Genomic DNA, 53,053 nt, shown 5'->3' on the forward strand with positions numbered 1-53,053 from the left:
AAGAACCCGACCGACGGCCTCCTGATCGACTTCAAACAGGACTTCGCGGGTGTCGGCGGCGACGTCTCGTATCTCAAGTCTGCGGTCGACGCGAAGTACTACCAGTCGCTGGTCTCTGACGTGGTCGGCCTGCTCCATGTTCAGGGCGGCATGCTCAACAAATGGGGCAGCACCGACCTGCGCATGCTGGATCACTTCCAGATGGGCCCGAACCTGGTGCGCGGCTTCGCACCCAACGGTATCGGTCCGCGCGATCTGAATCCGTTCGGTACCCAGGACGCACTCGGTGGCACCAAGTACTGGGGCGCTTCGCTCGAACTGCAGATGCCGTTCTGGTTCCTGCCGAAGGAAGTGGGTCTGAAGGGCGCGGTCTATGCCGACGCCGGCGGTCTGTACGACTACAAGGGACCGACGAGTTGGACCGTCACGAACGAAGTCAACGTGCCCGGCTGCGTTCCCTCCACCGTCAACCCGGCCACGGCCGGCACCTGTACTGGTCTGGTCTATGACAACGGAAACGTGGTCCGGACGTCGGTGGGTGTCGGTCTGATCTGGCAGTCGCCCTTCGGACCGCTGCGCTTCGACTATGCGGTTCCGCTCACCAAGGGTGCGTACGACCGCGTGCAACAGTTCAGGTTCGGCGGCGGTACCACGTTCTAATTGGTTCACCGAGCCCGATGGGATAAGAGCATGATGCGGTTCGCATCATGCTCTGGCCGGACCGCGACGGGGTGGAATGGCGCAACCGATTTTCTTCAAGAAGCCGCCTGCGACGGCGCTGGCTGAGATTGCCGCGCTGGCGAAGGCGGAATTGGCCGACCCTTCACGGGCGGACCGCGTCATCACGGGCCTGGCTTCGCTCGACGAAGCCGGCCCGATGCATCTGACGTTCTTCGACAACCTCAAATACGCCGATCAGCTCAAGGCGACCAGAGCAGGGGCCTGCCTGGTGAGCGCGCGCTTCGCCGCCCAGGTGCCGGCGCATGTCGCGGTGCTGCGCGTGGCGCAGCCGTTCCGTGCCTTCGTCAAAATCGCCCGGGAATGGCATGGCGATGCGCTACGTCCGCAGTCCTGGGTCGGCAATGACGGCATCGCCGCCTCCGCCATCATCGACCCCACGGCACGCCTGGAGGACGGCGTCGTCGTCGATCCGCTCGCCGTGATCGGTCCCGATGTTGAGATCGGCGCCGGCTCCGTGATCGGCGCGGGCGCGGTGATCGGGCCGGGCGTCAAGATCGGCCGCGACTGCAATGTCGGCGCGCGGACGGCGATCCAGTGCGCGCTGATCGGCAACAACGTGCTGATCCATCCCGGCTGCTCGATCGGCCAGGACGGCTACGGCTTCATCTTCTTTGGCCCCGATGGCCATCTGAAGGTGCCCCAGACCGGGCGGGTGCTGATCCAGAACGACGTCGAGGTCGGCGCCGGCACCACCATCGACCGCGGCTCCCTGCGCGACACCGTGATCGGCGAGGGCACCAAAATCGACAATCAGGTCCAGATCGGCCACAATGTGACCATCGGCCGGCACTGTCTGCTGGCGGCCCAGATCGGGCTCGCGGGCAGCCTGACGATCGGCGATAACGTCGCGCTGGGCGCGAAGGTGGGGATCAACAACCACCTCAAGATCGGTGACGGAGCGCAGGTGACCGCCATGAGCGGCGTCAAGGACGACATTCCTGCGGGTGGACGCTGGGGCGGCTTCTTTGCCAAGCCGACCAGGCAATGGTTCAAGGAGATTTTGGCGGTGGAGCGTCTGGCGCGCGACAGCAAGGCTGATCCGAAGGAAGAGGGACGGGAGTGATGGAGGAGGCACCGATCAGGTTCGAGCTCATCGACATCAACCAGATTCTGCGAACGCTTCCGCATCGCTTTCCGATGCTGCTGATCGATCGCGTGATCAACATCCGTACCGATTACAGCGGCATCGGCATCAAGAACGTGACGTTCAACGAGCCGGCTTTCCAGGGACATTTTCCGGAGCGCCCGGTGTATCCCGGTGTGATGATGATCGAGGCGATGGCGCAGACCGCCGGCGTGATCGGCATCACCTCGGTCGAGGGCACCGAGAAGCCGCGGGCGGTGTATTTCCTCACCATCGACAAGTGCAAGTTCCGCAAGCCCGTGCTGCCCGGTGACACCATCGAGTATCACATGCGTTCGATCGGACGCCGCAAGACCATGTGGTGGTTTCACGGCGACGCCAAGGTCAACGGCACGGTCGTCGCGGAAGCCGATGTCGGCGCCATGCTGACGGATTAGAACGCGCTCAGGTTCGTCGCGGGGCCGCGCAAGCGTAGCGATCGCCCGATGCCTGCCGCCTGATATTCCGGTTGAAGAACTGCCCCATGGACGATGCGCCCATCAGGCCCTCGACCGTGGGCGCCGGCACGCCGCAATAGCGCTCATAGACGCCGCCGCGCGCGACGATCAGCTGGCGCTGTGCTGGGTCGTAGCAGACGCGCTGGAGCACGGTGCTGCGGTTGATGTCGCGGCACTCGAAGGTGACGAGGTCGACGTCGCCGCTTCCGCCAATCTCCACGCTCTCCGATACGATCGGCGCGGTGAGAAGCTGTGCGAGCAGGAGGGCGATGACTTTGACCACGACTCCTCTGAGCTCCACATGAAGTCGTTAATGTATCGGCGGGTCGGCTTTAAGCACTGAAACAAGTCGAGATCATACGTCACTGGACAGGCCGGGCAAAGACGCGCTAACCAGCGGAAAACCCAAGTGACTTCAACGCACAATCAGAATTTCTTGATGAGCAAGATTGATCCCGCGGCGCGGGTGGCAGACGGCGCCGTGATTGGCGAGGGGACCGAGATCGGGCCCTTTTGCCTCATTGGCCCCCATGTCACGATCGGCAAGAACTGCAAGCTGATCGGGCATGTGCATATCACCGCGCAAACCACGATCGGCGACGATTGCACGATCTATCCGTTCGCCTCGCTGGGCACGCCGCCGCAGTCGCTGAGCTATCGCGGCGAGCTGACCAAGCTCGAGATCGGCTCCGGCTGCACGATCCGCGAATCCGTGACCATGAACGCCGGCACCGTGGCCGGCGGCGGCATCACGCGGGTCGGCGACCGCGGCTATTTCATGAACTGCAGCCATGTCGGCCACGACTGCCATGTCGGCAACGACGTGATCTTCGCGACCTCGGCCACGCTCGGCGGCCATTGCGAGATCGGCGACTTCGTGTTCATCGGCGGGCTCTCGGCCGTGCACCAGTTCACGCGCATCGGTCCGCAGGTGATGGTCGGCGGCGTCTGCGGCGTGCGCGACGACATCATCCCGTTCGGGCTCGTCAACGGCCAGTACGCGGCGCTGGAAGGCCTCAACATCATCGGCATGAAGCGGCGCAAATTCACCAAGCAGCGGCTCGCGACCGTGCGCGCGTTCTATCAGAGGCTGTTCCACGGCTCCGGCATGTTCGCCGAGCGGCTGGAGGCGGTGCAGGGGCTCGCGGGCGAGGATCCCGCGATTGCCGAGATCCTCGACTTCATCGCCAAGGGTAAGCATCGCCCGCTCTGCCTTCCCGCCATCGCCAAGTGATCACGGGATGGCCGCAACCATGAGCGCAGCGGCTTCCGGAATATCGTCGCCGGTCGGCATCATTGCCGGCGGCGGCGCCATGCCGTTCGCGGTCGCCGACTCGCTCGCCGCGCAAGGCATCGAGCCCGTGCTGTTTCCGCTGCGCGGCGCCTGCGATCCGGTGCGGGTGGAAAAATTCCGTCACCGCTGGATCTCGGTCGGCCAGCTCGGCCGCGCGATGCGGCTGTTCCACGAGGAAGGCTGCCGCGATCTGGTATTCATCGGCACGCTGGTGCGGCCATCGCTGTCTGAAGTCCGGCTCGACTTCAAGACGCTTCGGCTGCTCGCGAACATCGTCCGCGCGTTCCGCGGGGGTGACGACCATCTGCTCTCCGGCGTCGGCCGCATGTTCGAGCAGGACGGTTTTCGCATGGTCGGGATCAAGGACGTCGCGCCTGATCTCTTGATGCCGGAAGGCTGCATCACGCGCGCGGCGCCGAGCGGGGCGTCCGTCGAGGACATCGAGCGCGGCCGCAAGGTGCTCGCTGCGCTCAGCCCCTTCGACATCGGTCAGGCCGCAATCGTGATCGACGGCCATGTCGTCGCGGTCGAGGACATCGAGGGCACCGATGCGCTGCTCGCGCGCGTGGCGCGGCTGCGCGAAGACGGCCGCATTCGCGCGGCGAAGGGGCGGGGCGTACTGGTGAAGATGCCCAAGAGCAGCCAGGATCTCCGCTTCGACCTGCCGACTATCGGCCCGCGCACCATCGAGGGCGTCGCGGCAGCAGGGCTCGCCGGCATCGCCGTGTTGGCCGGCAACACACTCGCCGCCGAGCCGCAGGCCATGATCGAAGCGGCCGATGCGCGCTATCTTTTTGTCATCGGCGTAGCCGCGTGATGCAGGCGAAGACACCAGAAAAGAGGATCTTCCTGATCGCGACCGAGGAGTCCGGCGATCGGCTCGGCGCGGCCCTGATGAAGGTGCTGCGCCAGCGGCTCGGCGACGGCGTCGCGTTCGAGGGCGTCGGCGGCCGCATGATGGCGCGGGAAGGGCTCGCCTCGCTGTTTCCGATCGAGGAGCTCTCGATCGTCGGCTTTGCCGCGGTCGTGCAGCAATTGCCAAAGATCCTGCGGCTGATCCGCACCACGTCGGATGCGGTCATCGAGGCGGCGCCCGACATGCTCGTCATCATCGACAGTCCCGACTTCACCCACCGCGTCGCGCGCCGCGTCCGCGCGCACAATCCGGCGCTTCCGATCGTCGACTATGTCTCGCCGTCGGTCTGGGCCTGGCGGCCGGGGCGGGCGCGCGCCATGCTCGGCTATGTCGACCACGTGCTGGCGCTGCTGCCGTTCGAGCCCGAGGAATATCGCAAGCTGCGTGGCCCGCCCTGCAGCTATGTCGGCCATCCCCTGATCGAGCAGTTGGCGTCGCTGCGGCCGAATGCGGACGAGCAGAAACGGCGCGACACCGAGCCGCCCATGCTGCTGGTGCTGCCCGGCAGCCGGCGCAGCGAGATCCGCCACCACCTCGGAATCTTCGGTACAGCGCTCGGCCGTCTCAAATCCGCTGGACACGACTTCGAATTGATACTGCCGACCATGCCGCATCTCGAACAGACCGTGCGCGAGGGCGTCACCGGCTGGGCGGTTGTGCCAAAAATCGCGATCGGCGAGACCGAGAAGCGCGCGGCGTTCCGGATTGCGCGTGCCGCACTCGCAAAGAGTGGCACCGTGACGCTGGAGCTCGCACTCGCGGGCGTTCCGATGGTGACGGCCTATCGCGTCGGCGCGCTGGAGGCCTTTATCCTGCGCCGCGCGATCCAGGTCTCGTCGGTGATCCTTGCCAATCTCGTGATCGGCACGGAGGTGATCCCGGAATACCTGCAGGAAGACTGCACGCCGGAAAAGCTGTCGCAGGCGCTGACCGAGGTGCTGGCGGATACCGACATGCGCCGGCGCCAGGTCGAGGCTTTTGCAAAGCTCGACACGATCATGGCCACCGGCAACCAGTCGCCGAGCGTGCGCGCAGCCGACATCGTGCTGGCCACGATGCGCAAGGGCAGGCGCGGCAACTAGAGCTTTATCCGTTCCGATGGAATCGGAACGGAGCTCTAGATTCTTGTTTTGACGCGTTTTCTTGACGCGAACCGGCATCCACTTCGCTGGAAAACGCTCCAGCCGGTTCAACTCGTTGCCGATTGCGTGATCCTGAGCTCGCGGGCCGCGCGCGTGATGCTGCGCGCGCGATAGACGACGGTGAAGGCGCGAAGTTGCCGCAACGTGATATTCATAGGGAAAGCTCATGAATTGATGAGTTATTTCAGGCTTATCCAATAAACGACCCTGCAATAGAGTGCATCCTACGGACGCCGAGAGGTACCCGGCAACGCAAGGGGATGGACAAAAGGCATGAAGACGCAGGTTCTGGTGGTGGGTGCGGGGCCTGTGGGGTTGACCGCGGCGATGGATCTGGCGTCGCGCGGGATCGACGTCGTCGTCGCCGAGATCCGGCATGCGGGCGATCCGCCCAACGTCAAATGCAATCACGTGTCGGCCCGATCGATGGAGATTTTTCGCCGCCTCGGCGTGGCGGCAAAGCTGCGTGCGGCAGGCTTGCCGGCGGATTTCCCGAACGACTGCGCCTATCGCACCACGGCCACCGGCATCGAACTGTGCCGCATCGACATTCCGGGCCGGTCGACCCGGTACACGGCGACGGGCGGGCCTGACACGTGGTGGCCGACGCCCGAGCCGCCGCATCGCATCAACCAGATATATCTCGAGCCGATCCTGTTCAGCCACGCCGCCGCGCAGCCCCGCATCACGATTCTTCCACGCACGGAAATTCTGGCGATCGAACAGGGGGACCGGGAGGTGATTGCCTTGGCCCGCAATCTGGACGACGGCAGCTCGCTCCGCATCGCGGCCGACTTCGTGATCGGTTGCGACGGCAGCCGCTCCCTTGTCCGCAAGTCGATCGGCGCGAGCCTGTCGGGCACGCCGATCATCCAGCGCGTGCAGTCGACCTATATCGAAGCCCCGCAGCTCAAGGAATTGATGGCGCCGCACAAGCCCGCCTGGATGGTGCTCTCGCTCAATCCGCGCCGCTCGGGCACGACGGTGGCGATCGACGGCCACGACCGCTGGCTGGTGCACAACCATCTGAGGCCGGACGAGCCGGAATTCGATTCGGTCGATCGCGACTGGGCCATCCGCGCCATTCTCGGTGTCGACGAGCATTTCGAATACCGCATCCTCAGCAAGGAGGATTGGGTTGGACGCCGTCTGGTCGCCGATCGCTTCCGCGACCGCAGGGTTTTCATTTGCGGCGATGCCGCGCATTTGTGGATGCCCTATGCGGGCTACGGCATGAATGCAGGGATCGCCGACGCGGTCGATCTGTGCTGGCAATTGGCTGCGCATCTGAATGGCTGGGCGCCGGCCGCCATCCTCGATGCCTATGAGGCGGAACGCCAGCCGATCACCGAGCAGGTCTCGCGCTTTGCGATGGACCATGCGATGAAAATGATGGCCCAGCGCGGCGGCGTCTCGGCGGAGATCGAAGACGACACGCCGCGCGGGCATGCCGCGCGCGCTGCGCTCGCCAAGGCAGCCTATGATCTCAACGTGCAGCAATATTGCTGCGCCGGCCTGAACTTCGGCTACTACTACGATGCCTCACCGATCGTCGCCTATGACGGTGAAACGCCGCCGCCCTATTCGATGGGGAGTTTCACCCCGTCCACGGTGCCCGGCGCGCGCGCGCCGCATCTGTTCCTGGGCGATGGACGGTCGCTCTATGATGCGCTCGGGCTGGGCTACACATTATTGCGGTTCGACCGGACCATTGACGTTGCGCAACTGTTGGCCGCCGCGGAGGCGCGCGGCATGCCGCTCACTCTGGTGGAGGTCGCGCCGGAAGAGGCGAACGGGTCGTATCCCGGTGGGCTCGTGATGGTGCGGCCGGACCAGCACATCGCCTGGCGCGGGCAGGGGGCGCCCGAGAATCCGGATCATCTGATCGCGCGCCTCACGGGCGCAGCGGGCGACGTCGCGGCGTAAGCTAGAGGCCAACGCAAAAAGAACAGCACCGAGGAGGGAAACACATGCGTCATTTCGGAAGGATCGGCGCGCTGGTCGTCGCTGCACTCGTCTTCTTGCCGTTGCGGGTCTGCAATGCGGCCTATCCGGAGCAATTGATCAAGGTCATCGTGACCTTTCCGCCGGGTGGCAGCGCCGACATCGTCATGCGTGCCCTCGAGCCCGTCGTTGCCGCGGATCTCAAGCAGGGCTTTGTGATCGAGAACCGCGCGGGAGCAGGGGGCAACATCGGCATGGCCGCGGTCGCCCAGGCGAAACCCGATGGCTACACGCTCGGCGTCGCACCGGCAGGCGCGCTCACCGTGAATCCGCACTTCAATCAGACGATGCCGTTCGATCCGAAAGACCTTGTTCCGATCACGTTGCTTGCTGAAATCCCCTTCGTGCTGGTCGCGTCCGGCAACGTATCAGCACATTCGGTTGCAGAGACGATCGCGCTTGCCAAGGCAAAGCCGGGCGCGCTGTCCATCGGCCATGGCGGCAATTCGACCGCGATGCATTTGACCGCCGCCCTGTTCGCGCAGAAGGCCGGCGTCGCCATGGAGCTGGTCCCGTATCGCGGAACGGCACCGGCCACGGTGGATGTGCTGGCCGGGCACGTCCCTTTCGCGGTGCTCGATATCCCGGCGTCGAAGCAGCTCATTGTCGAGGGCAAGCTCAACGCGATCGGCGTGTCGTCCGCGCGGCGTCTGCCAAGCCTGCCTGACGTGCCAACTCTTGCCGAGAGCGGGATTAGCGGTTTTGAGTCTGTCGGCTGGTTCGGCCTGGTCGCGCCGGCCGGCACGCCAGCCGAGATCGTGGCGCGGCTGAACGCGGCTTTCGTCAAGGCGTTAGGCGACCCGTCGGTCGTCGAGAAGATCCGAACTCTCGGAGCCGAGCCCGCGCCGACGTCTCCGGAGCAGTTCGCGCGCTTCATCCAGAGCGAAAGCGCAAAATGGGGCAAGCTCATCAGCGAGGCCGGCATCAAGCCGAACTAGCCCAAACGCAAACGGCGCCATCTTTCGATGGCGCCGTTCGAAAAGGCCTTGAGATCCGAAAAGCCTTGGGATCGAAAGCTTACTTCCGCTGGTCCATCGGCACGTAGTCGCGGCGGGTGACGCCGGTGTAGAGCTGGCGCGGACGGCCGATCTTCTGGTGCGGATCCTCGATCATCTCGCTCCACTGGCTGATCCAGCCGACGGTGCGGGCGACCGCGAACAGCACGGTGAACATCGAGACCGGCAGGCCCATCGCCTTCAGCGTGATGCCCGAATAGAAGTCGACGTTCGGGTAGAGCTTGCGGTCGATGAAGTACTGGTCGCTGAGCGCGATCTTCTCGAGCTCGAGCGCAACCTTCAGCATCGGATCGTCGCCATGGCCGGTCTCCTTGAGCACGGCGTGACACATCTTCTGCATGATCTTGGCGCGCGGGTCGTAGTTCTTGTAGACGCGGTGACCGAAGCCCATCAGGCGGACTTCCGAGTTCTTGTCCTTCACCTTGGCGATGAATTCCGGAATCTTGTCCACGCTGCCGATGCTGTAGAGCATGTTGAGCGCGGCTTCGTTGGCGCCGCCATGGGCCGGGCCCCAGAGGCAGGCGATGCCGGCCGCGATGCAGGCGAACGGGTTGGCGCCGGAGGAGCCGGCGATACGCACCGTCGAGGTCGAGGCGTTCTGCTCGTGGTCGGCGTGCAGGATCAAGATCTTGTCCAGCGCGTCGGCGAGCACCGGGTTGATCTTGTACTCCTCGCAGGGCACCGCGAAGCACATGTGCAGGAAGTTCTCGGCAAACGAGAGCGAGTTCTTCGGATACACGAAGGGCTGGCCGACGGTGTACTTGTAGGCCATCGCCGCCAGCGTCGGCACCTTGGCGATCATCCGCATCGACGCGATCATGCGCTGCTTCGGATCGTTGATGTCGGTGGAGTCGTGATAGAACGCGGCGAGCGCGCCGACGGCGGCCACCATGATGGCCATCGGGTGGGCGTCGCGGCGGAAGCCCTGGAAGAAGCGGGCCATCTGCTCGTGCACCATCGTGTGATGGATCACGCGGTAGTCAAAATCCTTCTTCTGGGCCGGGGTCGGCAGCTCCCCGTAGAGCAGCAGATAGCAGGTCTCGAGGAAGTCGCCCTTCTCGGCGAGCTGGTCGATCGGGTAGCCGCGGTATTCCAGCACGCCTGCGTCACCGTCGATATAGGTGATCTTGGACTGGCAGCTCGCGGTCGAGGTAAAGCCGGGGTCGTAGGTGAACAGGCCGGACTGGCCGTACAGCTTGCCGATGTCGACGACGTCGGGGCCGACGCTGCCACTCAGGATCGGAAGATCGAAGTTCTTGTTTCCGACCGTAAGCGTCGCGGTTTTTGTGCTTGGTTTGGCGTCCATCGTAGGTCCCCGATGTGTGGTGAAACGGGCCGGACCCGGAGACCCCAGACAGGTTGGTGGGGCAGGCCGGAAATTCCAGAAGGTACGGGTCAGATGGGTATATTATTGCTGTGTGCGCTGCAAGATAGCTGCGAGCATGACCTACTTACGTCTTAGACTAGTCCTTGGACTGATCTCCGAGCCGCCCCAGGCTTTCCGCCCGTCCCAGGACGTCCAAAACCTCGAAAATGCCGGGTGACGTGCTCCGTCCAGTCAGCGCCGCCCGCAGGGGCTGCGCGACTGCGCCGAGCTTGAGACTATTTTCTTCGGCATAGGCGCGCAGCGCCGCCTCCGTGGTGGCGGCGCTCCAGGTCTCGACATTCTCCAGCGCGGAATGCAGCCGTCCGATCAGCCTGCGGTTGTCGTCCGTCAGCAGCGCAGCCGCCTTGGGATCGAGCTCCAGTGGGCGGTCGGCAAAGATGAAATAGGCGCCGTCGATCAGCTCGATCAGCGTCTTGGCGCGCTCCTTCAGGCTCGGCATCGCCTTGAGCAGTTGCGCGCGCGTGGTGTCGTTGAGTTTTGCCTTGAGTTCGGCCTTGCCGGGGACATGATCCAGCACGCCCTCGAACAGCTTCACCAGCGAGGCGTTGTCAGCGTTGCGGATGTAGTGGCCGTTGAGGCTCTCGAGCTTGGCGAAATCGAAACGCGCGGCCGCACGGCCGATGCCGGAGAGGTCGAAGGCTGCGATCATCTCCTCGGTCGAAAAGATCTCCTGGTCGCCATGGCTCCAGCCGAGCCGGACCAGATAGTTGCGGAGTGCCGCGGGCAAATAACCCAAGGTGCGGTAGGCATCGACGCCGAGCGCGCCATGGCGCTTGGACAGTTTTGAGCCATCCGGGCCGTGGATCAGCGGGATGTGCGACATGCTCGGCAGCGCCCAGCCCATCGCATCGTAGATCTGCTTCTGCCGCGCGGCGTTGATGAGATGATCGTCGCCGCGGATGACGTGGGTGACGGCCATGTCGTGGTCGTCGACGACGACCGCGAGCATGTAGGTCGGCGTGCCGTCGCCGCGCAAAAGGACGAGGTCGTCGAGGTTCTCGTTCTGCCAGACCACGCGGCCCTGCACCTGGTCCTCGATCACGGTCTCGCCCGTCTGCGGTGCGCGCAGCCGGATGGTCGGCTTCATGCCGGCAGGTGCGGTTGCGGGATCGCGGTCGCGCCACATGCCGTCATAGAGCCGGGTGCGCCCCTCCGCGCGCGCCTTCTCGCGCATCGCGGTGAGCTCCTCCGGGGTCGCGTAGCAGCGGTACGCCTTGCCGTCGGCCAGGAGCTGCTCGGCGACCTCGCGGTGGCGGGCGGCACGGCTGAACTGGTAGATCACGTCGCCGTCCCAATCGAGCTCCAGCCACTTCAACCCGTCGAGGATGGCCGCGATCGCAGCTTCCGTGGAACGCTCGCGGTCGGTGTCCTCGATCCGGAGCAGCATCTTGCCGCCGAGCTTCTTCGCATAGAGCCAGTTGAACAGCGCCGTGCGGGCGCCCCCGATATGGAGGAAGCCGGTCGGCGAGGGGGCAAAGCGCGTGACGACGGAATCGGTCATTCTGGGTTAAGGCCTATGCTGCGGGAAGCGGTGGTGTATAGCAGGACGGAGCATAACTAAAGCCCGGCAGCGGTCGGCTTAAGGCCTTGGCTCGGCCTGCCGAATTTGGCAGAAGGACCGCTGCTTTCTACAGGATTTTCGCAGGATTCTTGAATGAGCACAGAACCGGTGGCAGCAGAGGTGGGGCGCGATTTCATTCGCGACATCATCCAGGCCGATCTCGACGCAGGCAAATACAAGGAGATCGTGACCCGGTTCCCGCCGGAGCCGAACGGCTACCTGCATATCGGCCATGCCAAGTCGATTGCCCTCAATTTCGGCATCGCCCAGGAGTTTCCCGGCCGCTGCCATCTGCGCTTCGACGACACCAACCCGGTCAAGGAAGAGCAGGAATATATCGATTCCATCCAGGCCGACGTGCGCTGGCTCGGTTTCGACTGGGGCAAGAACCTGTTCTACGCCTCCGACTATTTCGAGCGCCTGTACGACTGGGCCGAGAAGCTGATCCGCGACGGGCTCGCCTATGTCGACGATCAGACCCAGGAGGAGATCCGTCTCACCCGCGGCACGCTGACGGAGCCCGGCAAGAATTCGCCGTTCCGGGATCGCTCGGTCGAGGAAAATCTCGATTTATTCCGTCGCATGAAGGCCGGCGAATTTCCGAACGGCGCGCGCGTGCTGCGCGCCAAGATTGACATGGCCGCGGGCAACATCAATCTGCGCGACCCCGTGCTCTATCGCATCCTGCATGCGCATCATCCACGCACCGGCGACAAATGGTGCATCTATCCGAGCTACGACTATGCGCACGGGCAGTCGGACGCGATCGAAGGCATCACGCATTCGATCTGCACGCTGGAGTTCGAGGATCACCGTCCGCTTTATGACTGGTTCATCGAGAAGCTGCCGGTGCCGTCGCAGCCGCACCAGTACGAATTCGCGCGGCTGAACATCACCTACACGCTGCTATCGAAGCGCGTGCTGACCCAGCTCGTGCGCGAGGGCCATGTCGCCGGGTGGGACGATCCGCGCATGCCGACCATGGCGGGCATGCGCCGCCGCGGCGTGCCGCCGGCCGCTTTACGCGAATTCGTCAAGCGCATCGGGGTTGCGAAGGCCAACAGCGTGGTCGACGTCGGCATGCTGGAGTTCTGTATTCGCGAGGAGTTGAACCGCACGTCGCAGCGGCGCATGGCGGTGCTGCGGCCGCTGAAGGTCGTGATCGAGAACTATCCGGAAGGGCAGGTCGAGGAGCTCGACGCGATCAATCATCCCGATGATCCCGCTGCCGGCACACGCAAGATTGCGTTCGGTCGCGAGCTCTATATTGAGCGCGACGATTTCATGGAGAACCCGCCGAAGAAGTTCTTCCGCCTGTCGCCGGGCAACGAGGTGCGGCTGCGCTACGCCTATTTCGTCAAGTGCACCGGCGTGATCAAGAACGACGCGGGCGAGGTGGTCGAGCTGCGCTGCACCTACGACCCCGCCACCAAGGGCGGCAACGCGCCCGACGGTCGCAAGGTCAAGGCGACCATGCACTGGCTGCCGGCAGCTCAGTCGGTGCCGGCCGAGATCCGCATCTACAACCAGCTCTTTGCCAATCCGAGCCCGGACGCGTCGAACTTCGCCGCCGATCTCAATCCGCAGTCGCTGGAGATTCTGGCCGACGCGCGGGTCGAGCCGTCGGTCGCCGAGAGCAACGCGACCGAGCCGGTGCAGTTCGAGCGGCAGGGCTACTTCGTGCGCGACAAGGATTCGACGCCGGGCAAGCCGGTATTTTCGCGGACCATCGGGTTGCGCGATACGTTTGCCAAGGAAGTCGCCAAGGGGTGAGGGATGGCTGAGCAGGCCGACGCGATCGTTTCCGCCATCATCGCGAAATGGACGGCAGGTTTCGCAAAGCTCGACGCGGCGGCGCTGTCCTCACTCTATTCGAAGAACGCCTTCTTCTTCGGCTCCAACCCGGCGCTCTATCGCGGCCGCGACGGCGTTGCGGCTTATTTCAGCGGACTGCCGCGCTGGCGTGCGCCGAATGCGGTGTTTTCCGAGGTGAGGGCGGCGCAGGCCGGCCCTGATCTCATCAACATGGCTGCGACAATCTCATTCGATCTCGCCGGCGAACGAGAGCCGCTCGAGGTCAAGATGAGCTGGGTCATCATCCCCGAAGACGGCGACTGGAAGATCGTCAATCACCACGCCTCGTCGAAGGCGCCGCTGATCTAGCGAATTGACGGCGCTGGTCGCAGGCATCCTCAGATAGTGATCCCTTTCACTTGCACCCGGGTCGGCCGGCGGCATGATGGCGATCGGTCGGCTCCGCGAGCCGGACGGTTCGCGCTTGCCATCCGCCAGCGAAGGAGGTCACGCATGTCCAGGACAATGCCCGGCCGCGCCATCGCGCTGCTGATTGCCTGCTCGGTTCTCGCGATGGCGGGAGCGGCGCACGCCGCCACTGCGGCTCATTCGGCAATCTCCTGCACGGTGCAGGAATGCAAGCTGGGATGTTCCAACCGTGACAGCAACGCATGTGAAGTCCGCTGCCCGCAGATAGCGTGCGAATTTGGCGGCGGCGGGACCTGCCCACGTCGGGATGCCGCGATCGCCCGCTGTGCCAAGCAGTGCGAGATCCGCGCGTTCTGTCGTCCCCAGCGATAACGCGTACGCCCCATTCCCGATCTGTTCCGCTAGGCGGCGGCTGGCAGCTTCCGGTAGCCTCAGGGCGCGTCAGCGTATCCTGGGGTGTATCTCGACATGGCGGAGCCGACCCGGCCAGACCGCGCGCGGCAGGGTATCGCAAGCACTTGGCCTCCGGGCCGGGCGCAGGCGGGCGGATACGCGCCGGTTGGTTCGGGCGCTTGGTCCTTGCTGGTCGAAACGCTCCGCGCATGGGCGAAGGCCGAAGCAGGCGCCGGGCGGCTGCTGCCGTGGGTGCCCGTCGCGTTCGGTGGCGGCATTGCACTCTACTTTGCGGCCGACCATGAGCCGGTGTTGTGGGTCACAGCCGTCACCGCGATCGCACTTGCGGTCGCTGCGGGGCTGCTGCGCCGGCACAGGCTGTTCGCCCCGGTCGTGATGATCGCCGCAGTCGCCGCTGGCTTCGCCATCGCGACCTGGAAGACCGCGCGGATTGCACATGTCGTGTTGGCAAAGCCACTCTATTCCGTGTCGCTGACGGGCTTCGTCGAGACCCGCGACATCCGCGAGCGCACCGATCGCTTCGTGCTGCGGGTCGCCACGATGGATGCTGCGCGCAGCGATGTCAGGCTCGAACGCGTGCGGTTGTCGGTGCGCAAGGGCACCGCGCCCGAGGTCGGCAGTTTTGTGCAGCTGAAGGCGCGGCTGATGCCGCCGCCGACGCCGTCGCGTCCGGGCAGCTATGATTTCAGCCGCGACATGTTTTTCCAAGGGATCGGCGCCTCCGGCTTCGTGATGGGCACGATCGCGACGGCGGCACCGCCGGATGCCGGCGGCCTCAGGCTGCGCTATGCCGCGCTCATGCAGGGCCTGCGCGACACCATCGATGCGCGGATCCGCAACGTGCTCGAAGGCGACAACCGTGCGATTGCCACCGCGCTGCTGACCGGGCGGCGCGATGCGATCTCGACGCCCGTCAACGACGCGATGTTCATCTCCGGCCTCGGCCACGTGCTGTCGATATCAGGCTATCACATGGCCGTTGTCGCCGGTGTCGTGTTCTTCGCCGTGCGGGCGCTGCTGGCGCTGATCCCGGGATTTGCGGTGAGGCATCCGATCAAAAAGTGGTCGGCGGCGGCAGCGCTCGTTGCGGCCGCCTTCTATCTGCTGTTGTCGGGTGCGGAGGTCGCGACCCAACGCTCGTTCTTCATGACCGCGGTGGTGCTGATCGCCGTCATGGTCGACCGCCGCGCCATCACCTTCCGCACGCTGGCGGTCGCCGCACTGATCGTGCTGGCGATCGCGCCGGAAGCGCTGGTGCATCCGAGTTTCCAGATGTCCGCGTCACGTTGAGATTGAACCCTGTAAATGTCACCTAGTGCCATTGAAATTGTTGGTAGTTTTCGAGTTTGCCTTTATCGTACAGTTGGCACGTATATCGAACAAAAACAGGTAAATTTCGTCCCTTAACGTCCAAAAGTCCCAGACTGTGTCCCAGACTCGGAAGGCGGGTTCACAACATGTTCCTAGCGAAGGATGTTGCCTACCCTGACTGAAGCTCGGTTCGGCCAGCGCATGAAACAGCGTGCGACGAAAACACCTCGCGCAAACGGACGCGGCACCAACCGGACGGGCAGTTCGAATGGCCTGACCAGGAATCCCTGGCTAACCGTTGAACTAACGAGCAAAAACAATTTGAATTCGGGAGCTTGCCTTGCCGGGGACGGCTCGGCGAACATGATGCCATATCGAGATCAACTCTGAGCGCGAAAATGCCGGTCTTTGTCGCCCTGAGTGGGGTCTCTTCTAACAAGCAAGGAGAGGCGGGTAAAAAAGGAGAGGTAAAGGAAAAGAAGATAGGGAAAGTACCCTATAATGACATCAGCTACATACCTATTCAGGGACAGGCAGCAATCCTAAAACCCGTGATCGACAAGGTCGCAATTACCTATGTGGGTAGTCCAGACCTTGGACCAGTTCTCGTCCAAAACCTGTTGCAAGAAATCGAGGCCGGAGGGCATTGGAAAGCGCAGCCCTGGGTGAATGGCAGCGTACCCTACAAAGCCTCTGCGCAACTTGCGATCCCTCTTAGTGGCCAGACAGCGCTAATACAGGTGGGGCCGACGAAGAAAGGGATAGCTCACACCCTGCGCCTGGAATTCAATCCCACGGGGCTAGGAAAGTCGGGAATCGCGTTCCTAAAAGGGCAACTCGAGGCACTAGTTCTCAACGGCCTTAGTTTCACTGAGGTCATCGGGAACGGTAAAGTCTCCAGGCTCGATGTTGCGGTGGACATCGTGGGCGTGAATTTGGCTGACCTCTTAGTCACTGTATCAACTGGTGGAAAGCAGCACTGGTATATTTCGGAGGGTGGTAAGCCAGAAACCGGATACTTCGGCATTAAATCTGGTGACAAGAACGCCAAGTGGAAGGCCTATAACAAGAGGCAACAGGTCAAGGATACCTCTGTAGCGCCTGTTCAACCGGCATACGGCGGCCTGTCGCATACTCGTATCGAATATGGCTACGCGCCGGGGAAGCCTCTATCAAAATTGCTAAACCTGACCAATCGTTTTGCAGACATTTCAGTTGCCTATCCGCAACGGCCGAAGGGCGTGAAGCCATATGCTTGGACGTTCTTCATCGATAGTTGCTCGGTGCGGGGTGAGACCCAGGCTTTGGCGATGCTGCCAGACGATAAAATCCGGAAGAGCTATGAAAATGCTCTTCAGGCATCTCACAAGGCTTTCTGGCGGCCGGAAATGATCTGGAAAAGCTGGCCGAGGGCATTGTCGGCCTCCGGGCTTCTATAGGAGATGCTGTTTGCAGTTGACTGCACTCCGATTTGGTTCGGGCTCAAAACGTAACTTTTGCGGTATTTTGGCGCAAACGCCACAAGAATTTTGAACTGTCGCGCACATCTCCCTAGCAAAGGAGATCACCATGGCGCGACAAAGACCCGACGCATACGTCACCTATGCCGCGTTTGCGAAGCGGCTCAAGAAGCATGGGCTTAAGGAAACAGAGGCCTCATTCACCAATAAGCTGGCGCGGGGCACATTCCCCGCAACATTCTTCCTTGCGTGTATTGCGGCGCTGGAGCTGGAGGGCGTGGCACTAGAGGAAATTTAGTTTTCTTTCTTTTCCCATTCGATCTTTGCTCGGCCATCCGAGTCTAGATCAATGCGTAGAACGCGACGTTCAGGCTGGCCAATCTCTGCATTTGCGGAGATTTCCAAAAGATGTTGGCCCGGATAGGTGAGTTGAAGCTGGCCCGAGGTAGTCTCGACCAAGACAGGGAAACCTGACTGCCCCGGGCGGCTAACTTCCAAGGACGTGAGCGGAATTCTTTTGCGCTCGCCTCCGCTGAGAGAAAATCGGCCTATTCGGTTAGGTGTATTGCGAGCCTCAGTTGTGAGAGATACTTGAAGTTCTTGCCGCGGGCCGTTGGGTGGGGTCACTGCCTCGATCTTGATTGAACATTTTTCAAGTATCGAACTACCGCAGTTTTCTACCGTGAGGAGGCTGTGTTCACCTCCAAACGATCCATCATGCGAGAATTCGGACGTCTCTAGCGTGGCATTTCCCGTAAACTTGATGCGAGGAGCTGCCTGCTCTGCATAGTCTTGGGCCAGCCTTGACTGAATTAGTTTGTAAAGCAGCCAAACAACAGCAATTGCGCCGACAGAAGGGAGCGCCATTTCAGTCATGCGGCCTACGATCTCAGCTTCAGTCACGCCCATGAGCGCACCAAGCTTTTGTAAGATCGCTGCCTTGAGCAAATCCTCGTAAATCGAATGCAAAAAGAGCGCCAGAACGATGACGCCGCCCCCAATGAGAAGGGGGTAATTGTCGTCGGGTTTTCTTTGCATGAAGCCTGCCCCCGGAAGAGCTTAGCTTGCCGGTGGCGTTTGTGCCATAATATCGAACTTTTGCAGTCAACTGCAAATCTACTTGTGTACTAGCCAAAGCGCGGCGTTGATGACCAGCACCGGCCAGGCGTCAACGGCGGTGAGAAGCCCCACATCAGGCCAGCATCAGCACCATGTCTGGAGTTCTCTGACAATTTTTCTGACATTGGGTAGCAGGACGGCGGGTTTGACGGCGTGATTGCGAAAATGACGCAAAATCTTAGCTTTAGCTCATCTTCCTGACTAACTCAGAGACGCGGCAGATTGAGATTTCCGGACATAATGCGCGTCAGCCAGCAACCCGGAAGTTTGGGTGCTTCCGATGCCAGGGGCGAGATCGCAGCCGGTTTCTTGCCCTGAGCCTTGCGAGGCGCGTTCTCAGCCAGACCAGCCGTTACGAGGAACGGCCGTCGGGCACGGACTCAACACGCGGCTCCCAGGATCGGACCTGCGGTGCGCCCCGGGGTCGTAGAGCTTGCCATAGCCGCTATAGGCGTCGACCTGAAAGATGCTGCTGTGGCCAGCCAGATGCGCCTCGGAAGCTGCCGGTACGATCGCTGAGTAATAAAAGACCATCCCCAGCGAGACCTGCCCGCCAAAAGGGGTTTGCCGTCGCGCACATAGACCCAGATGCGGCGGTGTAGGCCTTGCCTTTGGCCGGGACCGGCACTGTAGTGTCGCCCCCTTGCAAATCGCTCGCCGCCCCAGCACTTGGGCGCATGGGCCTCGAGGCGCCGGAAGAACGGCATCAACGCCACCGTACAACCGCTGACCTATAGTCGGCGAGGGGTCGACAGGCTGATCGGCACGCCTTGCTTGGCATTGCGTTCGGCCAGCCGGTTCGGCGGCTGGTAGCGCCCGTCGCCGGAGGGAGACGCCCTGTGGTGGACAAGACCAACAGGTCGTCAACTGCCGGCCGCCCTTAAGACGGATTTGCAATCAACTGCAATCGTCACCTCCGATAACCTTCCATTATCGGAGGCTCCGGATTTGCAGTTGACTGCAAAAATCGAATTTGCAGTTGATTGCAAAAGCCGTGGTCGGGTGGAATCCGGCTTAAATATCTGGGGAGGGGACTTTGGCACTGGCCGATTTGACAAGGGCTGCCGTTCTGGACGCCATTAGTGAGTTCGACCAGTTCGGGCGGGAAGCCTTTCTGACTAAGTACGGCTTCGGGAAGTCGCGGGGATACTTCCTCCAGCACGACGGCAAACGCTACGACAGCAAGGCCATCGCCGGCGCCGCTCACGGGAAACTTGGCGGAAAGTTTCAGTCGCTCGCGGCCGCTGACTTCTCAGGTGGCGATAAGACCGTCGCAAAGCGACTACGAGAGCTAGATTTCCGCGTTCTCGAACCCTCCGACGTTCAACCTGTAGGCATCCCCTTCGAGATTGGGAGCCTGTACCACCGACAACGGGACATCCATCAAGTCTTTGGAGGACAGGAGCGGGGCGGCATAGCTACCCCTAGCGGATGTTCCTTCGTCTTCCTCTTTACGGGGGAATCGGGCGAGCAGTTTGGCTATTCGGACGGTTGGCAACCTGACGGTATCTTCGCTTACACCGGCGAGGGCCAGAGCGGGGATATGGAATTCGTGCGGGGCAACCGAGCCATTCAGGATCATCTCTCCGATGGTCGGGATCTTCTGTTGTTCGAAGCCACCAAGGCCAAGGGCAGCTACCGTTATATGGGATGCTTCGCATACGCCGGTTGGGAAACGAGAGACGCACCAGATCGGGAAGGTCGGGTGCGGAAAGCAATTGTCTTCGAGCTAGTTCCGATGGCAGAGGTCGAATCTACGCCGGAAGCAAGCGAAGAAGAGGTGAACCTTAAAGAAAAATCCCTCGCTGAATTGAGAGCTCTCGCCCTAGCTGCGGCGACCGCGCCTCAGGCTCCTTCGAAGGAGTCTCAACGCACCTACTACGCCCGCAGCATGAAGGTGAAGGCGTATGTGCTCAGGCGGGCCAACGGTGTCTGCGAAGCCTGTAAAAAGGCCGCACCCTTCCTTAGGAAAGACGGCAGCCCGTACTTGGAGCCACACCACATCAGGCGTGTCGCCGATGGTGGTCCAGACCACCCTGCTTCCGTCGGTGCGATTTGCCCCACCTGTCACCGGCATATTCATCACGGTGCGGACGGTGACGGGGTTAATCAGCAGTTGGAAACGTACGTCGCTGAACTGGAACGCAAATTGCGCTGCTAGGCTCAATCTATGTTGTGGTTGAGACGCACATGGCGTTGTATCAACCATCTCGGGGCCTGCGGCGATGTAATGGAACGGGGCTCCTCTAAACCGATTTGGCGTTTGGTTTGAAACTCCCGCACTCTTTTGGTGCCGCCATCAACGTTGTGACTTATCCACTCTATTTGCCTACGGCTTTGTGGAGTCGGCGGACCTCCTCCGCCTTTCGCCTCCGCCTTGCCATGTCGCTAGGGCTTTTTATCACACTCTGCTGGAATGTCGATTTTTGAGCCGAAATTGGCAGCAACGGAGTTTCATCGGCTAGAAATGATCATCTAGCTAAGGTTGTCCTGCGGGGCCTGGCATCGATTGGCGGCGAAATACTCGCGGAGTGATTTCGGAGTGGGTACAGAGAATGCGCTCAGGACGAATGTCTAGGCTGCTTTTGGCCATCACCGCCCTCATCTTGAGTCAGGAACGAGCTTGGACTCAGGACGCGCTTTGGCTTCCGAATCCCGCTTCCGGGGATTGGAATACGGCTACTAATTGGTCGCCCGGATCAGTTCCGACAGGGACAGCAACGTTCGGCCTTTCCAACACAACCGCGATTACATTCTCGCAAGCGCCGAATGTTAGTATGCCTGTCGACGCGATAAACTTCACTAACCCGTCAAGCCTGTACTCATTTGCTCTTACCGGTGGCGTAAATCTCACTTTTAACGGCGGAGGGATCCTTGGCAATTCTTCTGTTTCGACGTTTAATGTCACCGGCGACGTGTTGCATTTCGATAATTCATCAACGGCTGGACGTGCATCAATCAACAACATTTGGATCGGTGCGGCCGGTTCAATTACCAGTTTTGCTGCATCCAGCACCGCTGGCTCCGCGCAAATCTTAAACAACGGTAGCTTCGGTGAAACGCGATTTCTCATTAGCAGTAGTGCGGGCGCTTCTAGTATTCTCAACGAGCATGGTGGAAGTACAACATTCAATCAAACGAGTACGGCTGGAAGCGCTACGATCAGGGTAAACGAGGACCCCAATATCAATTTTGGTGCAAATGTTGCGTTCTTCGACAATAGCTCTGCTGCTAATGCCACGATCAACATTTATGCTGGGAATGCATATTTCAATACGCACTCGACGGCCGCTTCAGCAACAATATTGAACGTTGGTGGCTTGGTGTCGTTTAGAGATCAAAGCACCGCCGATCATGCGTTCATTAGCAACAACAACCTCTTTATCGGCGGAAGTCTCAATAATTTCGGGACAATAACCTTTGGCGGTAGCGGCGCTCCCACCAGCGCGGGCAGCTCAACAATTCAGAACAATGGAGGATATATTTTATTCGAAGATGGCAGCAGCGCTGCAAGTGCAAACATTACAAACGACGCGGGCCATTTGAATTTTACCGATAATTCAACCGCCGGAAGCAGCACGATCACAAACCTCAATGGCGGGGTGATTCATTTTCATGGGCCCAATCCTACAGCTGGGCAGGCGCGCGTCATTATGGACGCCAGCAGCAGCTTTGAAGTGTTTGACATATTCCAGACGAGCATGACTGTCGGCTCCATTGAGGGATTCGGCGGAGTGTCCTTGGGCTCGAAACAGCTATTGATAGGAACAAACAATCTTTCCACTGAATTTGGCGGAACATTTTTTGGAGCTGGAGGGGCACTAGCGAAGGTTGGCGCCGGCACGCTAATCCTCACCGGTGCCAACACCTACACCGGCGCCACCACGGTGAACGGCGGCAAGCTGGTGGTGGACGGCTCAATCGTGAGCGCGACAACCGTCAATGCCGGCGGCACGCTTGCGGGCATCGGGACGGTCGGCACCACCGCGATCGCCGGCGGCACGCTCGCACCGGGCAACACGACCAGTCCCTATGCGCCGCTCACCGTGAACGGTCCGCTGAGCTTCACCGCGGCATCGACCTACCTCGTTCAGGTCTCGGGCACGAATGCGTCGCGCACCAACGTGCTCGGCGCCGCCGCGCTCGGCAACGCGACGGTAAGCGCGATCTTCTCGGGAACGCTGCAGAAGCAGTACACCATCCTCAACGCGACAAGCGGCCTCGGCGGCAGCGCGTTCAACCCGACGGTGGTTTCGAACATGTCGTCGGTGTCGGCGACGCTGAGCTACGACACCAACAACGTCTTCCTCAACATCGGCGTCAGTTTCACGTCGACGAGCGGCAGTCTCACCGTCAATCAGCAGAACGTGGCCAATACGCTGACGAACGTTTTCAACAGCTCCGGCAGTCTTCCGGTGGTCTTTGGGGGCCTGACGCCCGCGGGGTTGACCATCGCGTCGGGCGAGCTCGGCACCGGCGTGATCCAGTCCGCGATCAATGCCGATGGCCAGTTCCTGAATCTGATGCTCGATCCCACAATTGTCGGGCGCAGCGGTGGCTTTGCGAAGCCCGGCAGCGTCTCGCAATTCGCCGAGAGCGACGAAGCGGCGGCCTATGCGTCAATGCGGCCGGCGACGCCCCCCGAGCGGGAGGCCTATGCGATGGCGACCAAGGCGCCGATGCTGGCTGCGGCGGCCAATCGCTGGAGCGTCTGGGCAGCCGGCTATGGCGGCTCCGAGCAGGTCGGCGGCAACGCCGTGGTCGGCTCGCAGGATCTCAGCGCGCGGATCTGGGGCGTTGCGGCCGGCGCCGACTTCAGGGTCTCGCCGGACACGCTGATCGGCTTCGCGCTCGGCGGCGGCGGCTTGAACTACTCGCTTGCCAATGCGATGGGCTCGGGCTCGGCAGATCTGTTCCAGGCCGGCGTCTATGGCCGGCACAATTTCGGTCCCGCCTACGTCGCAGGCGCACTGGTCTATGGCTGGCACGACGTCACCACCAACCGCACCGTCGCGCTCGCCGGCATCGACCAGCTCCAGGGCTGCTTCAAGGCCGATACCTTCTCTGCCCGCTTCGAAGGCGGCTATCGCTTCGCGACGCCGCTGGTCGGCATCACGCCCTACGCGGCCGTGCAGGTCACGAGGTTCAACCTGCCGAACTACACGGAGACGAGTCTCGCCGGCGGCGGGCTGTTCGCCCTCAACTACGCAGCCCAGACCACGACCGATACCCGCTCCGAGCTCGGCTTCCGCACCGACAAATCCTACGCGGTGCAGAACGGCGTGCTGACCCTGCGCGGCCGCGCCGCGTGGGCGCATGACTACAACCCGAACCGCGCCGTCACCGCGCTGTTTACGGCATTGCCGGGCGCCGCCGCCTTCGCCGTCAACGGCGCCAGGCCCGATGCCGACTCCGCGCTCGTCAGCGGCAGCGCCGAGATGAAGTGGCTGAGCGGCTTCTCGATCGCCGCGACCTTCGACGGCGAGTTCTCCGGCAACGTCGCGACCTATTCCGGCAAGGGCGTGGTCCGATATTTTTGGTAAGTTGCGGCGCAGGAGCCATCGTTCGTCGCCGAGAGTAACTTCACTTTTCCGTTTAACGCCAATGCCCATTGCAAAGTCGGTGGATCACGCTCTCCAAACCGAGTTTGCTACTGGTTTGAACGTCCACCGATTTCAAGGCAGCGGTGGTTTTGCGGCCTTTGACAGAGCGGCTGGTGCTCTCACTCGTGATAAGGCGTGATTATCGCCACTTACCGCTATTGGAGCCTGGGCGAGAACTCCGTGTGCGGCTATGCGAAGCTTTGCGATGATCGACGGCTCGGGATGGTCCGATGTCTCAAGAGATAGTCGGAGTTGTTGATGCTTGGGTTCACATAAACCGAAGTTGACAATCCTGGGTTTAGCGGCCAACCTTCAATTGTGTGAGCATTGATGTTGCCTCTAAGCTGAACCTGTTTGCATGCGGTGCAGTATGAATATTGCCAAGGTGCTGGTGCCATTTATCTCGGTAGTCGTGATTGCGGCAGCCAACGCAGAGCCGCTCGACCTCCCGGGGCTTTCGAAAGCGCAGCTTAACGAGCTTCGGCCATGGCAAGACAATCCAAGTAAGTTCAAGATCGGACAGCTAACCGACCTAGTCGCCACGGGAGCCCCGATCGGAAGGGGTTACAACGGCCTAACCGGCGAGTTTCGCGGCGATTGTGTCCAGGGAAACGTGAAAACTAGCGGCCTCGAAGCGAAGGTCGTCAACAGCCGCTACTAATCTTACTTGGATTTGCTAGTCGTGCGAATGAAGGCGTGGTCACCTTCAATCTCACCGAGACCCCTGGTTCATTCGGCACTGAAGATGCTCGCTGGAGGCGACTTGAAGGTTAAGGGCGCCCGCGTTCGCTGGGTGTCGATAACGTCCAATTATCGGCGGCGAGAGTTGCCGGCGTGAATCTACACGCTACTATCGTAGGCCTGTTGGCCGCTCTGTTCGCAAGCTCGCCGACGAGATCTAGACCCATATTCAGATGCGGTCGATCATTCGCAGCAGTTGGTTCGCGAAGCAAATCATGTCGACGACCTCGCGTGGATCGTCGAACTTGACCTCCTGGTGAGCTGACGGGTTGCGGAAGATGGCGAACGCGCCGACGAACAGATCCCGCATGGATGCACGCTCCTTAGCGGATGTCGTCATCAGGCAACCGTTGGGGCCGAAGGCCCGATTGATTAGGTCGACGCCCGACCATGGAGCCAGGCTCGCATCCTTGGCGCGCAAGCGCACCTCCACTTCCTTAAAGGCACGGAAGACGGCGGTGTCGTAGTCGCCGCGCACGAACAGCGGCTTGACCTGGGCCATGACGATCGGGTCGAGCCCGTCCGGAAACATTGACTCTTTCTTCCAGGCGCCGAAGTCGATCGACTGCGCGACGCGGCGTCCGGCGCGCGTCACGAAGAAGCCCTGACCGTGGATGTCGTTCGGACGGTGCGCAATGAAGCCTTCGCGCTCGAGCCAGCCCCACGCCTCCATGAAGCGCTCGGCGATCTGTCCGCCCTCGACCATCTGCATGAAATTGAAGCGATGGGTCTCGGCGTGCGGTGCCGTCGTCATGTATCTGAGCATGTGTGCGCCCAAGTCCTCAGCCTCCATCGACAGAACCTGAGCCCGCGGCGGGAAGTTGCGCATGAAGCTTTCGATCTGATCCTGGTTCACCGTGCGTCCCTCAATATCGGCTGATTGGCGGCAGCGGCTGCCCCAGATAGTTCATCCAGGCGTCGAAGACGTTCTGCATTACCGACGACAGGGCCCGGCGATCTCCGGTCTTAGTCGCGACGATGATTTGTTCGACTCCGCCGTATTTGCCTTCGCCCCAGCGGCACTGGCCGAAGCCGACTCCGCCGGGCGCGATGTCGTTCGACGACGAGATGCGGCCGCTTTTGGGCCGGTGGTGCTTGAACGCGACGGCTACATCCCGCAGCAGGTCCACATCGTCGACGTGCTGCCCGTTGCGTAGAAATTCGCATTTGCCGTCGATGGCCGCGCGGACGGCTCCCATGTCGGCGAAGGCTGGCAGCGCAACTGTCTTCTCCTCGAACACGTAGTCAGCCAGGTGGTGCAGCAGGTCGACCGCCTGGCGGCCCGCCAGGTCGACGGCATCGCGGGCGGCGTCGATGGTGGCCGCGTCCCTGGTCTCCAGCGCACGCGTCAAAGCGTGCTCCGCCTCGATGTAGTTGCGGAGCGCGGGCCGGACACGGCGGGCGATGTGATCCAGGATGGGCTGCATGGAACCAAGTATAAACCGCTCGACCGATTCGGCGTCGAAAATGACCCGGGGTCAAAAGGCGCCGACGGGAAGGGCAGCCTCTTAGCGTGAAGCAGACATCGCCGTCGATAATGCCTAATTATCGAATGTGAGGGGGATGCGAGCCCGCGCGGGTGAGGGGGTAACGGCTCGGGTCCCGCTCACCGACCGGGAACCAGCTTTATGTCCGAACGGCCCTGTGATCTCGCTAAAAATTGCCAAGCTCAACGGCGATTTCCGAGGAGACTATGGAACGCTGCTCGGCGCGTTTCTCTATCTCCGTTCGATCAGCGCCGCGCGCGAGCGCTCTTGGATTTTGTCGGGCTTGGCCTCGATCGTTGGCTCGCTCCTGCTCGCGTGGATCGCGAAATTCGGGTCGCCTTGGCTTTCAGGCTGGTTAGGATAGACTAGCGCTGCCAACGGTCGGGGCGTTCCATGGGAACTGCACTCACTGTTCCGAAAGCACGGTTGCCGCGACGACAGGAGCAGTCGCTTCGGGCGGCCCAGTACGTTCGGATGTCGACGGACTACCAGCAATACTCCATCGAAAATCAGGCTGCCGTCATTGCCGCGTTCGCCCAAGCCCACGGGTTGAAGATCGTTCGAACGTATCGTGATGACGCCGAGAGTGGACTTCGGATCAGGAACAGAGCCGGCCTTACCAATCTGATAGATGATGTTCGTCGAGACCGAACCGACTTCGACCACATCCTTGTCTACGACGTCAGCCGGTGGGGAAGGTTTCAGGACGTTGACGAGAGCGCCCACTACGAATTCCTTTGCAGGGAAGCCGGCATCAGCGTCTGCTATTGCGCCGAACAGTTCGAGAACGATGGAAGCTTGATCTCCGGCATCGTCAAGAACATCAAAAGGGTGATGGCGGCTGAGTACAGTCGAGAGCTGTCGATCAAAGTGCATGCCGGCGCATGCCGCTTGTCCAGCCTTGGTTTCCGGCAAGGTGGGCAACCCTGCTTTGGTCTGCGAAGAGAATTGATCGATGCTGGCGGCCGATCAAGAGGCCTACTTGAGCGCGGGCAAAGGAAATCACTTCAGACCGATCGCGTTGTCCTGCGTCGCGGTCCGCCGGAAGAGGTCGAGACGGTCAAGTTCATATTCGACCGCTTTGTGAATGGTCATCGCCCAGAGAAAAAGATCGCGCGCGAGCTCAATGCTCGCGGCGTGCTTAATCGAGGGCAGGCCTGGACCTTCTACAAAGTCCAATATCTCCTGCAAAACGAAAACTACGTCGGCACGAGCTTATACAACCGCTCGTCCTTCCGATTACGAGGGGTGCGAAAGAAGAACCCGCCGGCGCTTTGGGTCAGAAAGGAGGGCGCCTTTGAGCCGATCATTGAACCTGAGCTGTTTGAGCAAGCGCAGCAGATATTCGTCAGCCGACGCAAATGTCGGGGGCTTTCAAATGAGGAGATGCTGAAACGCTTGAGGATCGTCCTTCAACGCAAGGGCCGGCTCAGCAGGTGGATCATCGAGAATGCTGAGAACGTTCCGAGTGCGTCGCTATATCAATTGCGCTTTGGAAGTCTGAGAAAAACTTATCGGCTAATCGGCTATAGCCCGGAGCGTGATTACGAGTACGTAGACTCTCGCACCATGCGCCGCAACTTGGTCAAGGATCTCGTCTTAACGGTGGGAACGGCACTCGCCCGGTCTGGCGAAGATGTCAGGGTTGACCAGGTTCACCAGGTGCTCAATGTCCGAGCGCGGGCGATTTCGTTTCGCGTGGTTCGGGGTTGGCATGATGGCAACGTAAAGCACTCGCCGACTTGGACGATCCGGCGCGGCCGCTATCTGCCGCCCGGTTTGATTGTTGTTGTGCGGTTAGACAATGCCAACAAGGCTGTCAGGGACTATTTCCTGATGCCTGCATCCAGGCTGCCCGGTGCGCGCGCCGGATTTACAGAGGGTAACGCTGAGCGCTTCGGTATGCGGCGCTTTGAGACCGCCGATCGCGTCATTCGAGCTATCAAGCGACACTTCGCAAACGAACGTAATCGGCGATCGCTGAAGCAGTTCTCGCGTTGATCAATGAATTTAAGAGCATGCAACTTTCGATGGACGATTCGCAACGCTCGCGTCCGTCAACCTCTGCCAACCGCTTTCTGCCTTCAATTGCTTTAACGTTGTGCTTCGCGACGTGCTTCGCGACGTGCTTCGCGACGTGCTTCGCGGCGGGCGTCCCGCTCATCCCATGCAGATGCTGCGGCCGCATCGGCTTGCCTTCTTGAGCCCTCTAGCTGAGCGCGACAATTGACGTAGGCGTCAGTTCCAGGCTTCGCACCGTAGGACAGGCATTGCTGATCATCCTTGGCGTTGTTCGCCGCAAGGCGCTCCTCGCTACTCATGCAGCCGCCCAGCAGCAACGCTAGCAAGATGGCTCTGGTCATTTCCCAGCCCCGTGTCAAAGAAAGGAGCGATTATGGCCGATGCAACCGATGCTTGTCAAAAGCCTTTAGACCGGGATTAGGCAGATCCAGCCCTTGGTCATTTCGTGTTTCGATACCCCATCGCCGCAATCTGCGGCTTTCCTCTATCGAAGTCTGGCCGCACCTCGGCGCCGCGCTTGCCGCAGACCTTGCAGACGAACTGTGCCTCGATATCGGAGAGCCGCAGCCCGCGTCTAAGGTTACGCTATGGCTGCACCGGTAGTCCGCGCAATAGACCAGGACGCCATGCAGGCCCATCTCTCGCATGTCGCCGAAGTTGATCTTCTGAGGCCGCATGCCCGCATCAAAGCTGCGCCGCGCGGTCCCTGCAAATTATCAATCCCTTGAGCCGCGGAACGGACCCTAGGCCCCGCCGGTAGGGGATGTGGACAATTCGCGCGGACGAGACGAACAACCAGAAGGAGACACGAGCTATTTGCAAGTCCGAAAAATCGTTGCTTAATCGCGGTCGAGCGGGGGAGGAATGAAATGAGGGGCTGCGGTCGTTTGCTTTGCAGCATTTTTGCGTGCCCACTCGCAGGATGCGTGTCCGATGGCAATGGCAACACCCCCCTAGTTCAAGCAACGGTCTTCAAACAGGCTTCGGTCGTGTATCACACAGGCGATATTATCTAGGTCGCTTACTACGCGAGCCTTATGAACGGTGCTACGAGTTGCCCTTGCAATCAGGCGCGCCAAGCAGGTCTAGTTTGCCCCCAATGCGTTGGCAGCTAGCTTAATCAGTTCAGCGGACACTAAAGAAGCTTCAGATTACCAAGACGGTCGACACGACACCCCTTCTGCGGATCATTGACTGACAGCGCCGTCGCCGGCCTATTCGGAAATCAACTTTTGCAGCGGAACAGAAAGAGCATCGGCGATCCGGGCCATAACCATCAAGCTGGGATTGCGTCGGCCACGTTCAATGCCACCAACGTAAGTTAGATCGATCTCAGCCGCGAAGGCCAACTCTTCTTGAGTTAGCCCTTTCTGCTGCCGCAACCTTCTAACGTTCACACCGACAATCGCTGGCCAATTCCTCATTGCAACATGAGGGCCTCTAAGGCATATAGTCTCTAGGGATTATAGTCTCTATTGGGAAAATATCCGAAGCAGCTTCCGTTCGTGTCGTTCCTTGCAGGTTGGTTCTGATGCAACGCTTCATCGTCGCGACCGCACGAATTTCCGCATTAGCTGGCGTTGTCCTCTCGACCCTCGCCGGTGCAGTTTTCGCACCCTTCGGCCCTATGATCGTTTTGGGGGTTATCGGTGCAATGCTTGCCGGCGCGATCGCCGGCTTTATCTTCAGTTCGCTCTGCGCGGCTATCCTCTTTACTCAAATCGAAATCGCCAACAATACTCGCAGATCTCTACAGCTACTCGAGCAGAGCGCTGGCAGTGAGGGCCCGCGACAATTCCGCTTCAAAAATGGTGAGGCGCTCTCTGGGGCAGCGAAAGCTGCGCTTCGAGACGCGCGGGGCGCAGGCTACCGCGTCACCATGAGTGATGACGGTGAGATTGAGATAACGGGCCGGGACATCGAGCCGTTCGTCTGCGCAAGTAGCAGCGATATTGCTCAATTCTCTGTGTGGCTGAAGCGAAAGTCGTGAGGCGTAGGTGGGGCGCTCTGTTGCTGCGAACGACACGGTGAAAATGTGGATCATTCGTTGATTGCAGAGCGGCAGGAACGTGCTCAGGAAGAGGGCTGAGACGGTCTACTTTCTCCGACAATTCACTTGCACTCGGTAGAGACCACGTATCGTAAGCAAGCCGATGACACGGCAGTCGAACCGCTTTGTGCGATTCTTCCCAGAGCAGCGGCGAGGCACGCTGGTGCGGTGAGGGAGCCGCCTAGCTCAGGTGGCGAAGCCGCATTGAGAGCTGATGACCTGCAAGGTGCAAGGCGAATTGCCCCACATCGCCAGTCGGTGTGGGGCAATAAACTGTTTCCAGAGATGAACTGGGGGCCGAGATGCCGTCATCGTGACGGTCTCGCTTTCCACTTGCAAATAGCCGGAGGCAGCTATCGTAGCCGCAATAGGAATGCGGGGCGCGGACAGATATGACGATAGAACATGAAGACTTAGGGAAACTCTCGAGCGAGGTGATGTCTTTCGAGATAGACGCCTGGATTGCAAACAGCCTGCTACAAAAATCCATTCGGCGCGGAGAAGTCGAGACCGCTCAAAGAGCCGCGATGACGTTTCTACGAAGCCGTGGGCCAGCGATCTGGCGGAGATTTGTGCTCATCGCGTTCGAAGATGTCGGCATCGGTTCTACGGAGTGCTTAGAGGCAGCTGTTAGAGCCTTGAACAGCAATTCCGGCGCGGGCGCGAGGGGCAACGAGCTTCTCGTTTCGGATCTGGCGCAGCAGCTCGCGACGGCTCCGAAGAGCCGGGCGGCTGAGCATCTCATCACGGTAGCCAAGTATCACCACTCGCTAGAATCCGATCGAGTGTCTCCTGAACAAAAATTCGTTGCGGAAGTGTGTTCGTTGGTCACAAGTGCGGACTGCCAGCCTGAGATGCGAGCGCTAGCGCTGTGGCAAGCTTCGCGGAAGGGCCCCGGCAAGGCGGAGCGGATCACACAACTGCTGGCTGGCTGTGAAGACGCCGGAGTGCCGAGCGCTCTGATCGAAGCGACACGGACCGCGGTCCGTAAGGTCGATGACCCAATTATACTCATGGTTCCATTGGCCTGGTTGTTAGCAGTTCGAGGCCGCCAAATCGTGAGTGGCGTCCTTCCTCCTGCGGTGCTCATAGGTGACATCCCCTCATACGCCTTGGACAAGCACACGCTAGCGGGTCGTCGTGCAATCAGAGAATTAGTTAAGTGCAGCACCGTGCTTCGCGCTTGCCTGACCAAGTATGCTCTGCGGGACTGCTGGAACGAAGCAGCCTATATGGCCGCCTTCTACACTGATGCAGCGTCCCTAGCCAAAAAGCTGACGTGGAGAGGGGCCGGAGAGCTCGAGTCTCTCGCCATCGAGGCCGATCTGATGAGGACTGGGATAAGCCCAGAAGGTGTCCAACCCGTATTGCAAACTCTTCAAAAAACTTTGGATCATTTGGACGAACTGCGCACGGAGGTCTATCTGCGGCATCGGAAGTTGTCTCTACAAGGGAGGGCCCGATGAGCGCCTCTGATAACAATCACTTATCAGAGGCCGTCGGCGAGCTCCTGCCGAGGTTGGGGGCGTCGTCGGTTGCACATACAGCCACGGATCGCCTTCGGGCCCTTCTCTTGCTTTCACGCGCCAAGAACACAAAAAGGGCCTACCGGTCGGACCTCCTGCAGTATCTAGGCTCCGGCTTTGAACTGCCAGCGCGTTCGGAAGATGTCGCGCTTTATGTTGCACAAGAGTCGGAACGCCTCGCTCCCGCGACTCTCGCCAGACGGTTAGTTGCCATCGGCCAATGGCATCGTGCGCACGACCTGTCAGACCCCTGTAAGGGCGAGCTGGTTCGTCTCGCCATCCGTGGGGTTCGACGACTAACTGGCGTAAGACAGCGCCAAGCGGCCCCCATTACACCGCTACATCTTGCATCGATCTGTGACCGAACAGGAAGCGCAGCGCGAGAAGTACGTGACCGAGCAATTCTTCTAGTCGGCTTTCATGGAGCGTTTCGTCGATCGGAACTGGCCGGGATGCAATGGGAGCACGTTCGACAGATGGAGACGAAATTCAAAGTCGAGCTCGAGCGGGGTAAGACGGACCAAGAGCGAAGGGGGCGCACCGTCCTGATTGAGAATGCAGCCGTAGCAAGCGCCTTGGTTGCGTGGCGACGGATAGCCAGGGTTGGTAGCGGTCCGATCTTTACGGCGATAATCGGCAAAGAACGCGTGTCCGAATGGGGGCTTTCGGGAGAGGCGATCAACTTTGTGGTGAAGCGACGTCTGGCCGAGATCGGCATTTGCCCCGACAGGTACTCGGGGCACAGCCTACGATCAGGGTATGTGACGCAAGCTGTCCACGAAGGCGTGCCTCGCTGGAGAATTCGACGGCAAACCGGCCATGCAAGCGATCAAATGTTGGACCGGTACATTCGCTCGATAGATCAGGAAGGATAGTGCGGGAGTTCAGACGCGCAGCATGGTCTGGAGATAACGCATTTTTCTTATCCTCCTGAGAACATTCAGAGGGTTCTGCACCTTTCGGGCGCCTCCTACGCAAAGAGGTGACCCATGAATCTTGAAGCACTTTCCAACGAAGATCTCACTGCGCTCAAGGATAAGGTGATTGCGGCCCTGGCCCAGCACATGACGCGCATCACCGCTCGGAAGCTTCTGAGGCTCTGGCAAGCGCTTGAGGCGCATGATTGGTTCGTCCTACCCCTGTCGATGGACGTTTATCGGGAGTATCACCGCGGCGCCAAGACCTGGGAGCGGAAGTACGGCACTTATGCCGACCCGCTCCTGGCGTTCTTGGCGTCGAAAGGCCTCGAGCCGGGAGAGTTCATGCTTGCGGGGACGGAGTGGTTTCGTCGGGTTCTTGTAAGGCTTGCAGAACTTCAAGCTCTTGTAGCGATTGGCAGGCCCGCTCGCTGAATTTGTGCGCCAAGATTGGCAGATCGATAGATATAAGCTGGACGTGGGGGCTTTGCTCCCTAAGAACGTCAGCAAGCTCAACGATTTGCTGCAAGGCCGTCCGAACAATCTCAGTCGGTGTCATCTATGTCTCCACGAGCTTGCTCGCGGGACGACCCGGTGTTTTCGGTATTGCTGGCTGGATTCGAGCGCGATTGCACCAAGGCCGCCACGAGGGCTGTTTTTCCCGGGTGCAACGAGCGTGCAGGAGTGGGGCTCCTACACGCGAGGTCTAATACTTGGTGCTCATAGTTTATAAACTATCCGCGTTCGTTGGAATTGTCAATAATTGCAGAGCGACGTGGGCTGCGGATACTTGAGTTGCGCAAAGCCGGGAGAGTCGGGCAACTGCACTGACATCGCGTTCACCAAGAAGGCTGAACGGGCCAAGGCCGGTATCCACTCGACCATGTTCGCTTGCAACCTGATGAGCGCCGAGGGCAAGGCGTTTTTCTTGCTGGATGATGGACATTTCTCGATACTCGGTTCGACCAGTGGTGAGCTGGGCCGAGGGTGGTTGCTGAGAGTTTTAGTCCTCTGAGATGCCCAGAGCCGGGCCGAAGGCCGGGTTGACGACGTAGAATGCATCTCCCTTGGCTCTGGAAGCTCGGATTTCGAGCACCTTCAGGTCGTAGTTCACGTCGAAGATGAAGTACTCGTCGTCTTTGATCCTTACACCCAAGACGCCGTAGTAGATAAGAAATTCAAGCAAGCGCTTGTGCTCTGACTCGTCGACACCTGCTTCTTTGAAGATCACCTCGATCTCAGCCGCCGTCATGGCCTTCTTCGAGTCCATGAAGTGGTAGAGCAAGTCCTTTGCACTGGGGAAAACCTGTGTCAGTTCTGCATCGAGCTCCTGAAGCAGATCCGATGAGTAGGTCTTGAGGCCCTTTTCGATATCCGTATCGCTGATGATATCGCGGTTGAAGTTCGTGGCAAAGCCTCGGCAGTGATTGAAAATCTTGAGCAGATTGCGGGGGCGCATCAACGTGCGCCGGATCAGGTATGAGGAGGTGTCCTCGCCGCGGTAGTGCGAGATACACAGCTCGTGCCAGATATCGTGAAAACTGGCATCCGAATGATCGGTATGCATGCCCGAGACCAAGCGAAGGCGCAGCATCTCACGAAGCATGTCTGGATCGTTCCAGTCCAGCGTGGCCCTCATCTCCTTGCCGAAGTCAGGCGTGTTCCTCATCAGATGGTCGTACACGTCGTTGCGGACGAAGACGATGCAATGGACGACATTGCCTTCCTTCCGCATCTCGCGTTCAACTTTGCGCCCCGCATCGACCAAACAACGAAGAATGGTAGCGTCAATAACGTCGACACCTTGTGTGCTCCAGCCTTTGTCTAGGTTGTCGAACAGAACCCAGACGGCCTCCTTCTTCCGGAGGTAGTTCGTGATGATCTCGCGGAGCTGCCGGATGTCGTGCTGATAGACAAGTTCAGTGACTTCGCCGGCATTCAGGCGGCGAGTATCCTGACGCCCATATTTCTCCTGATATCGGGTCGAGAGCCGCTCCGAAAGAACAGACAGACGCTCTGAGAAGTCACCTTCAGGCGAAAAATTGAGAGCGTTGTAAATCCCGCTCAATTCACGGTATGCATCGTGAATGTCTGGATTGTATCGATGCGCGCGCTGATCTTTCTCCAGCAGCTTGTAAGCAATCTCCAGATAGATGAGATATTCCCAGAACGCGATAATGAGGTGCTGCCTGGCGCCTTCGGAAAGATATTCGAGGATATCCTCCTTCATCCGGATGAGCTGATATCCCTCTGGCTTTAGGTCGAGAACGATGTTTCGACGATCGGCGCGAATCTTGTCGCGCAAGCTGATGAATAGGGCGGTTTTCCCAGATCCTTTGCGACCCACCACAAGGTTGACTTCGCCGTTGATGGCGCGGTCGTACTGGTCGATCTTCAGATAATACCGATCAAGTGTGTTCATTTCGTTTTCGGCGCGCGGGTCGCCGATGCTCATCGATTGGAGCAGCGATGTCCGGTCGATACCAGACGGCTCGACCTGCGCGGAGTATTCGACGATGCGAGGGCAGAAATCGGCGACGAAGTCGTGAATGTCGGACAGATGGTGCCAGCGCTTGGCATCATCTCGGACATCCAACGGGACATCATAAGTTGAGGGTGCAAGCAGAAGCTTCGGCTTGCCCATCCCGTCGCACAATCCGGCAATGAACATGCAGCGGATGTTGTGGGCTTCGGAGCCGTCCTGAGCGGGATCTTGCATGGGAATGAAGACGCCCGATGATGCCGCGACTTGGCGAATGGCGTCAGTCGCGGACAGCCGGGTATCCTCGTCCGGGGTGAAGCTGCGATACCGTCCGTACCCAGCCTTCTTGATGCGCGACACCATCACACCGATGTCTTGCCGTCGGTCAGGGGGCTCGATCAGGTATACGGGAGATTTTCGGTCTAAGGCTTTCGAGAAGCTGAGGGGCGTTGCGTCGATGTGCGCAGCCAACCTGTCTTTCAACTCGTCGAATGTGTCGTATTCGAAGTAGCCAAGCGTGTCGAAGATGCCGACCGCCTTGGCGATCAGCTTATCGCCTTCGGTTCCCTTATGCCGAATCAGAAAGGCACGTTTATCCATCCCGACCGCATACCCGATCTCGTAGACCACATTCAGGTTGAGATAGGTGATGTCGGCGACGAGGTAGGGGGACTCGCCGATCTTCTCCAGGATGGGAGAGACAAGCGGAGTGCCGGGCACGTCATTGAAAGGCCAAGGCTCGTAAATGACCGGCAGCGCCTGAAGCGCGTTGGCCTTGCGCACTGCATCAAGAATTCCTTCCGCCAAGGGCTTATCCTTGGAGGCATAGGCGACGAACGTCTTCTGGCGAGTAGCCATCTCAGGCCTTCAGGATGCAGCGAATCGCTCTATGTTTGCCAACCCCTCGGTAGATTGCAACGGAAGTTGTCAACATACGAACGGCTGTGCGCATAATACATGACGGCTAAGAGCGGCATTAGATTAGCGGGCAGAGCTCGGATGGCCGGCTCATTGGTGCGCCTTTCAAGCCTGGGCGGTCCGGCAATCCTTATCAGACCTCCAAGTGGGAGTTGCCGCAGGTCGTCTGGATCGCCTCGAAAAGAAGGCTGACCTAACACATCGAGAAGCCTAAGGGCCCGACGATTCCTGACATGACGTTCGAGCTCTGCGGCAGCGTTAGTTCGAGGGTCTTAAGAAAGGTTGAGTGTGCAAACTGCTCAAAGCGGCAAATAGAGCTACCGGTTCAACGGATGCTGCGGCGGCAGAAGCCTTAGATGCTGGCCTTCCTGATGCAGATACCACACCGCGTCTGATACATTTCCGGGCGTAACCGTCTTAATAGCGATCGGTAGACGATTAACAGATTGAAGCAAGCTGGAAGGAAATCTCAGCAACACCGCAGGCAGATTTACATCGATCTCTTTAAAGATGGGCAGGTTGGGCGGGGAAATGATGCTATAGGAGAGCGCATGCTTCGGATTTCCATTCTGATGGATAACGCCCATTCGGTCGTAGCCGTTGCTTTCTGAGATGGTGATCTCGGTCGAAACGGCGATCTGCACGACGACATGGAAAGCGGGCTGATCTGAATTATTGCCGACGGCGACCCGAAGGGCCAATGGCTCTGATAGCTCTTGATGTGCGCCAAGCTGGATCGACGCGTTGTCCCCCCGCGGCAACAGTAGTTTCAAGAACAGGTCAGGCCTAGTTGTTCTCCGCATGATGTCGCGGATCTCGTAGTCTTCCATCGCGCTCGATTGGAAGTTTTGTCGCTTGTAATATTTTTTATCGGGGGCCTGGTGCGCGCCGCGGCTTGTCGATTGGGGAATGGTGATGACGTAGCTGTAGCCCGTCTCCAATTTGATTGGCGTGATAATGAGGCCCTGGATGCGCGGTTGGACGTTCGAATCTATGACCTGCTCGATCCATTCCCGGCTGACGACCGAGTTTCCATCGTCGACCCTAACGGGCTTTTGGTTCTTCTCCTCGATGCCGTAGACAATCTGCCCTCCGGCCGAATTGGCCATGGCGGACACGTCCTTGCAAAGTTCATCTCGTGCCTTGCTTTCCTTTGAGAGAGCTGGGGAGGCTTTGTAGTCGAGGATGAGGCTCTCCTCTAACCCCTCGTCCACCAGACGTTGTAGGTCGGCCTTAGTTTTTAGGTCCAGCATGTTTGTGGCCGAAATCCCTGATGTTGAGACCGCATCTCGTAATCATAAATGTGTGCACAGTGTGTGCATAGGGTAGTTCGCTTTGCGGTCTCCCGATTCAAAAGCGGCGATATGTTATTGAATTTGTTGGTGAGCGCGCTGTTCTCCGCGCTATGCACGTAAGCGCTTGACTAGGTGGCGGTTTCTTCGCGCGACAGTTCGGACCACCGGGATAACAGCCGTAACCGCGAAGCTGCTACCCCCGCCGAGCGCGCACCGCCGGAAGATTGGCGAATTCGTCCCCGGCTGCAATTTTTCGCGGTACCGCGCGAGATATTTTCTAACGTTCTCGCGGAAACGTGATTGACAGCCACGGCGTTCCGCTGGTCCTACGAGCCCGACAGAGCGCTGTTCGGACAGCTTGCCGCTATTCGACTTGTGGTCGCCGAGCGCCAACCACTTGCGCCCCTCCGGCGTCGTTAGCGCCTTGGCAATGCCGTCCCGCGACACGGCTTGCCGGAACGCCGCGCCGATCGCCTGAGGGCTTCCGGGCGCCGGGGTTGGCGTCACGGCGGGGAGGGCGCTGCCTGTCTTGAGTGCGACCGCTCGCGACTCCACAGCGCTCGATGTTCCGCGCGCGGCGAGTAGCGATTGACCGGCTGCGACCATGCAGCGCTGTGCAGGCGATAGAGCCCACGCTGCCATCTTCGGCGCTGCCACCGCTTCCTCCGCCTGCGCACGGAATGCGGGGTCGTCGTTCGGAAGCTGCTCGGCCCTCACGCCCGCAATCGCCAACGCGCGGTCAACCGCCACGCCAGCCGCGAGCAGCGCGAGGAGCTTCCACTTCGGCTCCAGCGCGGCTGCGGTGTCGGCCTTCACCGCGTCCACTGCCATGGTCTCGTGCTGCATGCCGCCGCCGCCCTTCTAGGCCGCACGCCATCGCCAGCTTGCTCGACGCGGCCGCGCCGCTGCCGGCAATAAACTTCACCACGCGCAACGCGGGCGGCGATTGGTCACCGCGGCCAATCGGCCCACTTGCCATCTGCAACGGGGTCTCGTCTGTCGCAGTGCCGAACAGCTCGCGCGTCTCGCGTTCCATAGCCACCGCAGTACCAATCCGCATGTTATCGACGACGCGGACCGGGGTGCCCAGCACGTTTGCTAGCGACAACCACGCAACCGCCTTTGAGATGGGCCGCGCGTCCGGGTCTGCCAATGTCGCGAGGTGGCGTGCCTTCTCACGGGCGATGTCGTCACCAATACTGCGGCGCATCTCGGCATCCGGCACCGTGTCGCCCATGGAGGGCAGGACGTCGTCATCGCTCTCGGCAGGGCGACCGCCGTTCACGTGCCAAGCATCGTCGCCGGCAGGGTCGAAACCGGCAGCCATGATGACGCCGCGCTCTTGGTCCTTCAGCACGTGCGCCTTGCGGACCTCCGCACGCATGGCCGCGATGTCGGCAGCGTTGCGCCTGCGACCGCGGGCTTCGTTCTCGGCGGCGCAATTCGCGGTCTGGCGGTCACGATAGGCGAAGACGTTCCGCCAGACTGCGGCGTCGGAACTGCGCTGTAGCGGGCCGCTGGGCTTGGCTGACTTCGCCGTACTTAAACGGACCACCTTGCCCGTGCTGTCCTTCCACGTACCCGACTTCATCCCGGCGAGGTCGCCAGATGCGGCGGCTAGTTCTTCGGCTGTGACCTTGTCCATGTTGTCTTTCTTTGCCACGTGGTTCGTCCTCTTCTCCTGTTACTCGCTCTCGCCTTTCGACCGGCGCCACTGCGTTGAGCGCGACGACGCAGCCGGGTCTTTTTGCCGTCCGGCCTTTGGCAGCTCCTCGCCCGTGCCGAGTGCATCCACGAGCATTTGAGCAGCCTCGGTGGCCATCGCATGCCCCGCTTTCTCTGCTCGGCGCGCGAGCTTGCCGGCCGCCTTGTCGGGCAGCGTCACCTTGATTTGCTTCGCCATATCGCTCCTCGTTTCAAATCAAAGTACCTGAAATGACACGCGGGTGCAAGGTCGCTATGGGCGTTTCAAAAAAAACAATTTGAGACGTGGCTGCCCGACAGCATGACCTCCATACTTCAGCGCTTCGCTGCCGTACCGATGACCGCCGCTGATGCCGCTGCGCTGACGCGACCGCCGCGAACATCCTGCACCGGTCGTCGGACGGACAATAGCTCGTGTTGCGCGTTCGTCGCGTGCGGGCTCAGTGCCGCGGTCTTGTCGCAACCGTTTTGGGCGGGCCGCTGCCGGGCGACGACACCACGCCGCGCGCAATCCGCGTGCTCGCGGACACCGCTGACCGCACTCTCTCCCGCGCCGGTGGGGCTGAACTAAAGGGGCAAGCTGTCATTATCGATGGTGACACGCTCGAGGCTTTGCTTTCGCAGGCGGCTGGTCTAAATCGGATTCATGGACAAGGAGACCAGCTACGAAGATCGACACGCGCTGCCGCCGCCCCTCATGGCGGCGGTCGAGAAATTCGATGCCTGGTCGAAGAAGCAGCAGCTGATTGAGCAGAACGCGGCCACTCCGATCGTGCCGCTCTATCACTACACCGGCGAGGAGGCGCTGGTCGGAATCCTGCGGCAAGAGAAGCTCTGGTACTTCAGTCATCTTCACCAGAGTGATCCAAAGGAATTCGAGTATTCTCTGGCATGCGCTCTCGACGTCATTCGGCAGGTCGGCAAGTCGGATGACTTCTGGACCAAGCATTTTTGCGGCTGTATCGAGGACATGCTGGTAACGAACGGGCTGGCCAGTCCGTTCGACTTCTACCTGTTCAGCTTCAGCCGGCATCGCGACGACCCGGGGCAGTGGCGCCAGTACGGGAAGAACGGCCAGGGCTTCGCTATTGGCGTGGCGCCCGTCCTGCTTCAGCCGGACACAGATGTGCTCAGCCCACAGGCGAACGAGAACCTGCACATTGGCCGGGTGATCTACGGCGATCGTGAGACGAATTCCCGGCACAGGCAGGTGATCAAGAAGGCGGCAGCTATTACAAGCCAGGTCGCTCGGCGCAACCGCCAATGGATAGACCTCGTGCGGCCGGTTCCTTACCTGGCGGCCATGGCGCGCGATGTTTTGGCCTCGCACCTGATCTGGAACTGCCTGACGGCCAAGGAAATGAAATTCGCCAACGAGCGTGAGGTGCGCGGCATCGTGATGGGGGTCCGCGAGCGGTTCGACGCGCACCGGAAGACGCTGGGCACGCGCGCATACATCGAGGTGCCATTGCGCTTGAGAACACCGGGCGGGATCGCGGAAATCTTTGTCGGGCCCAACGCACCGGCCGACGCCGAGGGAAAAGTCAGGGCCCTGCTCAAGGCGGAAGGTTATGCAGAGTTGATTCCTGTAATCCGCTCTTCGGCTGTTGTTTAAGGCGAGCTGGCCTACAGCCAATACCAAGGCCACGCGAGCACGGCGACCAGGTGGGAAATGCCGATGCCCGTATTGCAGAAGATCGAGATGATCGTCTTGGTGGTCGTCGCGCAGGTCACGCGGCTAACGAAGAACGAAAAAGCAATAGAGTGCAGCGCGCCAATCATGACGTACACCGTAAAGAAACTGTAAGCTCCCATGCCAAGTAGATCGGTGAACTGTGCTCGCGAGCGCGCAGCGACTTCACGCGCCGGTGCCGCAACGGTCAGCCTTTGAGAAGGTGAACTGACGCCCGCGGGCTGCGGCCGAGGTTGCGGACTGACAGGTGGTGACGGGCGGGGCCGCGGCGCCGGCGAAACGGGCGGCTCCTTCGGACGCGGGCGCGGAGGGGATGGGCGCACGATCGGCTCGGGCGCGGGCGGAGCAGGACGTACAGGCTCAACGACGGTCTCCGGAACGTCGATGTCAGGAAAGTCCGGCGGATCGACAGGAGCTGGTCGCTGCGCAGGCCGAGGCTGCGGCGGCGCCGGAACGACTTCACACCTGTGAGGTTCGTTGTTCTCAAACGCAACGTATCGCCCATGCGGCATTTGCCGCATAGAGATCCAACGGTCGCAATAGCGACAGCGGCGCGGGTAGGAATTAGCCATGCAGCCCCGCCTGGGCGAGGAACGTGCTCGGCGGCACCCGGGTCTTACAGGAGGTCTTGAGGTAGCTGACGATCAGATTGGAGGAGGCGCGGGTCAGCGCGACATAGAACAGGCGCCGCTCATCCTCAACGGGCGCGCGCTTGTGCGGAATAAGGCCTTCGTTGCAGCTGGTCAGGATGACCGTGTGCCATTGCAGGCCCTTCGCCTTGAAATACGTGGCCAGCGCGACGCCATCTTTCTCGTCACCGGCCTTGGCTTCCTTGGCCCGCTTGAGTGCGTCGTCGACTGTATCCACGAACGCGTCAACCCGGCCGCGAAAGCTGGCCGCCAGTTCGTAGACCTCGCCGAGCGGCACTTCGTTGTCGACGACGTCTTCGAGGCTGCCCACCATGCCGCGCAGACCCCGGAAATCTTTGGCCAGGATGTCGAGCGTCTTGAACAGGGAGGGCGCTTTGACGACCTCCTGCATCACGGCGGCAAACCGGCTCTGCCGCAGTTTCGGCAGGAGCGCCAGCACCGATCGGCTGGAGAGAGCGTCAAAGAAGGACGGAGCGGTGTCGAAGGCCCGCTCGAGCCGTGCTAGAATCCGTTCATCGACGTACTGGAAATAGGATCGCAAGCTGAGCACGGTATCGGCCGAGTAAGGCTGCTGACCCTTGTTCAGCGCGAGCTTGGCGCGCAGGACACCAAGGAGCTTTTCCAGTTCGTCGTTGTGCAGGATGTTGTCCTGCTCCCGGACATTGTAGGGGATGTCGCGCAAGATGAACTGTAACTGGATAGGTAGGCTTTGGGCGTTGGTGCGGTAGAGAACGGCGAAATCAGAAGGCCGGAGATCCCTGTTGCGCCTGCGCACCCGCTCGATCGTTGAGGCGATCATCTTGGCTTCGGCGGTGGCCGTGGTGGATTCGATGATCTTGATTGTGGCGTCGTCGACGCGATGAGCAATGGGATTTTTCTCAACGCGCCACTGATTGTGCCGGATCAGGCGCGTCGCGTGATCGACGATATTGCGTGGACAGCGGTAGTTGCGTTTGAGCTCGAAGTTCTCGACTGGACGGCCGAGGTGCTTTTCCAGCTCGATGATGTAGCGGGGCGTGCAGCCCCGGAAACCATAGATGGCCTGGTCGTCGTCGCCGGTGATGACCAGTCGGGCCTGCTGGGCGATGAGCGCCACGAAGGCGAAATCCAGCTCGTTGATGTCCTGGAACTCATCGACGATGATCTCGTCGAATTGGCGCTGTACCAGCGGCAGCACGCTGGCGGAGGCCTCAAGACATCTCAGGGCGCGGAGCTTCTGGTCGTCGAAGTCCATGCGGTGCTCGCGTTGAAGCAGGCGCTCGTACTCCTTGAACATCCAATGGACAGCCTGGATAACGAATTTCTTCTCTTCGGAGGTCGACCCGGCCTGGAAGAAGACCTGGGCGCTCTTGCTCGTGAGCATGAAGTCCGCAAGTTTTTGCGGCACTGCGGCACGGGGATCGAACAGGGCGTTCTTCAGCAGACCGAAGAACTCACTGTAGAACCGGTATCGCAACGAGGCCGGGAGCGCATCATGGCGTTTCCGCCCCTCGTCTGTCGACGCCAGCGTCTCCTTCAGCTCCTTGATCAGCCGCCAGACGCGGGGCGCCTCGATGATCTGCTTGTGCTCGGCCTGAAAGTGCTCGCGCAGAAGCCGGTAGCCGAAGGCATTGAGCGTGCTGATCTGAAAGTTTTGGTGAGGTGCGGACAGGGCAGCGAGCTGTTCGGTGACCTTCTCGCGTAACGCGGTCACCGCGGAGTTGTCGAACGTCAGACAGAGGATGCGCTCGGGCCGGGTGCCTTTCTTGGCGAGGTGGAGGACCCGGTTGATGATCGTCTGGGTCTTTCCTGACCCGGCCGGGGCGATGAGCCGCAGCGTTTGGTGCGGCGCGTGAATGAGGGACAACTGGTCATCGTCGGCCGCAGGCTGAAAGGCCTTGAGGGCGGGCCGTGCATCCACGTCGACTTCCCGCAACCGCTGCTCAAGCTGTTGTTCGAGCTCCTCCCGGACATCGAAGTTGGCGAACTCGTCGTCCAACGACAGCGTCGACCTGATGGTCGTGACGGTACCCATGGGTGGTCTCTCGCAACCGGATAAACAATCAATAAAGGCAATAAGAAACAGCCATTTAGATCAACCAGGCGTTGCTTTGGCAAGCAAATTCCCACGCCTGACGTGAAATCGCCCCACACCGTTGCCGGTGGCGCTGCAATCTAAAAGCGGATTATAGCCTCGCTAGATTGATCGTTCGTCTATCCATCCTGTACTTTGGACCGTCAGCCTAGTTGCTTCCACCGACGTTTCCCGAACGAATCCTACAAGCAAAGCGGCCTCTTGGGGTCGGACGTGGAGTCTGAATTGTCGAGCAAGCTCACCCAAGGCATACGCGGCAGCCTACGCAAGCGGGTTCGCCGAGAGATCAGAGAGCATATGCGCGAAAACCGCGCGATACGGCGCGCCCGTTATTCCCTTTTTCAGCGGACGTCGCGCTTCGTTATCGTCGGCCGCTCGCTTCCAGCGTTTCTCGCCACTTATCTGCTCGTTGATCTTGCGCTGACCGCCGCCGAGATTCTTGTCAATCTCTATTGTCCTCAGCTGCTGCCCGGCTGGACGGCGCCTGAGACGAAAGGCGTTCTCAAAGATTTTGCCAGCTACTTGATCGCCGCGCAGGTCGGCCTGCTTGGCATTGTGTCCGTTGCCATTGGCATCGTCACTTTGATCTCACAACGCGATGATCGGTCTTCTACGAATACTGATATTCGTCTCTACTATATGGAGTCATTGGCCTACGAGGTCGTTCTTAGCGGTGCAGCACTACTAATCGTTCTGTGTACGCAGCTTCTCTGGCCCGCTCAATTTCTCACGCACCTTGCGCATCTTGGCGGCACTGATCTGTTGTTCAAGGCAATACTCACCACCTTTCATCTGTCCTGGCTTCTGCTCAATCTCGCAATTTTTGCTCAATTCGTGCTTACCACGTTGCGTTTTGTCGAGCCGAGCGCAAGGGGGCGGCTGCGTGAGCGGTATACTGCGAATGTTATCGTTCCGAACGATCTAGGGCTACGTTTGTTGCGAGCGTTCTACGGAAACGCGCCAAAAGAACTGGTGCTTGCGGCGGACAACGAACCTGCTCTCCTCGTCACCTTCGGTCATTCAATGCTGACGGAGGGCGATGTTGAACTCAGGGAGATTTTTGCCTCTCCGACATTGCTAAATGATGTATGGCTGCGCCCTCTGGGTTTTGTTCTTCGTGGGTGGTGGCGTCGCAGCGCACCAACACCGCCGCCCGACCGCCACCAGTCCAGCTTGCGCGGGCATGATGTATGGCTTTCGTTTGAGCCCTCATTTGAGGGCCGGTTGGAAGGTGAGGTGACATGGTGCCGCAGAAGGGGTGGCGTGGCTTTTCAAAGTTGGGAACGGTGGGTAATCCGTCAATGCTATCGTTTCCGCGACGACCCCGGACGAGAGAATCTGCCGAAGCCATCCGATTTTCTTGAAGAGCTTGCCGATGGGGTGATTGCGCAGATCGAACGTAACGCGATTACAGCATTCAAAGGAGCATTCGACGAGCTTACCCGATTCCACGTCTTTCTCCTTGAGGCCCACAACACGCGGACCGATCAGGGACAACCGATTAGCTTTGCGGAGGTGGGTGATTTTTGGGATGTTCCCCATCGCGAATGGCTACGGCAGTACCGGCGCCTGTTCGACAGTGCGTCGGACAAGATTGGCGTGGAGACAACGTTCATTGACTGGCTTAGTCATACCACAATGCGGCTACTGCCTGGCGACGCTGCAGAGCTTTCTCCGCCGGTGGTTACCTCACTGCTGGATTTGGGAATCCATGAGGTCATCGTATTGGAGGATTGGGTCACGCGCCGCGCGACCCTTGACGTACCGGCACACCAGGCGGCCCAGCCACGTCTGCAACTCGCAGGTTCGGAACGGCGCGCGTACGAGAGCGTCATTCGGAGCTTCACCGGCGCGTGGGAAAACGTTCTCCGCATTGCAGACAGCCTCTATGGTTTTAGAGAGCGCGAAGGCCGGCCGCGAGCCGATCTTTGGAATGCATTTAGCCGAAGCATGCCGTTTCTCGATAGGCATTTGCGTAATACAGCTTACTTGCTCGCCTCGGCAGTCTGGAACGAAGACGAAATCGGTGCCGAGTGGTATCGGGATTGCCTCCTGCGATGGTTAGATACGCTTCGTCCGGACATGCACACGGACTTTTTTCTTGCCCACCATGCGCTGTTAACCCCCGACGTTTTGTCCTTAGACTGGGCTGCCGTCGAAGCACGGGTGAACCCTTACCGCAGAGATCCTTCGCCGGACCTGCCGCCGCCCCAAGCTTTGTTCGCCGTTATTCTACGTGGCGTTTTCGACGACGTCCTGCTGGTCACGGCACTGTTGGCGCTTGCTTGGCATGTCAACGGCCAGCAATCGAGCGACATCGGCGCCCGCGCAGCCAACTTACTGCTCCGTCGCCAAGTTCTCGAAGGAGAAGGATCACGCTTTGCGCTGACCGGTTTGCAACCCCCAACCGTATTCCGCCAGCTCTTTTCGCTGATCGTCCGCACGGCGCTCGGCGAACAAGGCGGCAACGCCAGTTACGGGACGAGTCTCGATGGTCTGGTTCAGACTCTAAACGGCATGAGCGAACGCCATGTCGTTCCGGGACGTGTTTATACATCTTGGGGCTGGCGCGGCCTTGATCAGCTGCGTCTGCAAGTGCTGGCGATGCTTGCGGCAAGCCTTCCTGCGACGGGTGATGACGGCGTCGGGCCATGGGTACGGGAATTTGCCTCCAATGAAGCTCTGTTCGCTGGCGACGACGCCGTCTTTCGGCGTTTGGCTTCGACCTTGAGGGCCCATGAACAAGCCCTTGGCGAGCCGCCTAACCGTGACCTGTTTGAACGTGGCGTTCACGCGCTGACGCCCGAGGCGGACGTCGAGGCGGCGCGCACGCGTCTTCAGGCGATCTTTGCCGACGCTATTGCCGTCATTCATGAACAGAGAACCCAGCGCCTGCGCACATTGCCGATCGATCCGAAAAAGTGGAACACGCTCGTCCAAGCAGTGTCGGCCGCGCTTAGCCCAGAGCTTTATTGCTTCCGAGGCTTTCGTGTTGAAAAAGTCCAGGATGACGCGCCCGCGGTTTTAGAGTACCGCGTGAACGGTATCGACAAGTCGGTGTTCGTAACACCGTCCATGTCGTGGCAGAATACGCGCGATTTGAACCGCCTCATCCCAGAGATGTTTCGCGACTACCTCACTTCTCTCGTCTGGTATTCGCTTCGCCAAAGTCCGCGCGAGTCAATCGATGTCGGGGATGATCCCGAGAATCGATTTTGGGATGCAGTTGTTCAAAATGCTCAGCGCCTCGGCCCGGCTGCAACGCTTCTGACAAGTTATGATCCGTTTGGAGCCGTTCTGGCCCGCTGGACACACAGTCCGCCAGATCAGCGCCCAGTCGGCCGACGCATAGCGTATGTTCAAGGACATCCTAGCGGCGGCGGGACAGGTTATGTCGGAACGATCGATGACATCGAGGTCTTCACGACAAACGTCGAAGATGGTCATTCTTATCTATTCTCGGCGACCCTGCTCGATCTGATTGCATACCGTCTCGTTGCCCCGGGCGCATTCGTGACCGTTGAGTTCGAAGAAAGCGATAATCCCTGGAGCGGCACAGTCGTCGTGCGGTTCGCCCAAGAAGTCTTATGGCGAGATGGGCCGGTTCTTGATTTGATTGCGAAGGATCTGCAAACAGACGAGGACGACGTACCGGTCCCGGCGCCTTGAGGGGCTGCTGGTTCGGCGCTATCCTGCGCAATCAAGATGAAATTGCGGGGGTGAGGAAACGTGGCTGATCCATTCACTATTCGCATTTTCGTTCCGGACGGCAATCCCGAGGGTTTGCGCATCATTGACCGGATGAACTGGACGGGACTCGGCATCGCATTCCCGCGCGAAGATTGGCCGAAGATCAAAACTCGCGCCGACTTCTCGCGCTAGTCTACATCCTGATTGGTCGCGTCACGGATGACGATTTTCCAACAATTTACATCGGTCAGGGTGATGTCGTTCGTAACCGAATTGACAGCCATTTTGCCAGCAAGGATTTCTGGGGCTTCGGCAGCGGTTTTCGTATCCAACTCGACTGGTGGCCTAAACCGCGCCCACGCGACATGGTTGGAATATGCGCTGATCCAGCGAGCCCGACAGGTTGATCAAAGCCATCTCGAAAACGGCGTCGAACCGCAGGCACCTCAGCTTTCCGAAGCGGAGCGCGCCGACACCCAAGCATTCTTGCGGGAAATGCTTCAAATCCTGCCGCTGATCGGGTTGACTTGCGTCGAACAACCAAAGGCCGTCGCGCTCCCAAGAGCTCGCGCGGACAATACCGCTGCGCCGCCTATTGCCAATGGACCGGATACGGCTATCGTTCCGGCTCAACAGGAAGGCTTTGAAAAGGTCTTCATTGGTCAGAATGCGTGGTTTGCGATTCGCATCTCGGGCGGGATGCTGCAAAAGATCAAATATATTGCTGCGTAAGGGCGATGGAGGCGAGATTGTTGAATCGAAGAAATTTAATCAGCGGATTGGCAGCCTCAACCCTTTATCCGGCCGCCAGATTAACACCGGCGATCGGGCTCAGTCTTTTCGCTTCAAAGGCGCGTGCAGAACCGGTCACTATTGCTCTTGCAGTAGGCTCCTTCCTGGCTCACCAGATTGCTGCCGCGAACAGCACAGACGGGGGCCTGTCGGATCTGGCAAAGGCAAATCACGATCTTCTTCTGGTCGCCCTGGCCAAACTCGATCGGATCGAGAACCTTCTGGCTGATGTCTATAAAGCGGTGGCAAACCTTCCCAACGAGATCGATAAGATTTTGGCCCGACACGAGACACAGGATCTGCAGGCTGACCTAGCGAGCGTCATCAACGGTTATCGAGAGCTGATCAGCAACAAAGATCCCAAAGACAGCGATGCGCAATGGCTGAGCCGCAAATCAACGCAAACTCAGATTCAGAGTTACTACGCCCGCCTGCTGCAGGCCCGACAAAAAGCCGACGTCAAAAAGCTTTTTGATCCAACCACGGCTCTATTGGTCGGCCCGTCAGCGATGGTCGAAAATGGACTGCTCGTATTGTCCGGCGAATCCGCACACGGCATCAAGAAGACTCTGACTGATACGTATCTCGCTTGGCTCAACAAAATGGAAAATGCTGAGATCGTGGGGTCCGCTGCCCATTATGTTAAATCCGCTGCACAGCGGCATGCTGAGTTGTCTTCTGTTGCCAGCCAAACACCTTTGGGGCGAGGGTTCGATTTTCCCTCCGGCTCCAAGTCGTCTGCCGTGGGCCATGCCTTTGACGGAGAAACGCGGTCTGCCCTCGCGGCATGCGCGGGGTTTAACAACTCCCGCGCCGGCAGCGGTCGTTATTGTGATGACGAACGTCGGCCGGGCAATAGAAATTTTGCGCTGCTCGGTGGCGATGGCAAAGAGCTTTCAAATGACGACTATATGGCAGTATTCGGGACAACCAATCCAGATTCCAAGACCGTCCTCAAGAATGCGCAGCAAATTCTTGACAAAGGTTTCGTCTTGGCTGCTTGCACTCCCGCTGTTCCCGCGGTGACCGAGCCGCACGAGAGACTTTACCGCCGAGCTAAACTGAGTGAAGTCGAACTCGTTGACGAAAAAATGCAGCCATTGGGCGTGAAGGTATGGAGTCTAGAGGCTCTTCCCGAGACCCGCGGCGTCGCGGGGCAAGCGGACGTACCGCACGATGGATCGTGTCAGATTGTCAACGAATATTCGGACGATAGCGGAGCGCGGCTAAACCGCATGCGTTCACTAGACGCCTGGGCAGCCGGAGATCGGAATTACACAGCTTTCTCAAGCTTGCTGGATCAGATCAATACCGAACGCGCGCGCTTTGCTTTCGGCTTGCAAGCGTTGATCGCCACCCAAGCAGCCCGTCAGTCGATCGAAAAGGTCATTAGCAGCTATGGCTAGCCAACTCTTTTCGAGATCAGTTTGGGCGGCGTCGATCTTCACGGTGGTAGCTGTCACACTGTCCGCTCTTTCCGCCGAACCAGCCCAGGACGTTTGCAAGCAGAGGAGTGTCCCTGTGTGGGGTTCTGCTGGCGCAACGACCAACGACATCTGCAAGGAGGGCAAAGAGAAACCCTCCAAAGCTACAAATTTCGTTGCAGGGTTGATGCTTTGGATTAATACGCCCGGGCTCCGCGAGCAAATAACAGCTTCGGTTGCTAAGCTGGATCAAAGGGTCGAAAACCTGCTAGCAAAATCTGGTGAGCCCGGCGTGGCCGTCAAAGTCGATATTCAACACGATGTCAAACCACACACTGATGATCGTGAGTATGTTGATACGTTGAAGGCGGTCCAGCTGGTCGGCGCCGGAACGAGCCTGGAAGATGTCTGGCTCGCTACTGTTGCGTTGGGCAAAGCAAAAGACGCTGAAAGGCTGGACGACGCCCGTAGCTTTTTCCTTTGGTTCTCTCGCAAGGGCAATAACCTCGTCACCGTCGCCGTCTCTCAATGGCCTATCCAATCGAAGGCCGGACGTTTACTGGCAGAAGAAGAACTCGCCAAGGTGCAAAAGGCAGCGGTGGCGGCATCGGGCCTGTCTGCTGCGGTCGATTATCTCGAACGGATCATCACTGACAACGCTCTCAAGCAGAAGCTGCAATTCATCAAAGATGCTCAGGCTGCAGACGAAAAGAAGATTGCAGAGATTGACCGGAAACTTAACGACGCCCTTGAACAAAAGCGAAAGGCCCAGGCGATCGCCGATCAGTTCAACATGATTGGAGATGCACTTACCTTTGCAGCTCAGAAGGATACGATTAAAGCAATTTTTGGCAAAGACACGCCCGCCGAGGTGGAGCAAGCGAAAACGCCGGCTGGCCTCGTGCAGGTACTGCAGACGATAATTAAAGAGAGAGAAACTGAAATAACGACGATATCAGCAGAGAAAACGACTGTCGACAAACGACGACAAGAATATCGTAGTCAATACGTGCAAATCATCCGTGTACCGAAAGCAGACTATCCATATCAAGACGTGCCGCAACTCCAGCTGCCTTAGTCCACGAAGAAGCAGATTTCTCGGGCAGATACGTCAGAGGCGAGCTGAGATACCATTTTCAGGCTAAGCAATCAGATGAACAACCGGTCGAGTACATTTACTGTATCCATTCGGCGTAGGCCGCAGGATCACCGCTTCAGCAGTCCAGGGTTTAACTCGCGACTGTGTAAGCCAGCCCGCATCTCGCCCGCGGCAAACAGGCTCTGCTTCTTCAGTTGGCCGCAACTAAATGTCAGAGCCTTCGTTCTCAAGGAAGACCCTCATGAGCTCACGCTTGACCGATTTTAGAGATTCGGTCAGCTCCTCGGCGTCTGATGCATCCGTTAGACGGTTGAGGTATTTATCGACAGTTGAAATGGCCTCGCTTATTGCGCCGGTCGAACCAAGATATTTTACCTTCTGATACAGAGCGTCCTCGACGACGAAACGAACCTCCGAATCCGTAGCGTTTTCGAATCGATGGACGATTTCGTTTAGAACCGCAATTGCTGACTTACCATCGCCAAGAGCCTCTAATGAATCCACCTTGCGAAGCAAGACGGAAGCGATCTGCGTGCGATCCGCCTCAGGCAGCCCCGCGTACTGCTCGACTGCTAGTTCATATGATTCTAGAGCTTCAGTGTGTCGGGATAGTTCAGCAAGAATGCTCCCCCTTTGCAAGAAGGCATAAGCCCGACGCTGGAGGAGCAACTCTTCGGTTGCAGTTTGAAATTGTTCGATGAATTGGGTGAGAGTGCGTATTGCCTCATCTCGCTCCCCTTCGCCATAAAGACAATTCGCCTTCTCAATAGCAGCATCGGCGACTAGTTCTTCGAACCCGCCGTAACGCTCGCTAGAAGCGTGCGCAAGAACTGTGTCGAACAAAGGAAGAGCTTCCCTTCGCCGGTTTAGACTGATCAAAGTGCGCGCTCTGTACATACGCGCCGCCGCCGCATGGAATTTTGCAAGAGGATCATTCGAGCTGCTAAAGCGAACAAAAATCTCCTCATACAGGTTCATTGCTTCGAAGCATCGGTTCAGCGCCTGCAATATGTGGCCTCTATGTCCAAGCGCAATAGCGATATAGGAATTCGACTGATGCTGCGCTGCGGCTTTCAAGAGAACATCGACTGATTCCAGCGCCTGGTCGTAACGCTCAAGCTCCTTTAACTGTATCGTCTTGTTCAGGAGCGCCTGAAGAACCTGGGTCTCCAGCCCCTCCCGACCATTGAACATGCAAGCGATCTGGTCGTAGATCACCAGAGCATCATCCTCACGTCCGAGAGTAGTGACCACGCTTGCTTTTGCGTTGAGAGCTCGGCCGACGTCCTCCAAGAGCGAAACTTCTGAAGAGCCGGCGAAGCGATTTGCTATGTCATCATAGGTCGCGATTTCCTCTTGCCTTGAGCCAAGACTGGCCAAGGCCTCAGCCTTGCACGCAAGCGCGAATGCCAACATGTCTAAAATCCCACTGGCGGTCTCTCGGCCGAATCGCGCGAGTACATCATCGTAGATGGCCAGTTCATCTCGAACGCGCTCTAGTTTCCGCAAGCACAGAGCCTTATTAACCAGGACTCTGGCGTGCCACTCTTTGTGCTCGTCGCTCGAGCCGAGCGATACCCGTTGTTCGACCTCCGAAAACGCGTCTATCGCGTCCTTAATTTTCTTTAGTTCAAGATAGATTGCGCCAGAATAGTTCTTGCTTTTCGCCCACTCAAACTCTGAGGTTGCTGTCGAAAGCGCCTTTTTCGCACAAAACAGTGCTGCCTCATGCTCGTGAGACCTGTATTGAATTTTGACTTCCTTCCACCAATATTTGTACGGAGGTTCAAATTCGGCCGTTGGCTCGTCCCTAGCGTGACTGGCAACTGATGGTTTCTGAGTCTCGTTCTGCGGAAGGGTCTCTTGATCTCTTAGCCATTTTGCTAGATGCCGGCGAAGGTGGCGGGAAAATTCATCGGCGCTCTCGTAGTCACGATAGAGAAACCTGCGTTCATTCTGAATTCGTTCTTTAAATTCGAGCACTTTCTTGAGCTGATCGCCAGGGTCACGCAGCTGACGTTTCTCAACTTTCTTGAAGAATAAGACAAGGTCGCGGATCTTTGCCTGTCGATATAGCTCCAGCGCCAACTCCCACTCTTCGAGCGTTCCAGACGTTGGTCCATTCCCGGTCGGCGTTCCCCAGCGATCATGAAAAACGAAGACCGCATAGTCACACTTTCGCAAATCTGCATTTATCAATTCTTGTGGTCGCCCAGCCCCGCCAATTGTTTCTTCCCATCCCGTTGGGTGGAAGACCGATCCGCGCGGCTCCCCGTCACTAGCCGAATAGTCCAACAAGACCCGCCGGAAGAGCCCGCGCTCTTTATCAAGACCGGAAGGCGAGGCGATGAAAACTCTGAAATTAGTGATAAGCTGCGACATTGAGAGGCGCCGCCTTCAACAACAATCGTTTAGCAGTACTCGTTCTTGCCTGGGTGGCATAGCGCCCCCTTTGCTTGCTGAATGCTAGGTGGCTAAAACGGTGTGGATATCAAACACACTACACGAGAATATCAGATCAAATGCAACCCAGGTCAAACCCCCGATCGTGGAATTGTTGGACTTGAGTCGCATGCAGTGGGGTCTGTGGCCTTGCCGTTCCGCGCGGCGAAGACGGGATGTTGCGCACTGCGGCCATCTTGGCGAAGTGCGGGAGTGACCCGAAGTAGCGCCTTGACGGCGGGGGGCGGGCGCCCACCGCACACGCCAACACCGCC

At 59.5% G+C, this 53,053-nt stretch carries 42 protein-coding genes and 3 pseudogenes; 27 read left to right on the forward strand and 18 right to left on the reverse strand.

Annotated features, from left to right (window positions below; translation table 11 throughout):
• The 3 genes from C2U70_RS23695 to fabZ all read left to right on the forward strand — a co-directional run.
• A partial coding sequence (locus C2U70_RS23695) for a BamA/TamA family outer membrane protein (RefSeq protein ID WP_140980906.1) occupies positions 1-660 on the forward strand: 660 nt, incomplete at its 5' end.
• Positions 661-736: 76 nt separating this feature from the next.
• The gene (gene lpxD, locus C2U70_RS23700; protein ID WP_140980909.1) at positions 737-1,804 is read left to right on the forward strand and encodes a UDP-3-O-(3-hydroxymyristoyl)glucosamine N-acyltransferase; all 1,068 of its coding nucleotides are present in this window, start codon (positions 737-739) and stop codon (positions 1,802-1,804) included.
• On the forward strand, positions 1,804-2,262 hold the full coding sequence (gene fabZ / locus C2U70_RS23705; RefSeq protein ID WP_140980911.1) for a 3-hydroxyacyl-ACP dehydratase FabZ: 459 nt from the start codon (positions 1,804-1,806) through the stop codon (positions 2,260-2,262). Before lpxD ends, fabZ begins: the two co-directional genes overlap by 1 nt.
• Positions 2,263-2,269: 7 nt before the next feature.
• On the opposite strand, the gene C2U70_RS23710 is transcribed toward fabZ, so the two are convergent.
• Positions 2,270-2,605, reverse strand: coding sequence for a KTSC domain-containing protein (locus C2U70_RS23710; RefSeq protein WP_140980914.1), 336 nt, complete (start codon positions 2,603-2,605; stop codon positions 2,270-2,272).
• Positions 2,606-2,761: 156 nt separating this feature from the next.
• Here C2U70_RS23710 and lpxA point away from each other — a divergent pair, with 156 nt between their 5' ends.
• From lpxA to lpxB, 3 genes are read left to right on the forward strand one after another with little or no spacing between them, the layout of a single operon-like run.
• Positions 2,762-3,556, forward strand: coding sequence for an acyl-ACP--UDP-N-acetylglucosamine O-acyltransferase (gene lpxA / locus C2U70_RS23715; protein ID WP_140980917.1), 795 nt, complete (start codon positions 2,762-2,764; stop codon positions 3,554-3,556).
• Positions 3,557-3,575: 19 nt separating this feature from the next.
• Positions 3,576-4,433: an LpxI family protein gene (locus tag C2U70_RS23720; protein WP_186294431.1), complete on the forward strand. Its 858-nt coding sequence runs from the start codon at positions 3,576-3,578 to the stop codon at positions 4,431-4,433.
• On the forward strand, positions 4,433-5,614 hold the full coding sequence (lpxB, locus tag C2U70_RS23725) for a lipid-A-disaccharide synthase (RefSeq protein ID WP_433960702.1): 1,182 nt from the start codon (positions 4,433-4,435) through the stop codon (positions 5,612-5,614). The genes C2U70_RS23720 and lpxB overlap by 1 nt, the downstream gene beginning before the upstream one ends.
• Positions 5,615-5,724: 110 nt before the next feature.
• Here lpxB and C2U70_RS23730 read toward each other — a convergent pair.
• Positions 5,725-5,829 (reverse strand): annotated as a pseudogene (locus tag C2U70_RS23730) (LysR family transcriptional regulator); the annotation flags it as partial.
• A 118-nt stretch (positions 5,830-5,947) separates the two neighbouring features.
• Between C2U70_RS23730 and C2U70_RS23735 the strand changes: the two are divergent.
• Complete coding sequence (locus C2U70_RS23735; RefSeq protein ID WP_140980926.1) at positions 5,948-7,600, forward strand: FAD-dependent oxidoreductase; 1,653 nt, start codon at positions 5,948-5,950, stop codon at positions 7,598-7,600.
• Positions 7,601-7,644: 44 nt separating this feature from the next.
• Positions 7,645-8,616: a Bug family tripartite tricarboxylate transporter substrate binding protein gene (locus tag C2U70_RS23740; protein WP_140980929.1), complete on the forward strand. Its 972-nt coding sequence runs from the start codon at positions 7,645-7,647 to the stop codon at positions 8,614-8,616.
• Positions 8,617-8,695: 79 nt separating this feature from the next.
• On the opposite strand, the gene gltA is transcribed toward C2U70_RS23740, so the two are convergent.
• A complete protein-coding gene (gene gltA / locus C2U70_RS23745; RefSeq protein WP_140980932.1) occupies positions 8,696-10,000 on the reverse strand; it encodes a citrate synthase in 1,305 nt (434 codons plus the stop codon).
• Positions 10,001-10,157: 157 nt separating this feature from the next.
• Positions 10,158-11,582, reverse strand: a complete 1,425-nt coding sequence (gene gltX, locus C2U70_RS23750; RefSeq protein WP_140980934.1) for a glutamate--tRNA ligase — start codon at positions 11,580-11,582, stop codon at positions 10,158-10,160.
• 153 nt (positions 11,583-11,735) lie between these two features.
• Here gltX and C2U70_RS23755 point away from each other — a divergent pair, with 153 nt between their 5' ends.
• The 6 genes and pseudogenes from C2U70_RS23755 to C2U70_RS23780 all read left to right on the forward strand — a co-directional run bounded on the left by C2U70_RS23755 (position 11,736) and on the right by C2U70_RS23780 (position 17,348).
• On the forward strand, positions 11,736-13,415 hold the full coding sequence (locus C2U70_RS23755; protein ID WP_140980937.1) for a glutamine--tRNA ligase/YqeY domain fusion protein: 1,680 nt from the start codon (positions 11,736-11,738) through the stop codon (positions 13,413-13,415).
• A gap of 3 nt (positions 13,416-13,418) precedes the next feature.
• Positions 13,419-13,805 carry a nuclear transport factor 2 family protein gene (locus tag C2U70_RS23760; RefSeq protein ID WP_140980940.1) on the forward strand — a complete coding sequence of 129 codons (387 nt, stop codon included), beginning with the start codon at positions 13,419-13,421 and terminating at the stop codon, positions 13,803-13,805.
• A gap of 144 nt (positions 13,806-13,949) precedes the next feature.
• On the forward strand, positions 13,950-14,237 hold the full coding sequence (locus tag C2U70_RS23765) for a hypothetical protein (RefSeq protein ID WP_140980943.1): 288 nt from the start codon (positions 13,950-13,952) through the stop codon (positions 14,235-14,237).
• Positions 14,238-14,333: 96 nt separating this feature from the next.
• A pseudogene (locus C2U70_RS23770) lies at positions 14,334-15,557 on the forward strand (ComEC/Rec2 family competence protein); the annotation flags it as partial.
• 431 nt (positions 15,558-15,988) lie between these two features.
• Positions 15,989-17,029: a hypothetical protein gene (locus C2U70_RS23775; protein ID WP_140980946.1), complete on the forward strand. Its 1,041-nt coding sequence runs from the start codon at positions 15,989-15,991 to the stop codon at positions 17,027-17,029.
• A 130-nt stretch (positions 17,030-17,159) separates the two neighbouring features.
• Positions 17,160-17,348, forward strand: coding sequence for a DUF6471 domain-containing protein (locus C2U70_RS23780; protein ID WP_140980948.1), 189 nt, complete (start codon positions 17,160-17,162; stop codon positions 17,346-17,348).
• Here the strand turns inward: C2U70_RS23780 and C2U70_RS23785 are convergent.
• Together C2U70_RS23785 and C2U70_RS33560 are read right to left on the reverse strand one after the other, a co-directional pair.
• A complete protein-coding gene (locus tag C2U70_RS23785) occupies positions 17,345-18,088 on the reverse strand; it encodes a hypothetical protein (protein WP_140980950.1) in 744 nt (247 codons plus the stop codon). The two genes, C2U70_RS23780 and C2U70_RS23785, sit on opposite strands and share 4 nt — an antisense overlap.
• A gap of 353 nt (positions 18,089-18,441) precedes the next feature.
• Positions 18,442-18,987 (reverse strand): annotated as a pseudogene (locus C2U70_RS33560) (IS66 family transposase); the annotation flags it as partial.
• A gap of 218 nt (positions 18,988-19,205) precedes the next feature.
• Between C2U70_RS33560 and C2U70_RS23790 the strand changes: the two are divergent.
• From C2U70_RS23790 to C2U70_RS23800, 3 genes are all read left to right on the forward strand, one after another.
• Positions 19,206-20,330, forward strand: coding sequence for an HNH endonuclease (locus C2U70_RS23790; RefSeq protein WP_140980953.1), 1,125 nt, complete (start codon positions 19,206-19,208; stop codon positions 20,328-20,330).
• Positions 20,331-20,946: 616 nt separating this feature from the next.
• Positions 20,947-23,712, forward strand: a complete 2,766-nt coding sequence (locus C2U70_RS33750) for an autotransporter domain-containing protein (protein ID WP_283810403.1) — start codon at positions 20,947-20,949, stop codon at positions 23,710-23,712.
• A 430-nt stretch (positions 23,713-24,142) separates the two neighbouring features.
• On the forward strand, positions 24,143-24,433 hold the full coding sequence (locus tag C2U70_RS23800; protein ID WP_140980959.1) for a hypothetical protein: 291 nt from the start codon (positions 24,143-24,145) through the stop codon (positions 24,431-24,433).
• Between the two features lie 249 nt (positions 24,434-24,682).
• On the opposite strand, the gene C2U70_RS23805 is transcribed toward C2U70_RS23800, so the two are convergent.
• Together C2U70_RS23805 and C2U70_RS23810 are read right to left on the reverse strand one after the other, a co-directional pair.
• Positions 24,683-25,369 (reverse strand): TIGR02391 family protein, encoded by a 687-nt coding sequence (locus C2U70_RS23805; protein WP_140980962.1) that lies wholly within the window; start codon positions 25,367-25,369, stop codon positions 24,683-24,685.
• Positions 25,370-25,379: 10 nt separating this feature from the next.
• Positions 25,380-25,940 (reverse strand): hypothetical protein, encoded by a 561-nt coding sequence (locus C2U70_RS23810; protein ID WP_140980965.1) that lies wholly within the window; start codon positions 25,938-25,940, stop codon positions 25,380-25,382.
• A 453-nt stretch (positions 25,941-26,393) separates the two neighbouring features.
• Between C2U70_RS23810 and C2U70_RS23820 the strand changes: the two genes are divergently transcribed.
• Positions 26,394-28,001, forward strand: coding sequence for a recombinase family protein (locus C2U70_RS23820; RefSeq protein ID WP_140980971.1), 1,608 nt, complete (start codon positions 26,394-26,396; stop codon positions 27,999-28,001).
• 1,235 nt (positions 28,002-29,236) lie between these two features.
• On the opposite strand, the gene C2U70_RS23830 is transcribed toward C2U70_RS23820, so the two are convergent.
• Positions 29,237-29,446, reverse strand: coding sequence for a helix-turn-helix domain-containing protein (locus C2U70_RS23830; RefSeq protein WP_140980974.1), 210 nt, complete (start codon positions 29,444-29,446; stop codon positions 29,237-29,239).
• Positions 29,447-29,553: 107 nt separating this feature from the next.
• On the opposite strand from C2U70_RS23830, the gene C2U70_RS23835 reads away from it, so the two are divergent.
• The 4 genes from C2U70_RS23835 (at position 29,554) to C2U70_RS23850 (ending at position 32,950) form a co-directional block, all read left to right on the forward strand.
• Entirely contained in the window at positions 29,554-30,012 is a 459-nt protein-coding gene (locus C2U70_RS23835) for a hypothetical protein (RefSeq protein WP_140980977.1), read from the forward strand.
• 452 nt (positions 30,013-30,464) lie between these two features.
• Complete coding sequence (locus tag C2U70_RS23840) at positions 30,465-31,538, forward strand: hypothetical protein (protein WP_140980979.1); 1,074 nt, start codon at positions 30,465-30,467, stop codon at positions 31,536-31,538.
• A complete protein-coding gene (locus tag C2U70_RS33880) occupies positions 31,535-32,473 on the forward strand; it encodes a tyrosine-type recombinase/integrase (protein WP_140980982.1) in 939 nt (312 codons plus the stop codon). The genes C2U70_RS23840 and C2U70_RS33880 overlap by 4 nt, the downstream gene beginning before the upstream one ends.
• Positions 32,474-32,587: 114 nt before the next feature.
• A complete protein-coding gene (locus C2U70_RS23850) occupies positions 32,588-32,950 on the forward strand; it encodes a DUF968 domain-containing protein (protein ID WP_140980985.1) in 363 nt (120 codons plus the stop codon).
• 292 nt (positions 32,951-33,242) lie between these two features.
• Here C2U70_RS23850 and C2U70_RS23855 read toward each other — a convergent pair whose 3' ends face one another.
• The 6 genes from C2U70_RS23855 to C2U70_RS23880 form a co-directional block, all read right to left on the reverse strand.
• A complete protein-coding gene (locus C2U70_RS23855; protein WP_140980988.1) occupies positions 33,243-33,461 on the reverse strand; it encodes a hypothetical protein in 219 nt (72 codons plus the stop codon).
• Positions 33,462-33,518: 57 nt separating this feature from the next.
• The gene (locus C2U70_RS23860; RefSeq protein ID WP_140980990.1) at positions 33,519-35,855 is read right to left on the reverse strand and encodes a P-loop ATPase, Sll1717 family; all 2,337 of its coding nucleotides are present in this window, start codon (positions 35,853-35,855) and stop codon (positions 33,519-33,521) included.
• 377 nt (positions 35,856-36,232) lie between these two features.
• Positions 36,233-37,168 (reverse strand): AlbA family DNA-binding domain-containing protein, encoded by a 936-nt coding sequence (locus C2U70_RS23865; protein ID WP_140980993.1) that lies wholly within the window; start codon positions 37,166-37,168, stop codon positions 36,233-36,235.
• A gap of 150 nt (positions 37,169-37,318) precedes the next feature.
• On the reverse strand, positions 37,319-38,056 hold the full coding sequence (locus C2U70_RS23870; RefSeq protein WP_140980996.1) for a hypothetical protein: 738 nt from the start codon (positions 38,054-38,056) through the stop codon (positions 37,319-37,321).
• Complete coding sequence (locus C2U70_RS23875; protein ID WP_140980999.1) at positions 37,950-38,873, reverse strand: hypothetical protein; 924 nt, start codon at positions 38,871-38,873, stop codon at positions 37,950-37,952. Before C2U70_RS23875 ends, C2U70_RS23870 begins: the two co-directional genes overlap by 107 nt.
• Before the next feature lie 21 nt (positions 38,874-38,894).
• Positions 38,895-39,113 (reverse strand): hypothetical protein, encoded by a 219-nt coding sequence (locus C2U70_RS23880; protein ID WP_140981002.1) that lies wholly within the window; start codon positions 39,111-39,113, stop codon positions 38,895-38,897.
• Positions 39,114-39,560: 447 nt separating this feature from the next.
• Here C2U70_RS23880 and C2U70_RS23885 point away from each other — a divergent pair, with 447 nt between their 5' ends.
• Positions 39,561-40,529: a DUF2971 domain-containing protein gene (locus C2U70_RS23885; RefSeq protein WP_140981005.1), complete on the forward strand. Its 969-nt coding sequence runs from the start codon at positions 39,561-39,563 to the stop codon at positions 40,527-40,529.
• A gap of 11 nt (positions 40,530-40,540) precedes the next feature.
• Here C2U70_RS23885 and C2U70_RS33125 read toward each other — a convergent pair whose 3' ends face one another.
• Both C2U70_RS33125 and C2U70_RS23890 read right to left on the reverse strand, forming a co-directional pair.
• The gene (locus C2U70_RS33125) at positions 40,541-40,696 is read right to left on the reverse strand and encodes a hypothetical protein (RefSeq protein WP_186294432.1); all 156 of its coding nucleotides are present in this window, start codon (positions 40,694-40,696) and stop codon (positions 40,541-40,543) included.
• A 475-nt stretch (positions 40,697-41,171) separates the two neighbouring features.
• Entirely contained in the window at positions 41,172-43,271 is a 2,100-nt protein-coding gene (locus C2U70_RS23890) for an ATP-dependent helicase (RefSeq protein ID WP_140981008.1), read from the reverse strand.
• A 285-nt stretch (positions 43,272-43,556) separates the two neighbouring features.
• Here C2U70_RS23890 and C2U70_RS23895 point away from each other — a divergent pair, with 285 nt between their 5' ends.
• From C2U70_RS23895 to C2U70_RS23910, 4 genes are all read left to right on the forward strand, one after another.
• Entirely contained in the window at positions 43,557-47,000 is a 3,444-nt protein-coding gene (locus C2U70_RS23895) for a hypothetical protein (RefSeq protein ID WP_140981011.1), read from the forward strand.
• Between the two features lie 240 nt (positions 47,001-47,240).
• A complete protein-coding gene (locus C2U70_RS23900; RefSeq protein WP_140981014.1) occupies positions 47,241-47,753 on the forward strand; it encodes a hypothetical protein in 513 nt (170 codons plus the stop codon).
• A 17-nt stretch (positions 47,754-47,770) separates the two neighbouring features.
• Positions 47,771-49,219, forward strand: coding sequence for a hypothetical protein (locus C2U70_RS23905; protein WP_140981017.1), 1,449 nt, complete (start codon positions 47,771-47,773; stop codon positions 49,217-49,219).
• 115 nt (positions 49,220-49,334) lie between these two features.
• Complete coding sequence (locus tag C2U70_RS23910) at positions 49,335-50,315, forward strand: hypothetical protein (RefSeq protein WP_140981020.1); 981 nt, start codon at positions 49,335-49,337, stop codon at positions 50,313-50,315.
• Positions 50,316-50,540: 225 nt separating this feature from the next.
• Here the strand turns inward: C2U70_RS23910 and C2U70_RS23915 are convergent, their stop codons facing one another.
• Complete coding sequence (locus C2U70_RS23915; RefSeq protein WP_140981022.1) at positions 50,541-52,718, reverse strand: tetratricopeptide repeat protein; 2,178 nt, start codon at positions 52,716-52,718, stop codon at positions 50,541-50,543.
• Between the last annotated feature and the right edge of the window lie 335 nt (positions 52,719-53,053).

It is taken from the genome of Bradyrhizobium guangdongense (assembly GCF_006483445.1).
Classification (GTDB): Bacteria; Pseudomonadota; Alphaproteobacteria; order Rhizobiales; family Xanthobacteraceae; genus Bradyrhizobium; species Bradyrhizobium guangdongense_A.

Excerpts from the sequence above, each read along its gene's own strand:
- C2U70_RS23885 (WP_140981005.1), top strand. The coding sequence starts at position 39,561 with ATGGACAAGGAGACCAGCTACGAAGATCGACACGCGCTGCCGCCGCCC.
- C2U70_RS23755 (WP_140980937.1), top strand. The coding sequence starts at position 11,736 with ATGAGCACAGAACCGGTGGCAGCAGAGGTGGGGCGCGATTTCATTCGC.
- C2U70_RS23915 (WP_140981022.1), bottom strand. The coding sequence starts at position 52,718 with ATGTCGCAGCTTATCACTAATTTCAGAGTTTTCATCGCCTCGCCTTCC.
- C2U70_RS23900 (WP_140981014.1), top strand. The coding sequence starts at position 47,241 with ATGACGATTTTCCAACAATTTACATCGGTCAGGGTGATGTCGTTCGTA.
- C2U70_RS23780 (WP_140980948.1), top strand. The coding sequence starts at position 17,160 with ATGGCGCGACAAAGACCCGACGCATACGTCACCTATGCCGCGTTTGCG.
- C2U70_RS23740 (WP_140980929.1), top strand. The coding sequence starts at position 7,645 with ATGCGTCATTTCGGAAGGATCGGCGCGCTGGTCGTCGCTGCACTCGTC.
- C2U70_RS23775 (WP_140980946.1), top strand. The coding sequence starts at position 15,989 with ATGCCGGTCTTTGTCGCCCTGAGTGGGGTCTCTTCTAACAAGCAAGGA.
- lpxD (WP_140980909.1), top strand. The coding sequence starts at position 737 with ATGGCGCAACCGATTTTCTTCAAGAAGCCGCCTGCGACGGCGCTGGCT.
- C2U70_RS23735 (WP_140980926.1), top strand. The coding sequence starts at position 5,948 with ATGAAGACGCAGGTTCTGGTGGTGGGTGCGGGGCCTGTGGGGTTGACC.
- C2U70_RS23765 (WP_140980943.1), top strand. The coding sequence starts at position 13,950 with ATGTCCAGGACAATGCCCGGCCGCGCCATCGCGCTGCTGATTGCCTGC.
- C2U70_RS23880 (WP_140981002.1), bottom strand. The coding sequence starts at position 39,113 with ATGGCGAAGCAAATCAAGGTGACGCTGCCCGACAAGGCGGCCGGCAAG.
- C2U70_RS23830 (WP_140980974.1), bottom strand. The coding sequence starts at position 29,446 with ATGAGGAATTGGCCAGCGATTGTCGGTGTGAACGTTAGAAGGTTGCGG.
- C2U70_RS23835 (WP_140980977.1), top strand. The coding sequence starts at position 29,554 with ATGCAACGCTTCATCGTCGCGACCGCACGAATTTCCGCATTAGCTGGC.
- C2U70_RS33750 (WP_283810403.1), top strand. The coding sequence starts at position 20,947 with ATGCCTGTCGACGCGATAAACTTCACTAACCCGTCAAGCCTGTACTCA.
- C2U70_RS23785 (WP_140980950.1), bottom strand. The coding sequence starts at position 18,088 with ATGCAAAGAAAACCCGACGACAATTACCCCCTTCTCATTGGGGGCGGC.
- lpxB (WP_433960702.1), top strand. The coding sequence starts at position 4,433 with ATGCAGGCGAAGACACCAGAAAAGAGGATCTTCCTGATCGCGACCGAG.
- C2U70_RS23870 (WP_140980996.1), bottom strand. The coding sequence starts at position 38,056 with ATGCAGCACGAGACCATGGCAGTGGACGCGGTGAAGGCCGACACCGCA.
- C2U70_RS23840 (WP_140980979.1), top strand. The coding sequence starts at position 30,465 with ATGACGATAGAACATGAAGACTTAGGGAAACTCTCGAGCGAGGTGATG.
- C2U70_RS23850 (WP_140980985.1), top strand. The coding sequence starts at position 32,588 with ATGAATCTTGAAGCACTTTCCAACGAAGATCTCACTGCGCTCAAGGAT.
- C2U70_RS23820 (WP_140980971.1), top strand. The coding sequence starts at position 26,394 with ATGGGAACTGCACTCACTGTTCCGAAAGCACGGTTGCCGCGACGACAG.
- C2U70_RS33880 (WP_140980982.1), top strand. The coding sequence starts at position 31,535 with ATGAGCGCCTCTGATAACAATCACTTATCAGAGGCCGTCGGCGAGCTC.
- C2U70_RS23810 (WP_140980965.1), bottom strand. The coding sequence starts at position 25,940 with ATGCAGCCCATCCTGGATCACATCGCCCGCCGTGTCCGGCCCGCGCTC.
- C2U70_RS23720 (WP_186294431.1), top strand. The coding sequence starts at position 3,576 with ATGAGCGCAGCGGCTTCCGGAATATCGTCGCCGGTCGGCATCATTGCC.
- C2U70_RS23860 (WP_140980990.1), bottom strand. The coding sequence starts at position 35,855 with ATGGCTACTCGCCAGAAGACGTTCGTCGCCTATGCCTCCAAGGATAAG.
- fabZ (WP_140980911.1), top strand. The coding sequence starts at position 1,804 with ATGGAGGAGGCACCGATCAGGTTCGAGCTCATCGACATCAACCAGATT.
- gltA (WP_140980932.1), bottom strand. The coding sequence starts at position 10,000 with ATGGACGCCAAACCAAGCACAAAAACCGCGACGCTTACGGTCGGAAAC.
- C2U70_RS23890 (WP_140981008.1), bottom strand. The coding sequence starts at position 43,271 with ATGGGTACCGTCACGACCATCAGGTCGACGCTGTCGTTGGACGACGAG.
- lpxA (WP_140980917.1), top strand. The coding sequence starts at position 2,762 with ATGAGCAAGATTGATCCCGCGGCGCGGGTGGCAGACGGCGCCGTGATT.
- C2U70_RS33125 (WP_186294432.1), bottom strand. The coding sequence starts at position 40,696 with ATGATTGGCGCGCTGCACTCTATTGCTTTTTCGTTCTTCGTTAGCCGC.
- C2U70_RS23760 (WP_140980940.1), top strand. The coding sequence starts at position 13,419 with ATGGCTGAGCAGGCCGACGCGATCGTTTCCGCCATCATCGCGAAATGG.
- C2U70_RS23865 (WP_140980993.1), bottom strand. The coding sequence starts at position 37,168 with ATGCTGGACCTAAAAACTAAGGCCGACCTACAACGTCTGGTGGACGAG.
- C2U70_RS23800 (WP_140980959.1), top strand. The coding sequence starts at position 24,143 with ATGAATATTGCCAAGGTGCTGGTGCCATTTATCTCGGTAGTCGTGATT.
- gltX (WP_140980934.1), bottom strand. The coding sequence starts at position 11,582 with ATGACCGATTCCGTCGTCACGCGCTTTGCCCCCTCGCCGACCGGCTTC.
- C2U70_RS23855 (WP_140980988.1), bottom strand. The coding sequence starts at position 33,461 with ATGTCCATCATCCAGCAAGAAAAACGCCTTGCCCTCGGCGCTCATCAG.